The organism is Mucilaginibacter sp. McL0603 (assembly GCF_049992945.1).
GTDB lineage: Bacteria > Bacteroidota > Bacteroidia > Sphingobacteriales > Sphingobacteriaceae > Mucilaginibacter.
In genome coordinates, this window is sequence record NZ_CP188251.1 from 4,147,870 (window position 1) to 4,204,410 (window position 56,541).

Annotated in this window: 62 protein-coding genes and 1 tRNA gene (1 of these 63 only partly in view); 28 read left to right on the forward strand and 35 right to left on the reverse strand. The window is 39.9% G+C overall.

The genetic code is table 11. From position 1 onward, the window contains the following. Window positions 1–789 precede the first annotated feature (789 nt). Together ACPPVU_RS18980 and ACPPVU_RS18985 are read left to right on the forward strand one after the other, a co-directional pair. Window positions 790–1,068, forward strand: a complete 279-nt coding sequence (locus ACPPVU_RS18980) for a hypothetical protein (protein ID WP_426668212.1) — start codon at window positions 790–792, stop codon at window positions 1,066–1,068. Between the two features lie 44 nt (window positions 1,069–1,112). Beyond that, the gene (locus ACPPVU_RS18985; RefSeq protein WP_426668213.1) at window positions 1,113–1,994 is read left to right on the forward strand and encodes an NAD(P)-dependent oxidoreductase; all 882 of its coding nucleotides are present in this window, start codon (window positions 1,113–1,115) and stop codon (window positions 1,992–1,994) included. Window positions 1,995–2,128: 134 nt separating this feature from the next. Here ACPPVU_RS18985 and ispE read toward each other — a convergent pair whose 3' ends face one another. After that, window positions 2,129–2,926: a 4-(cytidine 5'-diphospho)-2-C-methyl-D-erythritol kinase gene (gene ispE, locus ACPPVU_RS18990; protein ID WP_426668214.1), complete on the reverse strand. Its 798-nt coding sequence runs from the start codon at window positions 2,924–2,926 to the stop codon at window positions 2,129–2,131. A 173-nt stretch (window positions 2,927–3,099) separates the two neighbouring features. Here ispE and ACPPVU_RS18995 point away from each other — a divergent pair, with 173 nt between their 5' ends. The 8 genes from ACPPVU_RS18995 (at window position 3,100) to ACPPVU_RS19030 (ending at window position 11,018) form a co-directional block, all read left to right on the forward strand. Beyond that, window positions 3,100–3,921: a thymidylate synthase gene (locus ACPPVU_RS18995; protein WP_426668216.1), complete on the forward strand. Its 822-nt coding sequence runs from the start codon at window positions 3,100–3,102 to the stop codon at window positions 3,919–3,921. 26 nt (window positions 3,922–3,947) lie between these two features. After that, window positions 3,948–4,136: a hypothetical protein gene (locus tag ACPPVU_RS19000; RefSeq protein ID WP_426668218.1), complete on the forward strand. Its 189-nt coding sequence runs from the start codon at window positions 3,948–3,950 to the stop codon at window positions 4,134–4,136. After that, the gene (locus ACPPVU_RS19005) at window positions 4,133–4,516 is read left to right on the forward strand and encodes a type II toxin-antitoxin system death-on-curing family toxin (protein WP_426668220.1); all 384 of its coding nucleotides are present in this window, start codon (window positions 4,133–4,135) and stop codon (window positions 4,514–4,516) included. Before ACPPVU_RS19000 ends, ACPPVU_RS19005 begins: the two co-directional genes overlap by 4 nt. Then, entirely contained in the window at window positions 4,513–4,995 is a 483-nt protein-coding gene (locus ACPPVU_RS19010; protein ID WP_426668222.1) for a dihydrofolate reductase, read from the forward strand. The genes ACPPVU_RS19005 and ACPPVU_RS19010 overlap by 4 nt, the downstream gene beginning before the upstream one ends. 115 nt (window positions 4,996–5,110) lie before the next feature. Then, complete coding sequence (gene secDF, locus ACPPVU_RS19015) at window positions 5,111–8,092, forward strand: protein translocase subunit SecDF (RefSeq protein ID WP_426668223.1); 2,982 nt, start codon at window positions 5,111–5,113, stop codon at window positions 8,090–8,092. Window positions 8,093–8,175: 83 nt separating this feature from the next. Further along, a complete protein-coding gene (locus tag ACPPVU_RS19020; RefSeq protein WP_426668224.1) occupies window positions 8,176–9,489 on the forward strand; it encodes an NAD(P)/FAD-dependent oxidoreductase in 1,314 nt (437 codons plus the stop codon). A 41-nt stretch (window positions 9,490–9,530) separates the two neighbouring features. Beyond that, entirely contained in the window at window positions 9,531–10,148 is a 618-nt protein-coding gene (locus tag ACPPVU_RS19025) for a DUF4468 domain-containing protein (RefSeq protein ID WP_426668225.1), read from the forward strand. 12 nt (window positions 10,149–10,160) lie between these two features. Next, window positions 10,161–11,018, forward strand: a complete 858-nt coding sequence (locus ACPPVU_RS19030; RefSeq protein ID WP_426668226.1) for a hydroxymethylglutaryl-CoA lyase — start codon at window positions 10,161–10,163, stop codon at window positions 11,016–11,018. Here the strand turns inward: ACPPVU_RS19030 and ACPPVU_RS19035 are convergent, their stop codons facing one another. The 3 genes from ACPPVU_RS19035 to fbaA form a co-directional block, all read right to left on the reverse strand. Beyond that, entirely contained in the window at window positions 11,019–11,444 is a 426-nt protein-coding gene (locus tag ACPPVU_RS19035) for a GNAT family N-acetyltransferase (RefSeq protein WP_426668227.1), read from the reverse strand. Next, complete coding sequence (locus ACPPVU_RS19040; protein WP_426668228.1) at window positions 11,410–11,910, reverse strand: low affinity iron permease family protein; 501 nt, start codon at window positions 11,908–11,910, stop codon at window positions 11,410–11,412. The genes ACPPVU_RS19035 and ACPPVU_RS19040 overlap by 35 nt, the downstream gene beginning before the upstream one ends. An 84-nt stretch (window positions 11,911–11,994) precedes the next feature. Next, window positions 11,995–13,074, reverse strand: a complete 1,080-nt coding sequence (fbaA, locus tag ACPPVU_RS19045) for a class II fructose-bisphosphate aldolase (RefSeq protein WP_426668229.1) — start codon at window positions 13,072–13,074, stop codon at window positions 11,995–11,997. A gap of 274 nt (window positions 13,075–13,348) precedes the next feature. Here fbaA and accD point away from each other — a divergent pair, with 274 nt between their 5' ends. Further along, entirely contained in the window at window positions 13,349–14,194 is an 846-nt protein-coding gene (accD, locus tag ACPPVU_RS19050) for an acetyl-CoA carboxylase, carboxyltransferase subunit beta (protein ID WP_426672207.1), read from the forward strand. A 170-nt stretch (window positions 14,195–14,364) separates the two neighbouring features. Here accD and ACPPVU_RS19055 read toward each other — a convergent pair whose 3' ends face one another. From ACPPVU_RS19055 to glmM, 5 genes are all read right to left on the reverse strand, one after another. Beyond that, the gene (locus tag ACPPVU_RS19055; protein ID WP_426668230.1) at window positions 14,365–14,589 is read right to left on the reverse strand and encodes a hypothetical protein; all 225 of its coding nucleotides are present in this window, start codon (window positions 14,587–14,589) and stop codon (window positions 14,365–14,367) included. Window positions 14,590–14,705: 116 nt separating this feature from the next. After that, window positions 14,706–15,023 (reverse strand): hypothetical protein, encoded by a 318-nt coding sequence (locus ACPPVU_RS19060; protein WP_426668232.1) that lies wholly within the window; start codon window positions 15,021–15,023, stop codon window positions 14,706–14,708. A gap of 107 nt (window positions 15,024–15,130) precedes the next feature. Continuing rightward, a complete protein-coding gene (locus tag ACPPVU_RS19065) occupies window positions 15,131–16,267 on the reverse strand; it encodes a cysteine desulfurase family protein (RefSeq protein ID WP_426668233.1) in 1,137 nt (378 codons plus the stop codon). A gap of 51 nt (window positions 16,268–16,318) precedes the next feature. Continuing rightward, window positions 16,319–16,768, reverse strand: a complete 450-nt coding sequence (locus ACPPVU_RS19070) for a four helix bundle protein (protein WP_426668234.1) — start codon at window positions 16,766–16,768, stop codon at window positions 16,319–16,321. Window positions 16,769–16,794: 26 nt separating this feature from the next. Next, entirely contained in the window at window positions 16,795–18,186 is a 1,392-nt protein-coding gene (gene glmM / locus ACPPVU_RS19075; protein WP_426668235.1) for a phosphoglucosamine mutase, read from the reverse strand. Between the two features lie 118 nt (window positions 18,187–18,304). Here glmM and ACPPVU_RS19080 point away from each other — a divergent pair, with 118 nt between their 5' ends. From ACPPVU_RS19080 to ACPPVU_RS19090, 3 genes are read left to right on the forward strand one after another with little or no spacing between them, the layout of a single operon-like run. Next, window positions 18,305–19,042: an SAM-dependent methyltransferase gene (locus tag ACPPVU_RS19080; RefSeq protein ID WP_426668237.1), complete on the forward strand. Its 738-nt coding sequence runs from the start codon at window positions 18,305–18,307 to the stop codon at window positions 19,040–19,042. Next, on the forward strand, window positions 19,035–19,598 hold the full coding sequence (locus tag ACPPVU_RS19085) for a phosphatase PAP2 family protein (protein ID WP_426668238.1): 564 nt from the start codon (window positions 19,035–19,037) through the stop codon (window positions 19,596–19,598). The genes ACPPVU_RS19080 and ACPPVU_RS19085 overlap by 8 nt, the downstream gene beginning before the upstream one ends. Next, entirely contained in the window at window positions 19,598–20,314 is a 717-nt protein-coding gene (locus ACPPVU_RS19090; RefSeq protein ID WP_426668239.1) for a ZIP family metal transporter, read from the forward strand. The genes ACPPVU_RS19085 and ACPPVU_RS19090 overlap by 1 nt, the downstream gene beginning before the upstream one ends. A gap of 146 nt (window positions 20,315–20,460) precedes the next feature. Here ACPPVU_RS19090 and ACPPVU_RS19095 read toward each other — a convergent pair whose 3' ends face one another. The 9 genes from ACPPVU_RS19095 to ACPPVU_RS19135 all read right to left on the reverse strand — a co-directional run bounded on the left by ACPPVU_RS19095 (window position 20,461) and on the right by ACPPVU_RS19135 (window position 26,624). Continuing rightward, window positions 20,461–20,913 (reverse strand): MarR family winged helix-turn-helix transcriptional regulator, encoded by a 453-nt coding sequence (locus ACPPVU_RS19095; RefSeq protein ID WP_426668240.1) that lies wholly within the window; start codon window positions 20,911–20,913, stop codon window positions 20,461–20,463. A 42-nt stretch (window positions 20,914–20,955) separates the two neighbouring features. Then, entirely contained in the window at window positions 20,956–21,192 is a 237-nt protein-coding gene (locus ACPPVU_RS19100; protein ID WP_426668241.1) for a DUF5522 domain-containing protein, read from the reverse strand. Beyond that, on the reverse strand, window positions 21,117–22,055 hold the full coding sequence (locus ACPPVU_RS19105) for an MBL fold metallo-hydrolase (protein ID WP_426668242.1): 939 nt from the start codon (window positions 22,053–22,055) through the stop codon (window positions 21,117–21,119). The genes ACPPVU_RS19100 and ACPPVU_RS19105 overlap by 76 nt, the downstream gene beginning before the upstream one ends. Beyond that, on the reverse strand, window positions 22,052–22,648 hold the full coding sequence (gene coaE / locus ACPPVU_RS19110) for a dephospho-CoA kinase (protein WP_426668243.1): 597 nt from the start codon (window positions 22,646–22,648) through the stop codon (window positions 22,052–22,054). The genes ACPPVU_RS19105 and coaE overlap by 4 nt, the downstream gene beginning before the upstream one ends. Then, window positions 22,649–23,596 carry a CdaR family protein gene (locus ACPPVU_RS19115; protein ID WP_426668245.1) on the reverse strand — a complete coding sequence of 316 codons (948 nt, stop codon included), beginning with the start codon at window positions 23,594–23,596 and terminating at the stop codon, window positions 22,649–22,651. It lies immediately after the preceding gene. A 115-nt stretch (window positions 23,597–23,711) separates the two neighbouring features. After that, on the reverse strand, window positions 23,712–24,047 hold the full coding sequence (gene yajC, locus ACPPVU_RS19120) for a preprotein translocase subunit YajC (protein WP_426668247.1): 336 nt from the start codon (window positions 24,045–24,047) through the stop codon (window positions 23,712–23,714). Between the two features lie 13 nt (window positions 24,048–24,060). Then, a complete protein-coding gene (locus ACPPVU_RS19125; RefSeq protein ID WP_426668248.1) occupies window positions 24,061–24,489 on the reverse strand; it encodes a DUF1573 domain-containing protein in 429 nt (142 codons plus the stop codon). Window positions 24,490–24,543: 54 nt separating this feature from the next. Beyond that, complete coding sequence (gene nusB / locus ACPPVU_RS19130; protein WP_426668249.1) at window positions 24,544–25,494, reverse strand: transcription antitermination factor NusB; 951 nt, start codon at window positions 25,492–25,494, stop codon at window positions 24,544–24,546. Window positions 25,495–25,538: 44 nt separating this feature from the next. Beyond that, complete coding sequence (locus ACPPVU_RS19135; RefSeq protein ID WP_426668251.1) at window positions 25,539–26,624, reverse strand: Glu/Leu/Phe/Val family dehydrogenase; 1,086 nt, start codon at window positions 26,622–26,624, stop codon at window positions 25,539–25,541. A gap of 272 nt (window positions 26,625–26,896) precedes the next feature. On the opposite strand from ACPPVU_RS19135, the gene ACPPVU_RS19140 reads away from it, so the two are divergent. After that, the gene (locus ACPPVU_RS19140; RefSeq protein ID WP_426668253.1) at window positions 26,897–28,684 is read left to right on the forward strand and encodes an ABC transporter ATP-binding protein; all 1,788 of its coding nucleotides are present in this window, start codon (window positions 26,897–26,899) and stop codon (window positions 28,682–28,684) included. Window positions 28,685–28,812: 128 nt separating this feature from the next. Further along, on the forward strand, window positions 28,813–29,142 hold the full coding sequence (locus ACPPVU_RS19145; protein WP_426668254.1) for a DUF3276 family protein: 330 nt from the start codon (window positions 28,813–28,815) through the stop codon (window positions 29,140–29,142). A gap of 57 nt (window positions 29,143–29,199) precedes the next feature. Here the strand turns inward: ACPPVU_RS19145 and mgtE are convergent, their stop codons facing one another. Continuing rightward, a complete protein-coding gene (mgtE, locus tag ACPPVU_RS19150; protein ID WP_426668255.1) occupies window positions 29,200–30,630 on the reverse strand; it encodes a magnesium transporter in 1,431 nt (476 codons plus the stop codon). A gap of 207 nt (window positions 30,631–30,837) precedes the next feature. Between mgtE and ychF the strand changes: the two genes are divergently transcribed. Beyond that, on the forward strand, window positions 30,838–31,941 hold the full coding sequence (gene ychF, locus ACPPVU_RS19155) for a redox-regulated ATPase YchF (RefSeq protein ID WP_426668257.1): 1,104 nt from the start codon (window positions 30,838–30,840) through the stop codon (window positions 31,939–31,941). Between the two features lie 73 nt (window positions 31,942–32,014). Here the strand turns inward: ychF and ACPPVU_RS19160 are convergent, their stop codons facing one another. Both ACPPVU_RS19160 and ACPPVU_RS19165 read right to left on the reverse strand, forming a co-directional pair. Continuing rightward, window positions 32,015–32,962 carry an alpha/beta hydrolase fold domain-containing protein gene (locus tag ACPPVU_RS19160; protein WP_426668258.1) on the reverse strand — a complete coding sequence of 316 codons (948 nt, stop codon included), beginning with the start codon at window positions 32,960–32,962 and terminating at the stop codon, window positions 32,015–32,017. 99 nt (window positions 32,963–33,061) lie between these two features. After that, window positions 33,062–34,057 (reverse strand): aldo/keto reductase, encoded by a 996-nt coding sequence (locus ACPPVU_RS19165; protein WP_426668260.1) that lies wholly within the window; start codon window positions 34,055–34,057, stop codon window positions 33,062–33,064. 155 nt (window positions 34,058–34,212) lie between these two features. On the opposite strand from ACPPVU_RS19165, the gene ACPPVU_RS19170 reads away from it, so the two are divergent. From ACPPVU_RS19170 to ACPPVU_RS19180, 3 genes are all read left to right on the forward strand, one after another. After that, the gene (locus tag ACPPVU_RS19170; protein ID WP_426668262.1) at window positions 34,213–34,566 is read left to right on the forward strand and encodes a winged helix-turn-helix transcriptional regulator; all 354 of its coding nucleotides are present in this window, start codon (window positions 34,213–34,215) and stop codon (window positions 34,564–34,566) included. Between the two features lie 138 nt (window positions 34,567–34,704). Further along, the gene (locus tag ACPPVU_RS19175; RefSeq protein WP_426668263.1) at window positions 34,705–35,502 is read left to right on the forward strand and encodes an NIPSNAP family protein; all 798 of its coding nucleotides are present in this window, start codon (window positions 34,705–34,707) and stop codon (window positions 35,500–35,502) included. 149 nt (window positions 35,503–35,651) lie between these two features. Beyond that, window positions 35,652–35,723: transfer RNA gene (locus ACPPVU_RS19180), tRNA-Arg, on the forward strand. A 113-nt stretch (window positions 35,724–35,836) separates the two neighbouring features. On the opposite strand, the gene ACPPVU_RS19185 is transcribed toward ACPPVU_RS19180, so the two are convergent. From ACPPVU_RS19185 to ACPPVU_RS19200, 4 genes are all read right to left on the reverse strand, one after another. Continuing rightward, window positions 35,837–36,880 (reverse strand): thioesterase domain-containing protein, encoded by a 1,044-nt coding sequence (locus ACPPVU_RS19185; RefSeq protein WP_426668264.1) that lies wholly within the window; start codon window positions 36,878–36,880, stop codon window positions 35,837–35,839. A 40-nt stretch (window positions 36,881–36,920) separates the two neighbouring features. Beyond that, window positions 36,921–37,124 (reverse strand): hypothetical protein, encoded by a 204-nt coding sequence (locus ACPPVU_RS19190; RefSeq protein WP_426668266.1) that lies wholly within the window; start codon window positions 37,122–37,124, stop codon window positions 36,921–36,923. A 274-nt stretch (window positions 37,125–37,398) separates the two neighbouring features. Beyond that, window positions 37,399–38,262, reverse strand: a complete 864-nt coding sequence (locus ACPPVU_RS19195) for an alpha/beta fold hydrolase (protein ID WP_426668267.1) — start codon at window positions 38,260–38,262, stop codon at window positions 37,399–37,401. An 80-nt stretch (window positions 38,263–38,342) separates the two neighbouring features. Then, window positions 38,343–39,770 (reverse strand): MATE family efflux transporter, encoded by a 1,428-nt coding sequence (locus ACPPVU_RS19200; protein ID WP_426668268.1) that lies wholly within the window; start codon window positions 39,768–39,770, stop codon window positions 38,343–38,345. 519 nt (window positions 39,771–40,289) lie between these two features. On the opposite strand from ACPPVU_RS19200, the gene ACPPVU_RS19205 reads away from it, so the two are divergent. Beyond that, on the forward strand, window positions 40,290–41,282 hold the full coding sequence (locus ACPPVU_RS19205; RefSeq protein WP_426668270.1) for an IS110 family transposase: 993 nt from the start codon (window positions 40,290–40,292) through the stop codon (window positions 41,280–41,282). Between the two features lie 189 nt (window positions 41,283–41,471). On the opposite strand, the gene ACPPVU_RS19210 is transcribed toward ACPPVU_RS19205, so the two are convergent. The 5 genes from ACPPVU_RS19210 to ACPPVU_RS19230 form a co-directional block, all read right to left on the reverse strand. After that, window positions 41,472–42,284, reverse strand: a complete 813-nt coding sequence (locus tag ACPPVU_RS19210) for a helix-turn-helix domain-containing protein (RefSeq protein WP_426668272.1) — start codon at window positions 42,282–42,284, stop codon at window positions 41,472–41,474. Between the two features lie 22 nt (window positions 42,285–42,306). Then, window positions 42,307–43,119 (reverse strand): oxidoreductase, encoded by an 813-nt coding sequence (locus tag ACPPVU_RS19215; RefSeq protein ID WP_426668273.1) that lies wholly within the window; start codon window positions 43,117–43,119, stop codon window positions 42,307–42,309. 154 nt (window positions 43,120–43,273) lie between these two features. Continuing rightward, window positions 43,274–45,640, reverse strand: coding sequence for an ABC transporter permease (locus tag ACPPVU_RS19220; protein ID WP_426668275.1), 2,367 nt, complete (start codon window positions 45,638–45,640; stop codon window positions 43,274–43,276). 311 nt (window positions 45,641–45,951) lie between these two features. Further along, a complete protein-coding gene (locus tag ACPPVU_RS19225) occupies window positions 45,952–46,905 on the reverse strand; it encodes a sugar phosphate isomerase/epimerase family protein (protein ID WP_426668277.1) in 954 nt (317 codons plus the stop codon). An 81-nt stretch (window positions 46,906–46,986) separates the two neighbouring features. Continuing rightward, on the reverse strand, window positions 46,987–47,946 hold the full coding sequence (locus ACPPVU_RS19230) for a TolB family protein (protein WP_426668279.1): 960 nt from the start codon (window positions 47,944–47,946) through the stop codon (window positions 46,987–46,989). Between the two features lie 134 nt (window positions 47,947–48,080). Here ACPPVU_RS19230 and ACPPVU_RS19235 point away from each other — a divergent pair, with 134 nt between their 5' ends. Then, complete coding sequence (locus ACPPVU_RS19235; RefSeq protein WP_426668281.1) at window positions 48,081–48,857, forward strand: NUDIX hydrolase; 777 nt, start codon at window positions 48,081–48,083, stop codon at window positions 48,855–48,857. Window positions 48,858–48,870: 13 nt separating this feature from the next. Here ACPPVU_RS19235 and ACPPVU_RS19240 read toward each other — a convergent pair whose 3' ends face one another. Beyond that, window positions 48,871–49,251 carry a winged helix-turn-helix transcriptional regulator gene (locus ACPPVU_RS19240; protein WP_426668282.1) on the reverse strand — a complete coding sequence of 127 codons (381 nt, stop codon included), beginning with the start codon at window positions 49,249–49,251 and terminating at the stop codon, window positions 48,871–48,873. Between the two features lie 114 nt (window positions 49,252–49,365). On the opposite strand from ACPPVU_RS19240, the gene ACPPVU_RS19245 reads away from it, so the two are divergent. The 3 genes from ACPPVU_RS19245 to ACPPVU_RS19255 all read left to right on the forward strand — a co-directional run bounded on the left by ACPPVU_RS19245 (window position 49,366) and on the right by ACPPVU_RS19255 (window position 50,869). After that, window positions 49,366–49,740 (forward strand): DoxX family protein, encoded by a 375-nt coding sequence (locus ACPPVU_RS19245; protein ID WP_426668284.1) that lies wholly within the window; start codon window positions 49,366–49,368, stop codon window positions 49,738–49,740. Window positions 49,741–49,769: 29 nt separating this feature from the next. After that, complete coding sequence (locus tag ACPPVU_RS19250; RefSeq protein WP_426668285.1) at window positions 49,770–50,369, forward strand: FMN-dependent NADH-azoreductase; 600 nt, start codon at window positions 49,770–49,772, stop codon at window positions 50,367–50,369. Between the two features lie 140 nt (window positions 50,370–50,509). Continuing rightward, the gene (locus ACPPVU_RS19255) at window positions 50,510–50,869 is read left to right on the forward strand and encodes a SnoaL-like domain-containing protein (protein ID WP_426668286.1); all 360 of its coding nucleotides are present in this window, start codon (window positions 50,510–50,512) and stop codon (window positions 50,867–50,869) included. 148 nt (window positions 50,870–51,017) lie between these two features. Here the strand turns inward: ACPPVU_RS19255 and ACPPVU_RS19260 are convergent, their stop codons facing one another. From ACPPVU_RS19260 to ACPPVU_RS19270, 3 genes are all read right to left on the reverse strand, one after another. Next, the gene (locus ACPPVU_RS19260) at window positions 51,018–51,401 is read right to left on the reverse strand and encodes a DUF3037 domain-containing protein (protein WP_426668287.1); all 384 of its coding nucleotides are present in this window, start codon (window positions 51,399–51,401) and stop codon (window positions 51,018–51,020) included. Continuing rightward, window positions 51,388–52,173 carry a HipA family kinase gene (locus ACPPVU_RS19265; protein WP_426668288.1) on the reverse strand — a complete coding sequence of 262 codons (786 nt, stop codon included), beginning with the start codon at window positions 52,171–52,173 and terminating at the stop codon, window positions 51,388–51,390. Before ACPPVU_RS19265 ends, ACPPVU_RS19260 begins: the two co-directional genes overlap by 14 nt. A 123-nt stretch (window positions 52,174–52,296) precedes the next feature. Further along, window positions 52,297–53,922 (reverse strand): carboxylesterase/lipase family protein, encoded by a 1,626-nt coding sequence (locus ACPPVU_RS19270; RefSeq protein WP_426668290.1) that lies wholly within the window; start codon window positions 53,920–53,922, stop codon window positions 52,297–52,299. Between the two features lie 182 nt (window positions 53,923–54,104). Here ACPPVU_RS19270 and ACPPVU_RS19275 point away from each other — a divergent pair, with 182 nt between their 5' ends. From ACPPVU_RS19275 to ACPPVU_RS19285, 3 genes are all read left to right on the forward strand, one after another. After that, the gene (locus ACPPVU_RS19275; protein ID WP_426668291.1) at window positions 54,105–54,470 is read left to right on the forward strand and encodes a hypothetical protein; all 366 of its coding nucleotides are present in this window, start codon (window positions 54,105–54,107) and stop codon (window positions 54,468–54,470) included. Between the two features lie 36 nt (window positions 54,471–54,506). After that, window positions 54,507–55,037: an N-acetyltransferase family protein gene (locus ACPPVU_RS19280; RefSeq protein ID WP_426668292.1), complete on the forward strand. Its 531-nt coding sequence runs from the start codon at window positions 54,507–54,509 to the stop codon at window positions 55,035–55,037. Window positions 55,038–55,180: 143 nt separating this feature from the next. Then, entirely contained in the window at window positions 55,181–55,324 is a 144-nt protein-coding gene (locus ACPPVU_RS19285) for a hypothetical protein (RefSeq protein WP_426668293.1), read from the forward strand. A 51-nt stretch (window positions 55,325–55,375) separates the two neighbouring features. On the opposite strand, the gene ACPPVU_RS19290 is transcribed toward ACPPVU_RS19285, so the two are convergent. Then, on the reverse strand, window positions 55,376–56,541 hold the 3' portion of the coding sequence (locus ACPPVU_RS19290; protein WP_426668294.1) for a glycoside hydrolase family 97 protein. Its footprint extends 973 nt past the window's final position; only the last 1,166 of its 2,139 coding nucleotides appear in the window; its start codon lies off the right edge, out of view; its stop codon occupies window positions 55,376–55,378.

Below are 56,541 nucleotides of genomic sequence, written 5' to 3' on the forward strand. Positions count from 1 at the left end.
CCGGGATAAGAACCCATGTTCATACCTCGCTAAATAAATTTCGTTCGAACAGGCGCAAAATTCATTTTCTAATTAGTGTTCTGAATTGAGTATTCTGACAGACTTAAAAATTTGCACTATATAGCCATATAAGCGATAATATAATTCATTATTTTTTGAATAGTTAAAATTTTAATAATATATATATTATTAATAATCAAATAAATATATAGATTAATAAAAGTATTAATTGAGTAAATATAGCAATCAAAAATAAACAAAAACTAACATTTTTAGCATTTCGACAAATTGTCCAAAAATATGATATTCAAAAAATTTATAATGAGGCTTTTATGACAGGTTATATAAATATAAAATCCACAAACATGATTTTAAAATACAAACAACTTATAGTGTATTGACATTGAAATACAGGATTTCTAAAAATTAGCTCCCATGATGAAAATTATATGCGGGACAAAACTTGTAGGGCAAAAAAATCGAATCTCACAGAGCTGAATTTGAATGCGAGCAACACAATTCAATTTCAATATCAGAGGTCATTTTTTTTGGAGCTTGTGGCTTTCTTTTTTTTCGGAGTGAAAAAAACCTCAATGGCTTGGGTCTGAACATTCAGGTCTTTGTTCAAGTTTTTAATTTTTGAATTATTCCGAAAAAGGCCGGCAATATATTTTACTGAAGTTGTCTCATCCCTTCTTCATTTTCGTAAATTTATAGAAGCGTAAAACGCAACAAATTTTCTATCATTTAAAAACCGCACATTTCACAAGTGTTTAAATTGAAATTATCATGAGGATAAAAACGATGTTCATTATTTTCATTACAGTGTTGCTTACTGTAGTGATCATGCAAAATACCGACAAGGTACTCTTTACATTTTTGTTCGCAGATTTCAGGGTCTCCAAATTGGTAGTACTCCTGATAGTTGCCATAGTTTCATTTATCATCGGTGTGCTTGTTGGCAGACCCGGCAAACCAAAATACATCCCCGGTCAAAATGAAGAGATGGATAATTTAAAAAAGAAATCTGATACACTAAGTGACGAAGACAGGGAATACATCAGTTAATTTTATATGCAACAAAACATCGCCTTTAAAAACAATTCACCAATATGAAAATAGGATTTATCGGGCTCGGTAATATGGGCTTAAACATGGCCAAAAATCTGCTCGCATCAGGTCATCAATTGCAGGTTTATAATCGCAGTAACGAGAAGGCAAACGAGCTGGAACAATCGTCCATCACCAAGTGTAAAACCCCGGCGGAGGCGGCAAGCAATGTGTCGATAGTGATCTCTATGTTGTCCGATGATGACGTGGTAACAGAAACCACAACCGGTACTGATGGCATATTACAGACCTTACAAAAAGGAGCTCTTCATATTTCCATGAGCACCATCTCTCCGGACGTTTCTCAGAAACTTTCTGATCAGCATAAAAGTGCAGGAAGCAGTTACCTGGCGGCACCGGTTTTTGGTCGCCCGGAAGCTGCAGCTGCTAAGAAACTTTGGATATGTGTATCGGGTAGTCCACAGGCAAAAGAAACGGCCAAACCAATATTGGATTGCCTTGGTCAGGGTGTAATTGATTTTGGTGAAGACGCGGGTGGAGCCAACGTTGTAAAGATCGCAGGAAACTTCATGATCATGTCGTCTCTTGAAATAATGGCCGAAGCATTTACGCTTGCTGAGAAGCACGGACTGGACAGAACTAAGGTTGCTGACTTTTTTGGTTCAACCATTTTCAATGCGCCGATATATCAAAATTACGGGAAGCTGATAGCTAACAAACAATATGAGCCTGTAGGCTTTAAAGCGCGACTGGGCTATAAGGACGCCCGACTGGCATTTAAGCTAGCCCAGCAAAGTGAAACCCCTATGCCGATGGGAACGTTGATCCACAACCGTCTATTAAGCGCTGTAGCCAAAGGATTAGGCGACCGTGATTGGGTAGAGGCAGTTGGACGTGGAGTTACGGATGATGCAGGAATTTGATTTGGGATTTCGGATTTTCGATTTCGGAATTAAGAAATGACTAATTTGAAATTTGATATCGCTTATCAAATCTTCAATCTTATCAAAAATTCAGATTGAAATAAAATCCGAAATCGAAATTCCGAAATCCGATATTAATAAAACACCTGGTTTGTTTTTTCCAGTTCCGACAAATCAGGTGTTTTTTCGAATATACCGAATACAGACGCTCCACTTCCACTCATACTGGCGTAGATGGCACCAGCCTCGTATAAGGCAGCCTTTACTCCTCTTATTGATGGGTGATTTTTGAAGACAGATTCTTCAAAGTCATTTTTAATAAAATGTTTCCATTCTTGTATCGGTTCCAATATCAGATCATAAAGAGAATCTTTTACAAGAGACGGTCTTACTCCACGATAAGCCTCCCCTGTTGATACATGAACCGGCGGCATTACCAATACTATTTTATATTTTGAAAGATCAAGTTTTATCGACTCAAACTGATCGCCCTTTTCAAAAGCAAACAAAGGTTTGTTCTCTATAAAAAAAGCACAGTCGGCACCTAACTGCCGGGCATAATCCAACATTTGGATGGTTGTTAGCCCCAAACTGAATAAATTATTAATCAATTTGATAAAAAACGCGGCATTAGCCGAGCCACCACCCAGGCCTGCCCCTATCGGGATGTGTTTTAACAGGTGGATATTTACCGGAGGCAGATCGTAATCCTTTTTGATCAAATGATAGCCTTTGATGCAAAGGTTATCCTCTATCCTGCCCGGTATCTCTAAGCCGGAAGAATTAAAAGTAAGCTCATCACCGGGCAAAGCTTCGAGCGCATCATAAATGGGTAGAGGATAAAATATGGTTTCGATATTATGATAGCCATCAGGCCGACGGTCAATTATATTGATGCCTATATTGATCTTGGCGTTTGGAAATACGATCATTCAGATTGATTAACAAAGATGTATTTTTGAACATCCGTAGGATACCAAAAATAGATTATTTTTCTTTGTATTTTGAATTGTTGTAAAGTTGCAAGGTTGGAATGTTGAAAGGTTAAATAAAACTTCAACCCAATCAACTTAGTCAACTCAGTCAACTTAATCAACCAACTAAAATGAAACAATACCTCGATTTGATGAAGCATGTTTTGGACAATGGCGCCCAAAAGCATGACCGTACCGGAACAGGAACGCTGAGTGTGTTTGGCTACCAGATGCGTTTTAATCTGCAGGATGGTTTCCCGTTGGTTACTACAAAAAAATTACATCTTAAATCGATCATACACGAGTTAATATGGTTTTTGCAGGGTGATACCAATATTGCCTATTTGAAAGAGCATGGTGTGCGCATATGGGACGAATGGGCTGACGAGCACGGAAACCTTGGACCAGTGTACGGTTACCAGTGGCGCTCATGGCCAAAACCTGATGGCGGACATATAGACCAGATCACCCAGGTGGTGAACCAGATCAAAAATAACCCCGACTCACGTCGCATTATGGTTTCTGCATGGAACGTTGCCGATGTTGAGAAAATGGCACTTCCGCCCTGCCATAGCCTTTTTCAGTTTTATGTGGAGCCCCCTAACCCCCTAAAGGGGGAACTAGTTGGCAAACTTTCCTGTCAATTATACCAACGCAGTGCGGATATTTTCCTGGGCGTGCCTTTTAACATTGCCTCATATGCATTGCTAACCATGATGATGGCGCAGGTATGCAATCTGCAGCCTGGCGACTTCGTGCATACTTTCGGCGATGCCCACCTTTATAATAATCACATAGAACAGGCGAACCTCCAATTAAGCCGCGAACCACGCCCGTTGCCAACAATGAAGATAAACCCGGATGTGAAGGATATCTTTCAATTTAAGTTTGAAGATTTTACTTTGGAGAATTATGATCCGTGGCCGCATATTAAAGGAGCGGTAGCAGTGTAGCTGATTAAATTTGTTTAAATTTGTATATGACTTCTGTTGAGATAAAAACCGAAATACAAAAAGTAATCGATCAGGTACCTGAAACTGTACTTCCGGATGTCTTAGATTTTTTAAAAGAATTACAAATTAAATCTGAGGACCAGATAAAGCTCGTCAATAATCTTAGAAAAATCATTTCTGAAGATAGGGAGTTGCTTCAAAAGCTTGCCCAATGATTGACTTAGGAAAAGCTCATTACGTTCATAATACTTTAATAGATAATTTTGGCGGTAGCAAAGGCATCAGAGATTTAGGAGGTTTAGAAGCTGCCCTTTATCGACCTTACGCAACCTTTGATCAACAAGACCTCTATCCTACACCAATTGAGAAAGCCGCCGCAATTTTTGAAAGCATTATAATCAATCACCCTTTTATAGATGGGAATAAGCGAACTGCTTATGCATTGATGCGATTAACTTTGTTTGAAAATAATATCGATCTTATAGCTTCGCAAGATGAAAAATATCAAATGACCATTTCCGCGAGCAAAGGAGATATTGGGTTTGAGGAAATCAAACAATGGCTAATCAAACGAATTATTAGAATTAATCGATGACAGTAACGATAGTAGTAGCAATCGGAGAAAATAATGCCATCGGTAAAAACAACCAATTGCTTTGGTATTTGCCTGCCGATCTGAAACATTTTAAAAATATAACTACAGGTCACACAGTAATTATGGGACGCAAGACCTATGATTCGGTTGGCAAGCCCTTGCCCAATCGCCGAAATATTATTATTACCCGTCAGAATATAACTATTGAGGGTTGTGAGGTTGTTAAATCTATTGAAGATGCTTTGGCATTATGCGCCGGTGAAGAAGAAGTATTTCTTGTGGGCGGAGCCGAAATTTATAAACAATCTATTCACCTTACTGATCGCATTTATCTCACCATAGTCCATCAGAAATTTGATGCTGATAGCTTTTTCCCGGAGATCAATTATGACGAATGGCAAGAAACTGAACGTGAAGATCATCAGCCTGATGAGAAAAACAAACTCCCTTATTCATTTATCACGTTGGACAGGCGGTAACATTTAAAAGCTTTAAATTGTTTGAATATAAAATTTTATGCTTATAAAATTTTATTAGATTTGCCGTCTTGTTAAAAAAGCTTATAAACTAATTTATTACATATTATAATTTACAATGCAAGGTAAAGGGGTTATTCAATTTTTCGCCATTCTGCTGGCAGCGGTATGTTTATACCAGCTTTCATTTACATGGGTAGCGCGCAAGGTGGAGAGTGATGCAAAAGCATACGCGAAAGGTAATGCAAAAAAAGAAAGAGCATACCTGGACTCAATGGAAACACAGCCGGTTTATCCGGTACTAAAACACACTTATCAATACTGCAAAAGCAGGGAGCTGGCGTTAGGTCTCGACTTACAGGGTGGTATGAGTGTTACCATGCAGGTATCGCTTCGTGATCTGGTAAAGGCATTATCTGGTAATAATCCGGATGTTGTTTTAGCTCAGGCTTTGGATAAAGCTGATGTTGATAGCCGTACCAGCCAGAGCGATTACATCACATTGTTTGTTAACGAATATGAAAGACTGAACCCTAATGGTAAACTGGCTTCATTGTTTGCAACGCAGTCAAATCAGCAAGAGATCAAATACAACTCTACCAATGCTGAAGTTGAAACTTTCCTGAAAGCACAGGCAAGTGTGGCGGTAAAACAAACCTATACTGTATTAAACACCCGTATAGATCAATTTGGTGTAACCCAGCCAAACATTCAGCTTTTAAGTGACAGGAACCAGATATTGGTTGAACTTCCTGGTGTTACCGAGCCAGAACGTGTTCGTAAACTTTTACAGGGTACTGCAAAACTGGAGTTTTATCAAACTTATGATAACGCCGAGGCTTACCAGGTATTAAGCAATGTAAACGGCTTCCTTGCTGCAAAAAACAAAACAGTAACAAAAGATACTGCTAAAGCTTCAACTAAAGACGTAGCTGCTAAAAAAGATACCACTGCTAAAAGTGGCGCTTTATCTTTATTAAATAAAGTTAACAAAGGTGCTTCCAAAGATACATCTCTGTTAGGAAGCAAGGCCAAGTTGGCCCAGCAAAATCCACTATTTGCGGTTTTGCAACCAGCAGTAGGGCAAGGACAAAACGGACAACCACAATTACGCCCGGGGCCAGTTGTTGGTTATTCTGATCAAAAAGACACTGCAAAGGTTAATGCATACCTGCGCAGCCCTGAAGTTAAAGCTATCATTCCGCAAAGCATGAAATTTTTGTGGGACGTTAAGGCAATAGAAAAAACCAAAACATTTGAACTATACGCTATTAAATTAGCTGGTGCTGATAACGGTCCTGTACTTACCGGTGATGTTATCAACGACGCAAGAAGTGATATCGACCAAACTAAAGGCGGTTGGGAAGTAACCATGTACATGAACCCACAGGGTGCACAAAAATGGAAAGAAGTAACTGCCGCTGCAGCGCCTGGCCCATCACATAAAGATCCGCAAGCTATTGCCATTGTATTGGACGATAACGTTTACTCAGCTCCAAGTGTACAAAACGAGATATCTGGTGGCGTTTCATCTATATCAGGCGGAAACTTTACCCAGGAACAAACTACTGACTTAGCCAACGTATTAAAAGCTGGTCGTTTACCTGCTCCTGCTCTGATTGTTTCTGAAGATACTGTAGGTCCAACTTTAGGTGAGCAAGCCAGCCATGCAGGTTTACTTTCATCCGTTTTAGGTTTCGTAGTAGTGTTGATATTCATGATCGCTTATTACAACCGCGCAGGTACTATTGCGGTGGTAGCGGTAATTATCAACGTATTCTTCCTGATGGGCGTATTGATCAGCATTGGCTCGGTATTAACCATGCCGGGTGTTGCGGGTATCGTGCTAACGCTGGGTATATCGGTGGATGCCAACGTACTGATCTATGAACGTGTGCGGGAGGAGCTGGCTTTGGGCAAATCCATTAAGCTCGCTGTTGCCGACGGTTTCAAACATGCCTTGTCGTCTATATTAGACTCCAACATAAGTACCTTCTTAACAGGTTTGATCCTGCTAGTATTTGGTAGCGGCCCTATTAAAGGTTTTGCGGTAGTATTAATGATCGGTATCATTACCTCATTATTCTGCTCATTGCTTATATCAAGACTTGTTTTTGAATGGATGATCACCAAAGGATGGGATATTAAATTCTCAAACCCATGGAGCTCACACACTTTCAAAAATGCAAACTTTGGTTTCGTAAAAAATCGTTTCAAATTTTACATATTCTCAGGTGCATTTATTGCCCTTGGTATTGGATCTATGTTCTATCAGGGCTTTAACTACGGTGTCGATTTCGTCGGCGGCCGTACCTATGTGGTTCAGTTTGATAATAAGAATATAACCCCCGAGACTGTACATGGTGCAATTGATAAGGTTTTGGGTGCAAGCGAGGTAAAAACTTTCGGAGTTGATAAAATTGCGATCACTACCAAATATTTGATCGAAGATAACAGTACTTCTGCCGATGCTAAAGTTGAAACTACACTGATCAACGCATTAAGCCAGCAGCCTGCAACAAAAATTACCAGTACTAATATTATCAGGTTCCAGAAAGTAAAGGCCACGATAGCTGAAGGCCTTAAAAAATCTGCCTTCTGGACTGTGCTTTTCGCAATTATCGTTATCTCTGGTTATATACTAATCAGGTTCCGTAAATGGCAGTTCAGTTTGGGTGCGATGGTTGCAACCGCACATGACGCCCTTATGGTGCTTTCCTTCTTCTCGATATTTAAAAATGTTATTCCATTCCTTGATATTGACCAGTCGTTTATAGCAGCCATACTGACAGTAATTGGTTATTCAATCAATGATACCGTGGTTGTATTTGACCGTATCCGCGAGTTCCTGCATTTGCATCATTCAAAAACTGATGACCCTAAGGAAGTGATCAATCACGCGATTAATAAAACATTAAGCCGTACTATTATCACTGCATTGACCGTATTATTCGTGTTAATTGTATTGTTCATATTCGGTGGTGACGTTATCCGTGGCTTCTCGTTCGCATTATTGGTGGGTGTATGCTTTGGTACATATTCGTCCATCTGTATTGCAACTCCGGTAATTGTCGATTTCGGTAAAAAAGACCTGAAATAAAGTCATGTAAATTTTATAAAAAGGCTCCAAATAATATTTGGAGCCTTTTTTGTTTATACTTGAATGTATATAAACATTTAAAAATGAAAGCGACAGAAACATCAAGATTTCCGCAAGTAGTAATTATAGGCGGTGGTTTTGGCGGCCTCGAGGTAGCCAAAGCATTAGCCGACCAACCTGTTGATGTATTAATGCTGGACAAGCATAACTATCATACTTTCCAACCCCTGCTCTACCAGGTTGCAACCGGTAGTTTGGAGGCTGGCTCTATTGCATTCTCACTGCGAAAGAACTTTGACGATCAAAAAAACTTTCGTTTCAGAGTGGCTGAAGCAACACAGATAAATCCTGAGAAAAATACAATTGATACCACTATTGGTGAAATTGCCTATGATTATTTGGTCATAGCCTCAGGCTCAACCACCAATTTCTTTGGCAATAAGGATATCGAACATCATGCTATGCCGATGAAGTCTATTCCAGAGGCGCTTGATCTGCGATACATGTTACTCCAACACCTGGAAGAAGCAGTATTAAAGGCAACTAAAGAAGAGCGTGAACCTTACCTGAATTTTGTGCTGGTTGGCGCAGGCCCGACAGGTGTTGAATTAGCAGGCGCATTAGCCGAGTTAAGAAACAACATCCTTACCAAAGACTACCCAGAATTAAAAAAGGATGAAATGAAAGTTTACCTGGTAGACTTTATGCCAAGGGTATTAAGCGCCATGTCTGAACAAGCATCTGCGGCAGCAAAAGATTTCCTGACCAAAATGGGTGTGGAAGTTTTGGTGAACGTAAAAGTGGATAACTACGATGGGGAAACTATCACTTTTGAAGGTGGTAAAAGTGTTCGGACCAAGAATGTGATCTGGTCAGCAGGTGTAATGGGCAGTGTGCCTGAAGGATTAGATAAGGACATTATTATGCGGGGCAATCGTGTCAAAACGGATAATATTTGCCGGGTTGAAGGCTTCGAGAATATTTTTGCTATTGGCGACGTAGCAGCCATGATCACCAATGATACTCCAAAAGGGCATCCGGGTGTGGCACAAGTGGCTATACAGATGGGTAAAACAACCGGTAAAAATATATTGCATTTAATAAAAGGTGAAACTACTGAATCTTTTAAATATTTTGACAAAGGATCATTAGCTACCATCGGTCGTAATAAAGCAGTTGCAGATTTAGGCAAGATCAAATTCCAGGGATTTTTTGCCTGGGTAGTATGGATGTTTGTGCACCTGATCTCACTTTTAGGGTTCAGAAATAAAGTGGTTGTTTTTATCAATTGGGTAGGAAGTTATATCAGCTATAATGGCGGCTCACGGTTGATCATCAGAAGGTTTGTTAAGGAGGCAGTTCCGCAGGACGCTGAACCTCTGCCAAATAGTGATTAATAAGGAAATAAGCTGCTATATTAGCTTTAAATATGCCTGTTATGAAAATATTGTTTTTAAGCATCATTTTAGCTTTTATAACATTAACAACTTATGCCCAGGAGGGAACTGTTAAAATCTCCCAGGCTAATAGTGGGTCTGTAAAACCCCCGACCGATTCTGTTAAATTGCAAATTGACGGGAATAATGCCTACTATCAAAAAATTGTTAAGGTAGATAGCAGTATTAAAGTCAGCGAAATATTTTTACGCGCCCTGCAGTTTATGGCTGGAAAAAATTTCCAGCAAACCTATGGGTACCAGCAAGAAGGGAAATTGATATTTACAACCACCCAGGATCTGAATATCAATCCGGTTACTACGGGTACTGATCTGGATAATGTGGAGCAGTATAGTGTGCAGTTTGCTATCACTATTGATATGAAAAATGGCCGGTATCGTTATACCGTTCACAATGTCGTATTTTTCAGGCCGACAGATAGTGGTAACAGCAGGCTAACCTTATATGACATGCATCAAAAGGCTACCGGTGACACGAAATGGGTGGCAAAAGATGCCAGGAAAGTTATTACTTCTTTTGAGCGGTATCTAAGCACATTGACTGCCGAGCTGAATGAAGGAATTGAACATAAATCAGCCATATATCAACCTAAATTTTAACAATTGCTTCTGATGTCATCACCCATACAAATTACCGAATGCCCAAGGGACGCAATGCAGGGAATTACAGGTTTTATACCTACTGATGTAAAGGCTGCTTATATCAATTTACTGTTGCAGGTGGGATTTGATACGATTGATTTCGGGAGTTTTGTATCGGCAAAAGCAATACCGCAGATGCAGGATACAACAGCCGTTTTAGAAAAACTTGATCTTAGTAATTCTAAATCAAAGTTATTGGCGATTATTGCTAACTACCGGGGAGCTGAAGAAGCGGTTCAATATGAAAAGATCACTTACCTGGGATTTCCCTTTTCAATATCAGAAACCTTTCAGCACCGGAATGCTAATACCAGCATAGCTGAAGCTTTTGAAATTGTAAAGCGAATAAAAGCGCTGAGCGATAACAAAGAAAAAAAATTGCTGGTTTACCTGTCTATGGGTTTTGGCAATCCTTATGGCGATGAATGGCATAATGATATTGTATTACAATGGGCCAAAAAACTAATTGATGAGGGCGTTGAGTATATTTCGCTCGCGGATACCATCGGTATCGCGGCACCTGAACAGATAGAAAGTTTATTCTCGTCTTTATCAGGTAACTTTAGGGAAACAACCTGGGGCGTTCATTTGCATTCTACACCAGATACCTGGAAACCTAAAGTTGAAGCTGCTTATAAAAGTGGTTGTAAACGTTTTGATGCCGCATTGAAAGGATATGGCGGCTGCCCAATGGCCAAGGATGAGCTTACAGGCAATATCGCAACCGAAAACATTATCTCCTACCTGCAATCACAAAGAATTAACTTAGGGCTTAATATGGATAAATTGCAGGAAGCTATGGATTATTCAGGAAAAGTATTCGGGTAACTATCGTTTTATCATTTTATAGTGCCTGATCCCTGCTTCTTCAAACTCCGGTCCTGTTTTTTCGAAACCGAATCGTTCATATAAGGTTACTGCATCAACCTGGGCATGCAGATAAATATAATCTGCTTCAGGTGGGAGGTCGTTTAACACAGCCTGTACTAAAGCCTGCCCTACTCCATTCCCCCTAAATTTTTTTAATACGGCAAAACGTTCCAGCTTATACCCTTTATCCGTTTTGCGCCAGCGTGATGCTCCTGCGGGTACGCCATCAACCGTTGCTAAAAAGTGATTGGATTCTTCTTCGTGTTCCCATTCCAGTTCGGGCGGGCAATTTTGTTCGCCTACAAAAACTTCACGCCTTATGGCAAAAACGTTTTCAAGATCAGATGGGTCAGTTGCTCTTTTTACTAATACTTTTTCGGGCATTGTTGTAATGTGGTTTAGTTCTGTAAGATTCTAGTTTTAGTCGGTGGTTTTCTTCAGCTGCATCAATCGAATGTGTACAAGTCAGATCGTCCTCCTTCTCTGCAAGGTCAGATAATTGCACATAAAACTTATGTAAATGATCTAATTCCTCCTCAGTCAGGTCTTCAATATCAACCATGCGGTTACTGGCTCCCTGGTGAGAGGCCAGTATCTCATTTAGCTTCAAATGTATGGCTTTTGAATCTTTATTTTGAGTTTTCTGTATCAAAAAAACCATTAAAAAAGTAACAATGGTAGTACCGGTATTGATAACCAGTTGCCAGGTATCAGAGTATTTAAACAGCGGACCGGTTACTACCCAAACAATTATTACTACAATAGCAATAATAAATGCTGTTGAACTCCCCGTGGCATTTGTTGCCCAGTTAGCAAACTGTTCGAATAAATTTTTCTTATTCTTAGCCATAATAAATTGGTATAATTTAAAGGCTCAACAAAAAATGCCGGTACATAGTTTGTACCGGCATTTTTATTATGGAAAAAGAAAATTTTATAATTTGCTATTTACATCAATACAATTCAAATCTTCGAATGCGGATGTAAGGCGTTTAACGAAGTTTTCTTCCGCTTTACGCAACCATACGCGTGGATCGTAGTATTTTTTGTTAGGAGAATCCGCGCCTTCGGGATTACCTATTTGCGACTGCAGATAACCTTCTTTTGATTTGTAGAAATCTTTAATACCTTCCCAGAAAGCCCATTGCATATCGGTATCAATATTCATTTTGATGGCACCGTAAGAAATTGCCTCACGTATCTCTTCCTGTGTTGAACCTGATCCGCCATGGAATACAAAGTTGATCGGTTTCTCAGCAGTAAGGTTATATTGTTTCTTTAAGTATTCCTGCGAATTATGCAAGATAATAGGTTGTAACTTCACGTTACCTGGTTTATATACACCATGTACGTTACCAAAAGCAGCAGCAACAGTAAAACGGTGACTCACTTTTGAAAGTTCTTCATAAGAGTAGGCCACGTCCTCAGGTTGAGTATATAAACGATGGCTTTCTACTCCGCTATTATCTACACCATCTTCTTCACCGCCGGTTACACCTAATTCAATCTCAAGTGTCATACCCATTTTGGCCATGCGCGCCAGGTATTTAGCTGAAATTTCAATATTCTCATGTAAAGGCTCCTCTGAAAGATCCAGCATGTGTGAAGAGAATAAAGGCTTACCTGTTTCGGCAAAAAATTTCTCGCCATAATCAAGCAATCCGTCTATCCATGGTAATAATTTTTTTGCACAATGGTCTGTGTGCATAATGACAGCTACACCATAATGCTCAGCTAAAAGATGTACGTGCCTTGCAGCCGAAACAGCCCCTAAAATAGTAGCCTGCAGTTGCGCATTGTCCATTGATTTACCTGCATAAAATTGCGCACCGCCATGTGATAACTGGATAATAACTGGTGAATTCACTGCTTTGGCAGTTTCCATAACACCATTAATCGTATTGGTTCCTGTAACGTTTACAGCAGGTAAAGCAAACTGATGTTTTTTAGCGATCTCGAATAGCTCCTGCACCTGGTCACCGTGCAGAACACCCTTATAATTTTTTAAATCCATTAGTGTTTATTTGGGGCTCGAAGTTATAAATTAATGATTATGAATGATTAAAATTGTTGAAAAAGTTACAATTTTTGAAACGTTTGAAATTATTGGGGCATTGAAAGTCCAATTATTGAAAATTTGATACAAGAATTGCTTTATTTTAATTTTGGTATCAATAATTGCTGATTGTTGAAACATTTACAACTACTTTAAGCTTTACATCCATATAACGTTACTTGTATAATATTTTTCGTTTCTTTGCAATAAATTGGAAGATACAGATATCGAAATGACCTGGTTTAAACGAGAATCAAAAGGCATAATTACGACTACTGAGGAGAAGAAAGAAACTCCCGATGGCATATGGAATAAATGCCCGAATTGTAAAAAGCCGCTACACTACACAGAGCAAGTTGAGAACCAATACGTTTGTCACTATTGTGGATACCATATCCGTATTGGCTCAAAAGAATATTTCGCTATTCTTTTTGATGATAATGAGTTTATAGAACTGGATCCTAACTTACGCTCAGGTGACCCCCTGCACTTTGAGGACACCAAAAAATATACCGACAGACTAGCTGAAACCATTAATAAAACCGGTCTTAATGACGCCATCCGCGCAGGTGTAGGAAAAATTGATGGCCAGGATATTGTAATTGCCTGTATGGACTTCAACTTTATTGGCGGTTCGATGGGGTCAGTAGTAGGTGAAAAGATTGCCCGTTCTATTGATTATAGTATCGCCCATAAAATGCCGTTCCTGATGATATCCAAATCTGGCGGCGCAAGAATGATGGAAGCCGCGTTCTCATTAATGCAAATGGCTAAAACATCCGCTAAACTAGCCTTACTTGCTCAAGCTAAAATACCTTATATCTCCTTACTCACCGACCCAACTACGGGAGGTGTAACAGCATCATATGCAATGCTGGGCGATATCAATATTGCTGAGCCTGGTTCACTGATTGGTTTTGCCGGACCACGCGTTATTAAAGAAACGATCAAAAAGGATCTGCCAAAAGGTTTCCAAACTGCTGAATTTGTGCAGGAGCATGGTTTCCTCGACTTTATAGTTGACCGCAGAGAGATGAAAGAGAAGCTGGCAACATTTTTAAAGATGATGCAGAATTAAAAAAGATCATTATTTTAATCTATAGAAAAAGGCTTTGAGAAATCTCAAAGCCTTTTTCCTTTTTACACGCCAGTTAAGCGCACGTCAGCCTTTTTGCAAGCTGGCTTGAGCATTTCATTTATTGCTCTCTTATGTATCAGGCTATTTTCTCTCCTGATAACCTGATTTTTTTAGGTTCCTATACCTACTGTTCCTTCTAACGACCCTCCACCGGGTTCATTATTATAAGGAAGATCGGCAAGTTTCCCATCCTTATGCAATACGTTGAAGTGCTTTTTCTTGTTTGATTCTTTACTTTTTCCTATTGCATTTTTCTTTTTATCGGCAGATTGATTTTGTTCTCTCTGCTTGTTATTATCCTGTTCATCAGCAGGATCCAAATATTCACTCATCATTGCTTTATATTTTGAAAGCAAATCCTGCCTGGGGAATTTACTTGTTAAAATTCGATTAAATAACAAAGGCTATCTGATGATAACCTTTGTTATTCTTACGTTTAAGAAAATAATTATTAGATACCCTCGGTACCCGGTTCATGGCCGATCATACGACCAGTAGTTCTACCCAGTTTGCGGCTTTCAAAATCTGTTTTTGCCGGTCCCACTGAGGGGAACTCTTTTTTGTTAGGCGGAGTTACATCATTACGCTCTGTATACGAAGCATCAGCGCCCTCTCTTTGTGGGGCAGCCTCGCTTTCATGAGGGTAAAGTATCTCTTCTTTAGATGTTTGTTTTCCGGGGTTTTCCTTCGGCATGTTACCGCGCCCCGGGGTTTGTTGTTGATTATTTTTATTCTGCCTTTGGCTCGATTTATTTTTAGTGGTTAACATAGGTTTATCCTTTTGATGTTATAGTATAAACCCTTAGTATTGCCCTATTGTTTTTATTTTTTTCTCAAAAAGAAATAATTTAACCTTAAATCGCCTTATGCACTACGCTATGCGTAAGCCATGCACAATTCTTTTAATTTAGCTACGGTATAATCCACTTCTTCTTTAGTATTATATTTTGAGAATGAGAAACGTACTGACGGACGTGTCGAATCGCCACCAATAGCATTTAACACATGTGAACCGATATCCGTACCCGAACTGCATGCACTGCCGCCTGATGCTGATATTCCAGCGATGTCCAAATTAAACAGCAGCATATCCGCCATATCGCTGCAAGGGAATGATACATTTAACACCGTATATAAACTTGTATCAGGATTAGTTTCACCGTTAAAATCGATACCGGGGATATTTTGCTTCAACTGATCGATCATATAAGATTTAAGCGACTGGATATGCGTATGGTTTGGCTCCATGTTAGCATAAGCAATTTCAAGTGCTTTAGCCAGGCCAATAATACCGTATACATTTTCTGTTCCACCGCGCATATTACGTTCCTGCGCGCCGCCGTATATAAAAGGTTTTATTTTGATGCGATGATTGACATGTAAAAAGCCAACTCCTTTAGGTCCATGCAGCTTGTGCGCTGCACAAACCATAAAATGTGCCTTTAATTTACTCAGATCATGCTTGTAATGACCCATAGTCTGCACTGTATCGGCATGATAGATCGCGTTATAATGTTCACACAAATCACCAATACGTTCCATATCACTGATGGTACCCAATTCATTATTGGCATGCATTAAGGATACCAGGCTACGGTCATTATTCTTCAATAATTCTTCAAGATGATTATAGTCGACATTACCTTTATTATCGGTATCAACAAGGCTTAATTTGATGGTACCAGCCTTTTCCATCGCTTCAAGGGTATGAATTACAGCATGGTGTTCCAAACGGCTTGAGATAGCGTGTTTTACTCCATTATCCACTATGCCACAACGGATAGCGGTATTGTCTGCTTCAGTGCCCCCTGATGTGAAAAATATCTCGGCAGGTGAAGTATGTAACAGATTAGCAATTGTCTTGCGGGCTTTTTCAACCAGTGATCTTGCCTCGCGGCCATGCGCATGTATAGAAGATGGATTACCATAGTTGTTCTCCATCACCTTATACATTTCTTTCAAAACTTCGGGATCTATCGGTGTAGTTGCAGCATTATCAAAATAAACACGCATGGGTTAGTCAATTAGTGAGTTAGTGAATTATTGAATGAGTGAATAATGGAATTATTTATTAAATTTTGAATTGTTCTTTTCTGATATGGTTTTACGGGCTGACGATGTCACTTTTAGAATTTCGTTAGCTTCGTTCATTAAAACTACTATTTCCGATTGTTTAATTATGTCAGCTTCTATCAAAACTTCCATCCAAAAAAGGCTTTCATCTGCTTCTTCTACAACAATTGATATTTTAGAATGAAATTCTGCTTGCGAGCGCGTTCTGCAAGCAGCTCTATAATTAGCTCCTACAGATGATGATGATCTTAACAATTGCTTTCCGATAATCCTTGCCTCTTCAGTTTTCGGCAAAGATCTATATAGTTTGATATTATCAATAACAAACTTCTTTGTGCGACTTCTAAATTGTTCTGCAAATTCATTCTTTCCAAAGTTTTCCATAGCTAAATATAATAGTAATTTAGAAATCTCCTTCTCTCCACTCACTAATTCACTCAATCACTAATTCACTAATTATAATAACCCTATCCCTTTAAATTAAGAATTTCCTTTATATCTGTTATGATCTTTTTCGCCAAATTATCGGCTACCGTTTCTGAGTTTCCTTCGGAATAGATACGGATGATCGGCTCTGTATTTGAACGACGCAAATGTACCCATTCTTTGTCAAATTCTATTTTTAAGCCATCTATGGTTGAATGAGGCTGTTTTTTGTATTTCTGTTCAACTTTAAGCAATAGACTATCAATATCCATCTCAGGCGTTAGGGTGATCTTATTTTTTGAGATAAAATAACCCGGATAAGTGCTCCTTAAATTGGATACTGTTTTGCCATACTTTGCCAGGTGGGTTAAAAATAATGCGATACCTACCAAAGCATCACGGCCATAGTGTAATTCGGGATAAATTATTCCCCCATTACCCTCGCCACCTATTACGGCATTTATTTCCTTCATTTTATTTACCACGTTCACCTCACCTACAGCTGCAGCGTGATATTCGCCGCCAGCCTTTTCTGTTACATCGCGTAATGCGCGTGTTGATGAAAGATTGGATACTGTATTTCCTTTTTTGTTCTTCAATACATAATCGGCAACGGCAACTAAAGTATACTCCTCGCCAAACATGCTGCCGTCTTCATTAACAAATGCTAAACGGTCAACATCAGGATCAACAGCTATACCCAGATCTGCCCTAACTTTTACCACCTCGTGCGAAAGTTCGATCAGATTTTCTGGTAATGGCTCGGGATTATGAGGGAAATTACCATCAGGTTCACAATATAATTCATGAACAGTCTTCACCCCCAACGCTTTTAATAAAGCAGGAATAAAAATGCCGCCTGTAGAGTTGACGCAATCTATTACAATGTTAAAATTAGCCTTAGTTATTGCAGCAACATCCACCAGTGGCAAAGCTAGTACCTGATCTATGTGCTTTTGCAAATAGCTATTGTCAACAATCACTTTACCCAGATCATTTACATCGGCATATTTAAAATCACTGCTTTCAGCAATTTCAAGTACTTTTTTACCTTCAGCATCGCTTATAAATTCGCCGTTTTGATTGAGCAATTTCAACGCATTCCATTGCTTTGGATTATGGCTGGCTGTCAGTATAATACCACCGGCAGCTTGCTCTAACGGAACTGCAACTTCAACAGTCGGTGTTGTGGAAAGGCCCAGGTCGATCACATCAATACCTAATCCCTGCAAGGTGCCAATGACCAGGTTATTAACCATTACGCCCGATATACGTGCATCACGACCGACTACGATTTTTTTCTTACCGGATTGTTTTAAAGCCCAGCTACCAAAGGCAGAAGTGAATTTTACAATATCCAAAGGAGTTAATCCATCCCCTGTCGCACCGCCAATAGTGCCGCGTATACCCGAAATTGATTTTATTAAAGTCAATGTGTTGAATTATTAAAGCGCAAAATTAAAAATATTTGACCGATAAGCGGTATAAATCCTGATTGTTTAAAAACCCTGCTTTATTAATTGGCTATATTTGTGACTTTCAAAAAACACTATGACCAATGAATGGTTTTACGACTGGTTTAATTCTCCGTATTACCACTTGTTATACAATAAACGTGACAATGCCGAGGCCGAGTATTTCGTAAACAATTTATGTGAACATTTAAAGCCTCAGTCACAAGCCAAACTATTTGATATCGCTTGTGGCCGCGGCAGGTTTTCTGTTTATTTAAATAAACATGGGTATGATGTTACAGGCATAGACCTTTCTGTAGAGAATATCCGTTATGCCAGGCAATTTGAAAATGATACACTTCATTTTTTTGCTCACGATATGCGACAATTATCCTACTGCAATTATTTTGATATGGCCTTTAACCTGTTTACCAGTTTTGGTTATTTTAAAACAGACGAAGAGCATATCCGAACTTTAATAAACTTCAACAGGGCTTTGAAACCTGGCGGCCTATTGGTGATCGATTATTTTAACACCGGCAAGGTGCTTGATTGTCTTGTTCCTGAAGAAATAAAAACCATAAAAGGTGTTGATTTTCATATTCAGAAGGCTGTCAGCAACAATAAAATTGTTAAGGCGATAGTTTTTGAGGATAAGAACAAGAGTTATACTTTTAAGGAAATGGTAAGCGCTTTTACTTTGAATGATTTTAAGCGTTTTTTTGCACAAAGCGGTTTTGAAATAATCGCTAATTTTGGAAACTACAGCCTGGAGAAATTTGACAGCAATTATTCAGACCGTTTAATATTTATTTGCAAAAAGGCCAATGCTTGAACACCTGGTACAATTAGACCGGCATTTATTTCATTTTATTAACCACGATCTAACTAATCCGCTTTTTGATTGGTTAATGCCTTTGTTGCGCAATCCACTGTTTTGGATACCGTTTTATATTTTCATCCTGGCGTTTTGCTTATGGAAATATAAAAAAGTGGGAGCCATTATTATTGTACTACTGGCTCTTTCCGCAGGAGTTGCCGATTTCACCAGCGCAAGTATATTCAAATACAATGTGAAACGTCTGAGGCCCTGCCGCGATCCGATAGTTTCACAAACAGCAATTATCCGCATACCATGCGGAACTGGTTATAGCTTCCCTTCTACCCATGCTACTGACCATTTTGCTATGGCTGCATTTTTGAGTTTCGTGTTTTTCAGGAAGTGGCGCTGGATATGCCTCTGGGCTTTTTTATGGGCAGGCTCTATCTGTTTTGCACAAGTGTACGTTGGCGTACATTTCCCTATTGATGTCACCGTAGGAATGTTATATGGCATTCTTGTCGGGTGGCTGTTCTCGTTATTATTTAAAAAACTACAACCCAATTTTTAATGGCTCTCTGGAAAGTAATCGTATTGTTTTTAGGCGCGTTTACAGGCGGCATATCCGTATTTCTGTTTAAAGGCGATAATCACAAAAACTTAAAACTGGTATTATCATTTAGTGGTGCTTACCTGTTTGGCATCACTGTGCTGCACCTGATACCCGATGCCTATCATAGCAATGATAATTATGTAGGTGTTTTTATACTGATCGGTTTTTTATTCCAGATCGTGCTGGAACAATTTTCAGAAGGGATTGAGCATGGACACATGCACAAACCCAGTCATGAGCATGTAGCGTTTCCGTTTGGTATCCTAATCAGTTTGTGCATCCACGCGTTTTTAGAGGGTATGCCATTAGCAGAAGGCAATCAAAACCAGTTGGTATGGGGTATTGCGATACATCATATTCCTGCAGCATTTGCGTTAGCTACTGTATTACTTGCTAATCAACAAGGTAAAAACAAAACTGTGTTTTATATAGTACTTTTCGCTATTATGGCGCCGGCTGGTTATTTTTTCAGCAATGCTCTGAGCACCGGTGGTATTGGTAATTTACAGCAATACTTTAGCCGCATTATGGGTGTGGTGATCGGGATATTCCTGCACATATCTACTACCATACTGTTCGAATCAAGCTCAGATCATAAGTTTACTGTGCGGAAAATGGTAGCGGTATTGTTGGGGGTTGGAATTGCGTTAATAGCGTTTGTGAGTGAGTTGTAAATAACTCAAAAACTTGTCATGTTGAGCGATAGCGAAACATCTTCTTTGCTTTGCCTATTTGCTATGCATGACGAAGAAGATTCCTCGCTGCGCAATCGGAATGACAAGATTAAATAAATCCGAAATCGAAAATCCGAAATCCGAAATCAATTACCTCTTAGCCTGTCCAGCAGGTCACTTAGTTTTCCGGCTTCTTCTTCGGTGAGGTTATTTTGAAGAATCTCTTTTGCCTTGAACTCTACATCCATTTTTGACAAAATATCCAATCCTACATCGCTGATGTGTATATCTACAGCACGGCGATCTTTATTATTAGTACAGCGTGAAACCAGGCCTTTTTGCACCAGGCGGTCAACAATACGAGATGCATCCGACATTTTATCCAGCATACGTTCTTTTATTAAATTTACAGTAGCGGGATTGGGATATTGCCCCCTTAGTATCCGAAGCACATTAAATTGCTGACCGGTAAGGTTATGTTTTTCGAAATGGCAGCGTAAAGAATTATTTAACCAACCATAAGTATAGGTAAGATTAATAACTGCTTTATGAAAGTTATCGTCAAATTTGGTGCTTTGAATTTCTTCTTCAATCTTCATGACTAACCCTTGCTTAGTGCGTGCTTAATACAAAGATGCCGATTATTTCTTAATTTGTTTGTTATCCTTTGGTTTTCCGTAGTCCCAGGGGCAATGCAGGCATTTGTTTTTACAGCAAAAGCCCCGCTTTAAATGGTATTCCTTAGTAAACACAAAATTACCATCTTCATTGATGTAATAATCTATATTCTCTATCAGCATCTTTAATTTAACAGTTTCACAAAGATAGTGTTGCCGAAATGTTTTCTCAAATGGTTGCCATCGCCATGTAATGTCCATACCTGTTTTGGCTGTGTTTGTTCAACAGCCTGCAGAATGTCATTCCAGTCCGCATGATCAGAGATAAATAGGGTATCATTTTGGTTTACCTGCAGATTCTTCCAGCCTGAAGCAAACAGACGCTTCACCCCTGTCGCCCTTGAATAGCTGTCGAATGTAAAGGGTGGAACGATGTACACATACTCTTGCTGGTTCTTCATCAGCTTGCGACTGTATAACTGATATTTCCCAGGCGAGAAACCGAACTTTTCATAAACAGCATTTAATGGCATAATGCGGTGATGGATAAGCAATGTCTTCTGCGGGGCGTATTCTGTGATGAGATTAATTAAACGCTGGCTTTTACCCAATCCGTAAGCACCAAGCATGATATTACTTTTAATATCATTTAGTTTCTGTATCTCGGTTATGGGATCGGGATGCAGGATATCCGGGTTGGCAAATGTGCTTTCGGTTATCAGCACATCTGTTTTTACCCATTCCAATGGCTCACAGGTAGCGTCTGGCTGTAATTTATAATCACCAGTATAAAGGTACTTTACACCCTGGTATTCCATTAATATTTGTGCAGAACCTAAAATATGCCCGGCAGATATAAAGCTTATGTGTATTCCACCAATAGTGAAAGACTGATGATACGCTGCTATATTAAAAGCTTTGGCTGCATTTTTGCCATAACGCAGTTGCATAAACGCTGCGGTAGCTTCGGTGCAGTACACTTCGTTGTTTCCGGCTATCGCATGATCGGCATGGGCATGAGATATAACAGCAACTTTTACCGGCTGCTGCGGGTCGATATAAAAGTCGCCATATTTACAGTATAATCCGTTGGTATCGTAGTAGAGAAAATCTTCCAGTATCATTTATTGGCGAGGTCTAAAAACTGCCTGTGTAACTTCAGTACCTGTGGAATTACTAATTCCGTATCATCATTGCGGATCACATAATCAGCTAATTGGGCTTTCTTTTCTTCGGAAAACTGCCTGGCATTGCGGTTTTCTATTTCTTCGCGTGTCAAACCATTACGTGCCATTACCCGCTGTATACGCAATTCTAAAGGTGCGGTAACCATTATGCTATAGTCGCACATTTTATAGGAACTGCTTTCAAACAAAAGAGCCGCTTCCTTCATCACATAAGGCGCGTTTTTTATTGTTGCTGTCCATGCATCAAAAGCCCTGAAAACGGCAGGATGAACAATAGCATTTAATTTATTCAGCTGAATTTCATTATTAAAAACAATGTCTGCAATGTGCTTTCTATTTAATTCACCATCATTAAAATAGGCTTCGGTACCAAAAGCTGTCTTTAGTTCATCGATCAGGATCAGATCTTCCACCATTACCTTTTTGGCGGCATCGTCAGCATAAAAAACGGGTACTTGCAGTATTTCAAATATCTTACTTACAGTGGTTTTTCCACCTCCGATGTTTCCGGTTATACCTATTTTCAGCATCTATTTTCTAACTATAAAATCAATATTTTGCGGTTCGATCTTTACTATTTTGCAGTATGCAGGGATGCGGGTAAGCTTTACCGGCAAAGTTGTGTAATCACGATCACTCCAGAGGGTCAGATCAGCGGATGCCTCAAAAAGTTCCTCATCCATTTCTGCATACCTGTTCAATGATGTAATAAAAGTGACATTGACTTTCAGAGGAAATATCTTTACCTTATAATAGTTCTGGTTATTGATCAGTTTTACCGGTATGGATATCGTTTTCTCGGTAAACTCATCAACCGGTAGTACGAGCTGAATTGATTTTGGATAAATACTCACATTTCCTTCTTTAGCGGGCTGCATATTTACGCGTGTCCTGACAGTTTCATTAACGCTATCTAGTATCAGTGAATCCGTATTCCAGGCTCTTATATTATCAATAATGTTTGCAGGGCCACTTAACGTAACATAAGACGGTGTAATAACAACATTATTAGATTGCGAAAACTGGTGCTGGTAACTTATATCAGTCAGTAATTTTACCGGAATCCGTTTAACAGCCCTGTTAGAAAAATCAAAATAAAGTGTATCCGGGTTAAAGCCAACAATCTGTTCGTCAAATTCTTTTCTGTCGTTGATCTGTTTTAGCTGAGAACTCAGGACAACATAATCCTTATTCTCTAATGTTTGCAGATCAACCGTAATCGTATTATCCTCATTGTTCATCCTGGAAAACAGCATCTGCCATCCTGTGCCCTGCATGGTAGTATTGATCGTATCAGGCTGCAGCGAGTGGAAAGCTCGTTTTTCAGGAGCGTTTTTATAGGATAATTCCTTTTTTACAGTGAAGTTGTAAGTACCTGACAGTGTTGTAAAAACCCATGCAACTGCAGCTAATATCAGGCACGTAAAAAATGCCGATAAACGTCGCCGCTCTGTTGCCGATAATTTTACAAATGCCATTTTTGAGGTAAAAGCTAAAAGCTGAAAGCTAAAGGCATTTGCACTTTAAACTTTCAGCTTTATAATTTTATTTTTCATGCTTTCAGCTTTACGCTTTGAGCTATCCCTGTTTAAATCAGTCCTTTTTTACAACTGGGGGCGTATTTAATGCTTTTGAAGATTCTAATGAGATGGCTGATTTTTCAAAGCGAATTTTATGACCGCCTTCAGTTTCAACCAAAAAAGTAGTTTCTGCAACATCTATGATTTTACCGTGGATACCGGCTGTTGTGATTACTCTATCTCCTTTTTTTAGTTCCTCAACGTATTTTTTCTGATCTTTTTGTTTCTTAACCTGTGGGCGTATCATAAAAAAATAAAATACCACGACGATCAGCACCAGGGGAATAAAAGAGGTAAAACTGCCTAAACCGCCGGCGCCGCCAGCTTGTAATAAAATTGTTGCTATCATTTTCTATTTATAATTATTTTGTTGTCACTTCGCCAATTAAATGAACCAGGTTTTGTGCCGGGTTGGTATTAGCTGTTATTGTAATCTGCTTATCCTGTAAACCCATTTTTCCAACACTGTTAAAAGTTACCTTTATAGCTCCGCTTTCACCAGGTTTAATTGGGGTAGTGGGCCATTCGGGTTTAGTACAACCGCACGAAGCGATTGCATCCTTAATGATCAGAGGTGATTTGCCATTATTGGTAAATTTAAAATCATAGGTTACTTTATCACCTGTTTTGATCTTACCAAAATCATGTGTTTCCTTATCAAACTTCATTACCGGGGCATCAGTTGCTGACGCTGTGGTTGAAGCCGAACCATCTGCTGTTTGATTGTTAGAATTATTGCAGGCTACCAGCATGCTTAATGCCATGATACCTAAAAACAGTTTTTTGATCATTTGTAAATCCTCTTTTAATAATTATTCGCTGCTTATTATTAGTTCAAAGTTACACTATTCTTCAATTAAGCCGCGCCCAACTTTCTTTATTGTGTTATCGGCTTTTAATTCGTATAAAATTTTGTCCAAAATACCATTTATAAATGAATTGCTTTTAGGCGTGCTAAACTCCTTTGATATTTCAAGGTATTCATTTATAGTCACTTTAACCGGGATCGATGTAAAATTAACAAATTCTACAATGGCCATTTTCATTAGTAAAGTGTCCATCATAGCGATACGTTCAGGTTCCCAGTTTTGCGTTTTTTTGCCAATCATTTCCTGGTATTCCTGGTCATGACGCACGCTTTGCTGAAACAGGTTAACAATAAACTCCCTGTCTTCAACCCAATTGCCTGTAACTTCCGCCAGTTTATTCAGCTTAGGATCGTCATTAGAAAAATTCTTGAATGTTTTTGCTATCAGTGCCTGCAATACATCTTTATCAACGGGCCAGAAGATAAACTTATCCTCAAAAACCTGCTCAGCAAGCATCGACTTCAGAATTACCTTTTTGAAAATGAATTTAATGATATCCTTATCAGTCTGGATAGTATCACCTGTTTTTTGAAGATACTCGGCATATTCAGGTGAATTTTTAAGAATGGTAAATAATGATTTGGCCAGTTCAGGTTCAAAAGTCCAGGATACTTTATACTTTTTTATTGCACCCAGGTACTCCTGGTTCTGGCTTAATGAGGTGATAAACCTGTTTTCGAGAATTTTGAGTTGGGGGACCAGGTCCTCCGCAGTAGGCAGGTGCTTGTTTTTACGCTCTTCTGCATCATTTTCTGCATAACTTACCACCTCCGAAATTAAGGAAAGCATCCAGATATACATTTCGTATACCATATCAACACTTTGAAGCAAGTTCTTTTCGTGCTGTTTTATCTCCTTATTGTCCGACTGATGATAGGCGTATAGCGCCTGTAATACTTTTACTCTTAGATGTCTTCTGTTTAGCATGATATAAAGAACGATTTAGGATTTTACCCTGGTAATTAATTATTTTAATAGGTTGATTTTACTTTTTTAATATCTAATATACGTTTTTCTGCAATTTTATCGGCCGCTTCAATGGTCGAGATATTCTCGGCTTTTGATAATTTCAACACATTGCGTGTGGCTTCATAAATATTCTCAGTAAGCTGCAAGGTACGCTTTTTACTAAAGCCCATCAATTCTGAATAACAGTTGATCACACCGCCGGCATTGATCACATAATCGGGGGCAAATAATATTCCTTTTTCGACCAGCATTTTCCCATGTATGGATTCATCCTCCAACTGGTTATTTGCCGAACCTGCTATTATTGAATACTTAAGCTTGCTTATTGTTTGCGTATTAATGGTTGCGCCCAGCGCACATGGTGAATAAATATCGGCTTCCAGATCAAAAATTGTATTATTAGACACCGCTTTGGCACCATACTTTTTTGCTACCTGGCCTGTGCGTTCTTCATTAATGTCGCTCACATATACCATAGTATTTTCATCGCGAAGCAAACGCACCAGGTTTTCACCAACATGGCCTATACCCTGCACCACAACAGAACGGCCTGCTAAATTATCGTTGCCATAAAGTTCTTTTACCGCAGCCTTGATACCCATAAAAACCCCCAACGCTGTAATAGGAGACGGATCGCCACTGCCGCCGATACTTTCGGGGACACCCATTACATGCTGTGTTTCCATGCGGATATATTCCATATCCCTTGGGTTTGTGCCCACATCTTCGGCTGTTATAAATTCGCCATTAAGATTTTTTATAAAGCGACCGAATTTACGCAGCAGTGCCTCTGTTTTGTCTTTGCGTGAATCGCCAATAATAACCGCTTTACCGCCACCAAGGTTAAGACCAGCAACGGCAGCTTTATAGGTCATGCTTTTTGATAATCGCAGTACATCATTTAAGGCGTCAGCTTCGTTTTTATAGGCCCACATGCGTGTTCCGCCTAAAGCAGGACCCAGTGTGGTATCATGAATAGCAATTATAGCCTTTAAGCCAGTATCCGGATCGCTGCAAAATACGATCTTTTGATGACCGTAAGCATTCATTTGGCCAAAGATTGATTCGCTACTATTTTGATCTGACATTCCCGGTAGTGTAATTGTGTAGGGTAACCTGACAAAAGTATGGGTTTTTTTTGTTGTGACAAACTAATTTAATTAGCGAATTAGCGAATGAGTGAATTACTGAATTATTGAGTGTTTAAGAATCATAGTCCATGACCAATAATAACGCTAATTTGATTATATCTTAGTCCGGAAGTTGGTAATACCGAAAGTTAGCAATACATCTAATTACTTCTTCCTGACTTGCCGACTTTCTGACTTACGGACTAATACACTACCTTTGTTAAAGAACCATGAAGAGTCTTTCTTATTTAAATAAATTCCTCTATAAATACCGGTGGCGGCTTATACCGGGTATTTTGTTTGTTATTATTTCAAATATCTTCGGGGTATTTCCAGCCCAAATTATCCGTATCGCAGTTGATCTGGTAGCTGAAAATATTTCCTTATACCATTTATTCGCTGGTTTCGATAGGCAAGCTGTTATTTATGACATATTTGGCTCCAGCATGATGCTTTTTGGCGGAATAGTATTTGCATTGGCGCTTTTGAGGGGGCTGTTTCTTTTCCTGATGCGGCAAACCCTCATTCTGATGTCCCGGCATATTGAATATGATCTTAAAAATGAGATCTATAACCATTATCAATTATTATCCTTAGCCTTTTATCGTCGTCATAATACAGGCGACCTCATGAACAGGGTAACAGAAGATGTGAGCCGGGTGCGCATGTACCTGGGTCCGGGTATCATGTATACTATTAATACGATTACGCTTTTTATCATCGCGATCTGCTTTATGCTTACAGTAAATATAAGGCTAACTATATTTACCATTCTGCCTCTGCCGGTGTTAGCAATGACAATTTATTATGTAAACAACATTATCAATTTCCGCAGCGAGAAAATACAACAGCGTTTATCAGTATTGTCCAGCTTTGTACAGGAAAATTTCTCTGGTATCAGGGTTATTAAATCTTATGTAAGAGAGGAATCTGTCCGTCAGAGTTTTTCGATTGAAAGCGAAACCTATAAAACGCATTCCATGGCCCTGGTTAAGGTACAAGCCCTGTTTTTCCCGACGATGCTTTTATTGGTAGGCTTAAGTAATGTGATCATTATGTATATAGGCGGTGTGGAAGTGATGAAGGGAACTATAACACCAGGTAATATTGCTGAGTTTATTGTATATCTTAATATGCTTACATTCCCGGTAATGTCTTTGGGATGGGTAACATCGCTGGTGCAAAGAGCAGCGGCATCGCAAAAAAGGATCAATGAGTTTTTGGATGAGCAGCCTGAGATCGTTTCGCCGAACGTTGCTGTAGAGACAATCAAAGGCAGGATCAGCTTTAATAATGTATCTTTCTTTTATCCCGATACCGGCATACAGGCTTTAAAAAATGTATCCTTTGTTGCAGAACCGGGACAGATGATCGCTATTATTGGCCGTACAGGATCAGGAAAATCAACCATTGCTAATTTGATCATGCGGATGTATGATACTACCGGCGGAGAAATACTAATCGATAATCAGCCGGTACAACAGTTAAATCTTGAAGGTTACCGTTCGCAAGTGGGTTTTGTGCCACAGGAAGTTTTCTTGTTTTCTGACACCATTGCCAATAATATTGCTTTCAGCGCTGATGTACTTAATATGCCGATTATTGAACAGGCCGCCAAGGATGCCGCAGTGTATCATAATATTATTGAGTTAGAACAAGGCTTTCAGACATTAATAGGCGAACGCGGCGTTACGCTATCTGGTGGACAAAAACAGCGTGTTTCTATTGCAAGGGCGATAGTAAAACACCCTCAGATATTAATTTTTGATGATTGCCTCTCTGCCGTGGATACCCGCACGGAAGAAGCAATATTGAATAACCTGGGCAGTATTATGCAGGATAAGACCAGTATTATTATCGCCCATCGGATATCAACCATAAAAAATGCCGATAAGATATTAGTAATGGACCGCGGCGAAATAGTTGAACAAGGCACGCATGACGAATTGATGCAACAAAAGAAGGTATATTTTGAGTTGTATGAAAAACAACTGCTGGAAGAAGAGGAAAACGTCTAAAAAATCGACCCATAACCAAAAAATATACGCTATTGTTTGAAAAACATTCAACAATATTGTTTTTAATACTTGTACTTTGAAAATTTATTTATATTTATGCCGATCAAAAACTAATTACAATTTTTTATATGGGTGATTTTGAAAACAGAGAGCGTGAAGAGGTTTTCTCAAAGAAGGTTAGGGCCGGCAAGAGAACTTATTTTTTCGATGTAAAAGCAACACGGTCCAACGACTACTACATTACAATTACTGAAAGTAAAAAGAGATTGGAGGACGGCGTTTTTATTAAACATAAGATCTTTTTGTACAAAGAGGACTTTGAAAAATTTGCCGAAGGCCTGAAAGACACTGTAGAATACATCAAAGCCAACCAGGAAGTTGTAGAAAAACGCTATGAGATGAGCGAATCACCCGAAATCGCAAAAGCAGCTGATGATGATTTCTCTTTCGAAATTTAAGACTAACTAAACTATACATCTGAAGCTCCCGATATGTCGGGGGCTTTTTTGTTTTTTCTAATGTGCAACGTTGTACAGTAACGTATGTGCCGGTACTAAAGCATGAGGAGGTGCCGGAGGGTGTAATATGTTATGCATAACCAATGATGCAATAGTGAAATAGATTATAAGCCCGGTTACATCAACTAGTGTAGCAACAAAAGGCGCTGAGGATGTTGCCGGATCGGCACCTAATCTTTTCAATACCAACGGCAGCATCGAGCCTGCTAATGACCCCCAAAGCACTACCCCTATCAATGCTAAGCCAACTGTAAATGCGATTAGCAGCCAATGAGGTCCGTAAATCGTACTAAACGAACTCCATATAGTTATTCGAAAAAAACCTATTATACCTAAGATAACTCCAAGCATCAATCCTGAAATAAGTTCACGACGCATTACCCTCCACCAATCGGCAACTGTTACTTCACCCAAAGCCATAGCCTGGATAATTAATGTTGACGCCTGGGAACCACTGTTGCCTCCGCTTGATATAATAAGCGGTAAAAAGAAAGCCAGGGCAACCACCACTCCTATCTCATCTCCAAAATAGCCCATAGCTGTAGCAGTCAGCATTTCGCCCAAAAACAAAACAATGAGCCAACCAACCCTTTTTTTAACCAGTTTAAACAAGTTGATATCAAGATATGGCTCGTCAAGCGCTTCCGTACCACCAATCTTCTGTATGTCCTCAGTGTATTCTTCGTTGGCTATCCAAAGGATATCGTCAACAGTTACTATACCCAATAAAATATTTCCATCATCAACAACCGGCAAAGCAACCCGGTTATTCATCCTGAAAACATTGATAGCCTCCTCTTGCGGATCATTTACGTTTAGTGAGATCAATCGATTGTCCATCAGGCTGCTTACCTTGGTTTCAGGCTCAGCAAGCAATATTTCGCGTATCCTGATATCATCCAGCAAAGCCCCGTTACTGTCAATCACATAAACAACATCGATGGTTTCGGAATCCTTGCCATATTTACGAATATGTGTTAATACGCGATCTACATTCCATATCTTTTTTATAACAATGTAATCAGGTGTCATCAGGCGCCCGACACTGTCTTCTTTATAGCCTAATAGTTTTAAAGCCTCCTTGCGGTCATCAACAGGTAAATGCTGTATCAATACTTTTACGGTATCGCTATGCATCTCGCCAAATAGAGCGGTACGATCATCAGGGGGAAGCTCGTTGATGAGTTCAGCTATTTTGGGCCCTGAAAGTTTTTTCAGAATGCGCTCCTGTACGGGGAAATCAAGTATACGGAATACATTAACCGCGCGGTTGATCGACAATATTTCTATAAACCGGGGGCCATAATCCGGAAGTTCACCTATCAGTATCTCTACGTCTGATATATTAAGGTTGTTTAAGTATTCACGGAGTTGATGTTCGTCATTTTGCTCCAGCAATAGTTCTATTTGTTCAACCATTTCTTCCATAAAAAGGCCCTCTTTTTTTTACATTGGTGACTAATAATTTTTTGGGTAACGCTGGGCAAAAGTCGTTTATTTTTTCAAATTCTCAGGCAGAATTTTTCTGTTATCTTTGCGGCAAAAAAAAGACCCGGGAGGCAAGATTCAAGAGCCAGGATTTAAAAAATCTCACTCTGTCTTGATTCCTGGTTCTTGAATCTTGATTCTAAAAATATGGGTTTACAATGCGGGATAGTAGGTTTGCCAAATGTGGGTAAATCAACACTTTTTAATTGCTTATCAAATGCTAAAGCACAGGCGGCTAATTTTCCGTTCTGTACTATTGAGCCGAATGTAGGCGTAATTACAGTACCTGATGAGCGCTTAAATAAGCTTGTTGAAATAGTTGAGCCGAAGAATACGGTGCCTAATACCATTGAAATAGTGGATATAGCCGGACTTGTAAAAGGCGCCAGCAAAGGCGAAGGCTTAGGTAATCAGTTTTTAGCTAACATACGTTCCACTAATGCCATTATTCACGTATTGCGATGCTTTGATAATGATAACGTGATCCATGTGGATGGTTCTGTAGACCCGATACGTGATAAAGAGATCATCGATACTGAATTACAGTTGAAAGATCTTGATTCGATTGAGAAAAAGATCAGCAAGATCGAAAAAATGGCTAAAACAGGTGGTGACAAAGAAGCCAAGAAGGCTTTTGATGTATTGACTATCTATAAAAATCATTTGCTGGAAGGTAAATCTGCGCGTACCGCGCCTGTTGCTGAAGAAGACCAGGAATACATAGCTGATATATGGCTGCTGACCGCTAAACCGGTAATGTACGTTTGTAATGTGGATGAAGCATCGGTAAATACCGGGAATGCTTATGTTGAAAAGGTTAAGGCTGCTGTAAAAGCGGAAAACGCTGAAGTACTGATCATTTCGGCACAGATCGAATCTGAAATTTCACAGCTGGAAACTTATGAGGAAAGACAGATGTTCCTGGATGATTTGGGATTAACTGAATCAGGTGTAAACAAACTGATCAAAGCCGCATATAAACTACTTAACCTGGCTACTTACTTTACAGCCGGTGTGCAGGAAGTGCGCGCCTGGACTATCACTAAAGGCTTTACTGCACCACAAGCTGCAGGTGTGATCCATACCGATTTTGAAAAAGGGTTTATCCGTGCCGAGGTAATTAAATATGAGGACTTTGTGAAATTTAACGGCTCAGACGCTGCCATTAAAGAGGCAGGTAAATTAGCCATTGAGGGCAAAACCTATGTGGTACAGGACGGTGACATCATGCATTTCAGGTTTAATGTATAATTAGACTCTATATTTTTTTCGACCGCATAGCAGATACGAAAAGAGGCGTCGGTTCACGATAACAGATATCTTTCTAAACGACACAACGGGCCGTTTGCACTTTGTTCAGGCGTGCAAGCCATTGTGCTGCTTCAGAATGAGCGTCACGTGCTGTATCCAGGATAGCATCCATCTGCCAAAAATGATGAGCGACACCTTTAAAATTTTTGAAATGTACAGGAATACCTTGTCTTTGTAACCGTTCAGCATAAAGTTCCGCCTCATCTCTTAACGGATCAAATTCGGCTGTGTATAGAAGCGTTGGAGGTACATGCCTTACATACCCTGTCAATAATGGCGATGCCAGCTCGTTATAAGCTTCTCCCATGTCGCCCAGATACATTTTCCAGGAACGCTGCATAAGTTCTTTCGAAATAAAATATCCTTCTCCATATTTGTTGTAGGATGACGTATCAAATCTATAGTGCAGCGCCGGGCATATTAATAACTGACCGAATAGCCTGATATCCCTTTCCTTTTCTGCTAAGTGGATCAAACCCGCGGCAATATTGCCTCCGGAATTATCTCCGCCTACAACTATTTTACTGCTATCTATACCGAAGTGTGCTCCCCGTTCCTTAATCCAATCTAATACTGCAAGGCCCTGGTATAAAGGTGTCGGAAAGTTCCACTCTGGCGCAAGTGCATAGTCAACAGAGACAACTGTGTAATGGCTATTTTCTGCAAGCATTGCACATATAGATTCGCAATGCAGCACATCGCCGCTGATCCAGTTACCACCGTGAAAATAAACCAAAACCGGGCTTAATCCGGCTTTACCAGAATAATATATCCTCAGGTTAAAAGGCGGAATGCCTTCAGGGGTGAGTGTAATCTTTTTTGCTTTAACAATGCCGTCATTCGAATAGGTAGCTATACGGGTAAAATCATTCATCAGCGACCTGTAGGCAAATACATTCAAAGCCGGTTCGGGTTTTGGATTAAATTTAGTATCAAGCAGTTTAGTAATTATAGGGTGCATATTTATGTGCTAACGGAGAAACAACGAGATACAGGCAATCATGCTAGTATCCCGTTGTATTGATTTACATTAAAGATTGGGGTATCAGATGCAAGAGATTCAACTTACCAATTCTAAGTTTTCGAGATACCCTGAAATAATTTGTATCTCCTCCTTACTAAGTTTACTATCTACAGTTTTAGCATTTTCGATGGCTTGTTCGCTATTACGCGCGCCAACCAAAGTGATAGTGATGCCTGGCTGCTCAAGTGTCCATAGTAATACGAGTTGACCAAGTGTTATGTTCTTTTCAGCTGCAATCGGCTTTAATAGCTCGAGGATATCATTTGTTCTTTTTAAATTTTCTTCCTGAAAAAATGAAACTTCTTTGCGATGGTCGCCAGGAGCAAAAACATGGCCTGGTTTTATTTTACCGGTCAGAAGTCCCCGCTCTAATGGGCTGTAGGCCAAAATTGATTTTTTATGTTCAAGGCAATAAGGCACTAATTCTTCCTCAATAGACCGTTTAACCATGCTGTAGGGTACCTGGTCAGATGCAAGATCAATATACTTTGCAGCTTCGGCCATTTGAGCCGCATTATAGTTGCATACTCCGGCATAGCGTACTTTTCCCTGTTCTATCAGCCTGACAACGGCCTCCATACTTTCTTCGATCGGTGTTGTTGAATCTGGCCAGTGTATCTGGTACAGATCTATATAATCAGTACCCAGTCGTTTCAAGCTGTCTTCACATTCCTTAATAATACTTTCTTTTCCGGCGTACTTATAGATATCGATATCGTCACCATTATTCATCTTGCTTTTGAATGCAAAATCACCTTTTTTCAGGTCCCAACGCATACCGTATTTTGTCAGTATCTGAACACTGTGACGGGATATCCCCCGGATTGCTTCTCCTACAATTTCCTCACTTGTCCCTTGTCCATAAATCGGCGCTGTATCAATGGAAGTTACCCCCAGTGAATAAGAAACACGTATCGCATCGATCGCATCCTTACGCTCAGTTCCACCCCACATCCATCCGCCTGCTGCCCACGCTCCAAAGGTTATTTCTGATAGTGTAAGGTCGGTGTTTTCTAATTTGCGGTATTTCATAATATTTTATTTTAATTATAATTTTTTTATTGCGTCCTATATTAAAATGGTTGCTTTTTACGTTGATAAATAGCATACAACGGCACAAAAGAACGATAAATGACTTTTGTAACCAATAGAATAACAAGTAATTAGTAACTCATTTAAAAATTAGTATGTCAGAGAGAAAACTCAGTTCAACGAATTATTATAATCAATCATTCCTTGAAGAGAAGTGTGCACTTAGCGAGTTGATTTATTTATTGAGTAAAAGGTGGATGACCGAAGTACTTTTTAGTATCGAAGAAGGAAACACTCGATTTACCGCCCTAAGGGAAGACCTGGAACACATTAGTGATCATATATTAGCAGACAGACTGAAATTTTTAGAACAGCACGAACTGATACATAAAGACTGTATACCAGGCAATCCGCCAAGAACAGATTACACGCTGACTGATAAAGGAACAGAGCTTAGTAATTTATTAGATGGCCTGTGTCACTTTGCCGAAAACAAGATGCAGTTTTGAGATTGAGCCTTAATAAAACAAAACCTACTAATTGATTTATTAGTAGTACAGATTTATTGATTACAATTTCTGTAATCTATTTTTACACGAAATGGTCGTCCCTTTATGGACATTCTATTTAAAGTAAAAATGTTTACCATGAAAAAAAATCAATCTCAATTCACGACGATTTTTGTTAAAGCGTTTACCGTTATTATTTGCTTTTCCCTTGCAATGACGGCTAAAGCAGAATCACGTAGTTACTATAAGCTTAAAGTCTATCATTACAAAACCCTATCGCAAGAAAACAAACTTGACCAGTACTTTCGGCAAGCGTTAATACCTGCGCTACACCGGCAAGGAGTAAAAAATGTCGGGGTGTTTAAACCAGTTACCCAAACTGATACGGACAAGAGGGTTTATGTTTTTATCCCTTTTGCATCACTTGACAAACTGGCAGAAGAAGATCAGAAACTGCAAAATGATAAACTATACCTATCTGATGGTAAGGAATACGTTGATGCCGATTACAAAGATGCTCCCTATTCCCGCATAGAAACAATTATTTTACAAGCATTTCCGGGCATGCCACAACCTGCAGTACCTAACTTAAGCGCTTCAAAAAGCGAAAGGGTTTATGAATTACGCAGTTATGAAAGCGCAACAGAAAAATATAATGCCAATAAAGTGCACATGTTTAACAACGGCGATGAGATCGGCATATTCAAAAATCTCAATTTCAACGCTGTTTTCTACTCAGAAGTAATTTCAGGAAGTCACATGCCTAATCTGATGTATATGACCACTTTTAATAATCAGGCTGACAGAGAAAAACACTGGCAGGCATTTGGCAATGATCCGAAATGGAAATCTCTTGTCGCAATGGATGAGTATAAAAACAATGTTTCACACATGGATATTGTTTTCCTGCATCCTATGGAATACTCTGAATTTTAGCATATCAGAAGTTAAAAAATTTATTTGCTACCTATGAGTTGCCCCGGATTTTATAAACCGGGGCTTTTTTCGCAGTATATAAAATCTGTCATAGCTTTATCAGACTATTCCAGTTCATTTAAATAGTAAATTTCTATATTTGCCACATTGTTCCCGTAGTTCAATGGATAGAATTGCTGATTCCGGTTCAGCTGATATGAGTTCGAATCTCGTCGGGAACACAAGAAGCCTCGCTAATGTGAGGCTTCTTCGTTTAAAAAATCGCCGGAACATCTCCTAATTTCCAACACATCAGCTTAAAAGGTATTGTTTTTGTAAACCGAGACCATTTCGCTTACGACGCGTAGGATTCAACAATTGCAGCTACCTGGTTAACGGCAGGCTTTTTGAAAAAGTCATTATGCTTGCATTCTACTATTTTTGCAATAATATTTCCGGTTACATACTGCTTCCACAATAACTTAAAAATAGAATTTCTGTAAACCTGGGATTTAGTTAGTTCAGATGGTACTCCTTCCGGACTTGTCTCATATATTAAAACCAGGTCGCCATTATATTTTGATTTAGGATCATATATCTCATGTATTGCCAAAATTTGATTTTGTGCGCCGTTTTCTATTACTATTTCCTGGACAGCATTATTGCCGGTAACCAGAAGTTTAAGAAAGTGAGGTAATCTGTGACGCAGATATTTAATTTTAAGTCTAAGATCAATCTTAACTAAGGTTCTTATCTCATCAAGAACTCTGCGATTCAATAGTAAACCTTTAGACGGATAAGATGGATAATGACTGATAGCACCTAAAAACTCGATTTTATCCCCCGATTTTTGTAACTGCATTGCTACTTCCAAAATCGTCCGGGCGCCCATGCTGCAACCTAATAGGCTATAAGGTCCTTGTGGATGGAGTTTTTTTATCTCACCGACAAGGTAATTGGCATATTCGTGGAGATCTTTGAATGGAAAATCATCTGCATCTTCATAATAAATAATGCCATAAATGGGATTACTCTTATTGTATGTTTGTACAAATTCATTAAAAATTGTTGGGTAGCTGCTCCATGGGGGGAAGATAAATAAAGGAGTACCAAAGCCTTCTTTTAAAAGAACTATTGACTTCAATTCTTCTGATTCAAAACGTTCAATTTTATAGGCTAGTTGTCTGATGGTGGATAGCTGGTATATTGTGCTTACTGCTAACTTAAATCCCAACTCCTTATTTATCATCGTGATCGCCCGTATGGCCAACAAAGAGTTTCCCCCCAAATCAAAAAAGTCATCATCGAGGCCAACTTCTTTAAGATTCAGCATTTCCTTCCATTGAGTAATTAAAATTTCCTCTATAGGTGCGACAGGATCAGAAATTAAGTTTGACATATTAATAAATTCAATTTTAAAAAAATATAACTAATAAGGATCACCATCCGGTTATCCTTTTGCCTGTTGCTTTCCCGTGCGTAACTTTAAACAAGCCCCCTATTTGGCTTTTAAGTTTAAATGTTACTTCTAAAATAAAATAGCGACCTGCATAAACCAGATTAAAAATCCCGATGGCGGACCAAATCAAGTAAGTAAAAATTATCTGAGCTCCTTTTTCAACCAGGTATTTTAAAGATTCCATACAAATATATTATACATTATTTTATTAATGGTTAAGAATTTGCTCTCCAAACTTTTAGCGCCAATATAAGTATTTTTTATATCAAATAATATAAATTATATGTATTAGTTGATATATAATAAAAATTGCACAAAAGTTATTTCAGGTAACGCGAATTTATAGCTGCTTATAGGATTTGTCTGTGATATTTCTGCAGATTATCATCAACCGGATTCAAATTGTTATGCTGAAAATGAAATTTGAATAAGAACCACAAATAATGATATTATCAATCTTAAACTCTCTGTATTAATTCTTTTACCAGGCTTACCACATCACCAATCACTTCAAGCGATTTTATCATTTTCTCGTGACCAATGCCATCATAGTTATGACTTTCAATCAAAACGTTTGCATTTAAAAATTGTTCCATAAAAGTATAAGTAGAAATTATATCCTGTTGATCATAAGCCAGCCAGTGTTTGCCATCAAAATCATACAGATCATGTAAATTATAATGATCAGCATGTTTACCGAAATGAGCTTCGAAGCTTTTGAAAAACTCATCCTGTGCCGAACGTGATACATCGGCAGCACTCATGGTTGCTTCGAAATTTTCCTTCAATCTGATCAATGGGGTAAAACTAATTAGTAATGAGGGCTTGATCTTCGTTTCTCTTATTGCGATCACATTTGCCATTACACCTAAAGAATGACCTATCAGAATATCAGGACTGCCAAAATTTGATATAATAGCGTTAACAGCTTCAATGAATAAAAGCAGGTTGGATAACTCACCCTCTGAACTGCCGTTTCCGGGTGCATCAAAAGCAATAATTTCAAGGTCATCAATTTCACGCAAGGCGATGATCATTTCGGCAAAATCAGCGGCCTTTGATCCCCAGCCATGGGTGATCAATACCTTATGCTTGCCGCTCCCCCATTTAAAACCGGTAAAACTCAAGTCCCGGTGAGCAAAATATTCGTCTTTTGCTTTCAGTGTAAATTTTTCGGCTTCATCCAATAATTGCTGTTGCTGTAAGCGCACCGGCATTTTGGGCGAATAACATATCAACTGCCAAAGCAGCTGATTTAACTCGTCCGGGGTGTGGGATGAATTCGTTTTAACCTCATTAAAAATTTGCTTCAGCTTTTTCATGTGCCGGGAATGAATTTGCTAAAGCTATTAAACTTTATGTCGTTGATCCTAAGCTTAATGTCAAAACATCCGGTTTGATCCTACACCTTCACATTTTTCCATTTCCCGGTTTTAAACAGAAGGAAGCTTGCTATAGCCATGCAAGTTTCGGCTATGGGTATTGCTAAAAATACTCCGGTTATACCCATTTTGAAATATTTGTCGAGCACATAGGCCAGTGGTACCTGGAAAAGCCAGAAACCAAAGAAATTAACCCATGTAGTTGTCCAGGTATCGCCCGCGCCGTTAAATGCGCTCATCATTACCATGCCTATCCCATAAAAGATGTATCCTGCGCTTAGGATATGTAATGATTTGGTGGCTACCTCCCTTACTCCGGCATCATTGGTAAAAAAGCCTGTAAGGTAGCTGCCTGCTAAAAAGGTAATCAGCATAACACTACCCATGTAGATCACATTGTATTTAACCGTTTTTAAAACAGAGTCTTCGGCCCTCATTGATTCTTTTGCGCCGAGGTTTTGTCCAACTAATGTAGCCGCTGCATTACTCATTCCCCAGGCAGGGAGCATAAAAAATAGCATTATGCGGATAGACGTTTGGTACCCGGCCGAGCCCCGATCGCCGCCGGACGTTGCTACCAGTTCTGCCAAAAATATCCAGCTGCATGATCCTATCACGAATTGCATTATACCTGGGATGGCGATTTTAAGGATAGCTTTTATTTGTTCCCAATGTGGCTTTAAATAGGCCAGGTGAACCTTGATGATATTTTTACCATTAAACAGGTGGTAAAGCTGATAGACAACACCTGTACCCCGGCCAATAGTTGTAGCAATGGCAGCACCTGTTAAACCGAAAGCAGGTATGGGACCCAAACCATTGATAAATACCGGGCATAAAATGATGTTGGCTATATTGGCTATCCAAAGGCTCCGCATGGCAATGGCTGCGTTGCCTGCACCTCTGAATATGCCATTCACTAAGAACAGCATTACGATGATGAGGCTTTCGGCCATCATGATGCGGGTATAATTGGTGCCCAGTCTGGCGGTCTCGGCGCTGGCACCCATTATGGTTAATATGTTAGTAGCAAAATAAAAACCGGCAATACCTATAACCAGGTTAAACAATATGGAGACAGTAATCGCTTGCATTGCGGCTTTTGACGCTTCGACAGGGTTTTGTTCGCCTATCCTGCGGGCTACGATGGCTGTTGCTGCCATGCTCATGCCTACTGCCAGGGAATAGATTATAGATAAACATGATTCCGTAAGGCCAACTGTTTGGATGGCATAGCTGCTATGTGGTAAATGCCCAACAAAATAAAGGTCGACCAGGGCAAAAACCGACTCCATGGCCATTTCGAGCATCATGGGGATAGCCAGTAATAGTACTGCCCGCCGGATGCTGCCTTTGGTAAAATCGTGATTACCACCCCTGAGCGATTCTTTTAGAAGTGTAAATGTTCTGGATAGCTTACTCGCAGTAGCTGTTTGTGTTGTTATCATGAAAAAAGTAGTAATAAGTGAAACTGCTCAGCGATATAATGCTGAAGAAAAAGGATCAGAAATTTTCGTCCCGGGTTTTAGAACCCCATGCGGACCATTGCTACTATCATGACGCTATGGTTGATACACAAATATAGAAAAATCTATTTGTGAAATCCAATCAATAGAAAATTTAGCCAGACAAATGTGATAATCAGGAGGCACCTACGGAGCCTGCTGTGGCGTGTATCTTTTCTATAAACAGGTAGCTCCTACCTTTGGTCTAATTAAGAGTATTTTTTATAAATATTGTTATTGTTTGAAACGGGGGGTCTGGGGGGTGTTAAAAACTAAAAACTTTGTGAATAACGTTATGATAAAGGGCAGGGTGAACTTGAGCTCCTACTAAGTTTACAGAACTATGCTCCGTATTAGTCCCTGCCCTTTATGATTGCCCAAGGCCCAACTAGAATACTAACCTTGCTACAACAAAGGTTTTTTCGGCAAAAGGCAATCTTTATAAACTTAAATTATAAACGTATGAGAAAGTGGAATGTTATTCTGGGGGTGGATGTGTCGAAGTTGACACTGGACGTAAGTAGTTACGAGCTTGGGCAGCACATCAAAATCGACAATTGTTCTGCGGGGTTCAAGGTATTTCAGAAGTGGTGTAAAACTCATAACATCGATTTGCAAGAAACCCTGATAGTGATGGAATACACGGGTGGTTATGAATACAGGTTCATTCAATTTTGCGAGGCTTTTTCTATTTCATATTGCAGGGTGCCTGGACTTGAAATAAAAAACTCCATGGGTATGACCAGGGGGAAAAGTGATGAGGCCGACTCCTTTCGTATCAGCAAATATGGTGAACAAAGGATAAAAGACATTGAGCCTTCAAGGCCGTTGGATAAAACCATCCTGATACTTAAACAGCTCTTATCTTTTCGTAAACGATTGGTACGGGAAAATGCGGGCTTGCAAAGCACATTAAGCGAGCGCCAGCACATGTACGAGATAAAGACAGCCGATACAATTACCCGTGTTAGTAAGGCAAAAATGAAATCAAACACGGTGTACATAAACCAGGTGGAGAAACAGATAATGGAAATAGTTAAAGCCAATGACGCTATGTTGTTAAACTACCGGATAATAACCAGCATCAAGGGCATCGGTAAAATAAATGCATGGATGACCATCGCTTATACCGAAAACTTTACCAGTTTCCCGGATGCAAGAACGTACGCAGTGTATGTGGGTGTGCTTCCATTTGGTCATAAATCGGGAACAAGTGTCAAAGGCCGCACAAGGGTCAGTAAACTTGCAAATAAGGAACTGAAACAGGAGTTGAATCAAGCTGCAAAAACAGCGATAGCGCATGACCTTGAACTCAAAGCATATGCCGAAAGAAAGTTCAAAAACAAATGCTATCCACTGGTATTAAACAATGTTAAATTCAAGCTGATCCTCCGAATGTTCTCCTTAGTAAAAAGAGGTGAAATGTATGTGGATAACTACAAACGATCAGCCTGAAAAAAAGCAATTTTAAATTAATTTGGATATATGGTAAACCTAGAATACGGAGCTGATTGGCAATTTAGTTTTTATTCCGTTAGGAATACCCTGTTTATAGAAAACACAATAAGGATATTTGGGCTCCATAGGTGCCTCCTGATAAAATTTGATATTTCAAGCTATTTCAATGATTTATACATGAAATTCTCAAATCATTGACGGTGCTACCCCATAAGCTTTTTTAAAGGAATAAGAAAAATGTGAGAGGTTTTCAAATCCAACATCCAGGTAAACTTCTGATGGTTTACGGCCTTTTTGACTGATGAGATAATGCGCTTCTGAAAGCCGTTTTTGTTGTAGCCATTGACCGGGAGATGTTTGAAATATCTTCTCGAAATCTCTTTTAAAGCTAGCCAGGCTGCGGCCGGTGAGCTGGGCAAATTGAGCTGTGGGTACGTTGAACATATAATGCTTGTTCATATAGGCTTCGAGGTCGATCTTATAAGGCTCGCTAAAATCGAAAAGAAAATCCTTCAGATTGGGATCAAGTCTTAACAATAGCTCGACCGCTTCTTTTGTTTTCAGATCGGCCAGGGGTGCGTTGGGTAATATCGCAGCCGGATCGAAATAAGGCATAAGCGAATCAAAATAACCTTTTATGAATGGATCATCTGCTAATATGCGAATGTAATTGCCGGTATATTTTCCAACTGGCTCCAATTTGTTTTCTGCACTGTAATTGCGCAAAAATCCCTGGTCGAGAAATATATTAACAGATCTGAATTCTCCACCATTCGGCGGAGGAACTTTTATTGATTTGATCAGTTGGTTTCGGCGGATGAGGCCGATGCTGCCAGCTTTAAATATTTTTGTTCCTTCATTAGTGAACAACTGTGTTTCGCCGGAAATAATATATCCCAGGGCATGTTCGGCAATAAACTGCTCATTACCGCGCTGTTTTTGATCAACGCAGGAATAAAGCAGGTTGTTATATAAGATATGGCTTTTATCTTCCATCATAAATGAGCTTAAATATAATTGATTACTTCAACTGCATCATCAGCATTTTATCAAATAAGCGGTCCGGAAGAATTTTGCGCATAAATAAGGCTGTACCTGCCATGTATCCGCCGTGATATCTTGTTTTAGGTTGTTTGGCCTCGATAGCTTTACGCACCAGGTCAACAATCACTCCGGGTTCGGCATTTTGGGCCTCTGTATTTTTAAGTGAGGTGGCAAACTTTTGGGTTAGCTGTCCGTAAACTAAGCCTTTGGAGTTTTTCATCAGGTTATCTGCGGCAATACTTGCCCATTCAGATTTTATACCGCCCGGTTCTATCACTACTACATCGATCCCAAATTGTTTTACTTCGTTGCGCAAGCTATCGCTCAGTCCTTCCAACGCAAATTTACTGGCGTGGTACCATCCGCCCAGCGGTGTAGTTATTTTACCACCAATAGATGAAATGTTGATGATTCGTCCCCAATTATGATTACGCATTGCGGGCAACACCAATTGTATCAATCGTGCGGCGCCAAATACATTTACTTCCAGTTGGTACCGGGCATCGCTAATAGGCACATCCTCTATTGATCCGTATGAACCAAATCCGGCATTGTTGATGAGCACATCTATCCTGCCTTCGGCCTTTAGAATAGTGTTAACACCCTTTACCATTGAATCCTCGTCGGTCACATCCATTTGCAGGATCTTTACGCCAAGCATCCGAATATCTTCCATTTTCTCCACCTTACGGGCAGCACCGTATACGATATGCCCATCTTTCAATAGTTCTTTTGCAAACTCTTTACCTATACCGGCAGAAGCGCCGGTAACCAATATTACTTTCTTCATTTTTTCGATTTGTTAATTACATAACAAAGGTGCAACGAAAATGCAAGGTGAGTTTTGGTGTGAGGCTCAAGTTTACTTTGGTGTGAGGCTCAGGATAAACTTACGAAGTTTTTAAGACTTCGTAAGTTTCAGGATGCAAACCAGTGTAGGTGAGTTATTCGCTTTTTAGGCTTTTAACGGGGTTGGTAATCGCAACTTTTATAGTTTGATAACTAATCACCAATATCGCGATCATCAATATCGCAAATACCGGCATCAGCAATAACCACCAGCTGATAGTAATGTGATAGGCGTAAGAGGTTAACCACTTGTTCATGATGAGCAAGGTTACAGGTATGGCTAAAATAGCGGCAATGGCAATCAGTTTTACAAAGTCTTTAGCCAGTAATACCAATAATTGGCCTAGTGCCGCACCTAATACTTTGCGTATGCCTATTTCTTTTGTACGCTGTGTAGCCATTAAATATGCCAGACCATACAAACCCAGACATGATAGTAAAATGGACAGGATAGTAAAGTAGTTAAACAGTTTAATGCTGGTGATATCTTTTTGATAAACTTTATTGAACACATCGTCCAAAAAGGAATAAGTAAAAGGCGTATCAGGGAAATAGCTATGCCAGGTACTTTTCACTAAGTTAAGATCATTGGGATCGATCTTTACCAAAATAGAAGTAGCTTTCATGGAAGTATAAACCATAACCAATGGTGCAATTGGGTTATGCATAGAGGCATAATGAAAATTTTTGACCACTCCTATCACATACCCCTTATGATCAAAACCTTCAATAGCCTGGCCAACAGGATTTTTCCACCCTACTTGCTGTACAAAAGCCTCGTTCACTATAAAACCCTCTTTTTTGTCAGTGGTTATATCTTTAGAAAAATTTCTTCCGCCCGCCAGTTTCATATCCAGCAAGGGCATAAATTTCTCATCCACAGAAAAGTAATTCGACATTAATTCCCTTTTCACTCCGTTTGCGGTCAGCATGGTAGTGGCTTTTGGCGTTTCGCCATTATTGGCAGCCGATAGCCCGGTTTGAACCGCCGTACCTTTCACCTGGCTCAATTGTCGCAAAGCATTATTAAACGAATTTACACGAAGCAAAGCCACAGAATCATCGGGCAGCGAAATCTCCATTACCCGGTTTTGTACATAACCCAGCGACTTATGCTGTACAAAGTTTATTTGCCGGTTCATGATAAAAGCCCCGGCTATCATTACCGTTGCTGCAGCAAATTGTGTTACGGTAATTACCTTTCGCAGGGTTAGCCCTTTAGTCCCATATTTAATATTTCCCTTCAACGCTGTTATAGGTTGAAAGGCTGATAGCACAAAAGCCGGATAAAGTCCGGTTAATAATGATGATGCCAAAACTATAACGCAAATGATCCAGAAACTATAGTTTGACCATGAGGGCCATATATTGGTTTGCAGCAGGCCGTTTAAAAATGGCAGTATTGCAAACATTAATGCAATGGCGATAAACAAAGCAATAAGTGTTACAAAAAACGATTCGAACAGGAACTGTCTTATAAGGCTTGATTGCAACGCTCCGTTCACCTTACGTACACCAACCTCTTTGGACCTTTCCGTAGCGCGTGCGGTGGACAGGTTAATGTAGTTCAGCAAGGCAATAACTAATATCACCATTGCCAGTACCGAGAAGATATAAACCAGTTGTTTGTCGCCCTTTACGGTATCGCCCAGGTTACTGCTTATAAAATGTACATCTTTTAATGGTTCAATATTAAATTTCATGGAATACTTTACGGCGCCCATTTTATTTAATTCGGGCTGAATATCCTTTTTTGATATGATGGCCAGTTTATTGGCAAGGGCTGCATAATCAGGTTTTTGCCTGAAAAGCACGAAAGTGTATACAGCGAAGTCATCGTCCATCCAGTTTTTGACCTTTGAAAAATCGCCGGGTAACAGGGCATTTATTTTCAGGTCCGAGTTTTCGGGCAGATCCGCCAATATACCCGATACGCGATAAAGCACTTTATTGCAAGTTATATTTTCACCCATTGCGCTGTTAATACCAAAATACTTTTTAGCCAATGATTCGGTAATTACTATGCTATGCGGATCTGTTAAAGCCCGCGCGGGATCGCCCTCCTTCAATTGGTAATCAAACACATTAAACAGGTTCGCATCGGTTTTATAGACAAATTCCTCTTTGAATAACTGATCATTTACTTTCATAACCGCTTGTTCCGGCTCAAAACGAATTGCCGTTTCTACCTCGGGGTAATTATGATTTAAGGCTGTTGCTAAAAGTGTTGGCGTTAAAGCGATAGTGACATTATCACTCTCGGGGGTACGCATCATATTGGTAATACGAACTATCCTATCTTTCTTGGCGTGATAAGTATCAAAGCTTAGCTGGTAGTTGACATAAAATGAAATGAGCAAGCAGGCTGTAATACCTATAGACAGGCCTCCGATATTAATGAAGGAAAAAGCTTTGTGACGAAGCAGGTTGCGCCAGGCAATTTTTAAATAGTTTTTCAGCATGATGTCGGGTTTTAGTATATCAAATGTATACTAATGACGATACTAAAAAAACTCAACAATTGCTGATTAACAGCTATTTAACACTATTTAACAAGAATTAACATATGAGGGGCATTACACAACACTATTCATTTTGTCATTCTGAACGGAGTGAAGAATCTTCTGCGTTTACTAAGTATGCGCTATACTTTTCACCGTAAAATCTTGATGAAGAAGATTCTTCACTCTCGCTCAGAATGACAACTCCCTGTTTTGGCCATCTTCCCAACACGACAGGTGACAACACCAACATGGACCTGAAATAATTGTTGCTACGATAGCATTTTTTTCAAATTGTTGTAGTCGTTAGTAACATTTTCCATTGGCTTTGGCGGCCCGTCCTGCTCAATAAAAAAGTATTTCATGCCCGATGTATGCCTGGCATCAAAAATTGGTTTAAAATCAATATAGCCGCTGCCGATTTCTGCGGGCTCTTTTGTGGTTTTGTCTATATCCTTCACATGCCAAAGCGGTATACGGCCGTGGTATTTCTTAAATATCTCGAGAGGGTTATGCCCGGCAACAGTTGCCCAGCCAAGGTCAAGTTCGCTCTTTACCAAATCTTTGTCGGTATTGGCCATTATGTAATCATAAGGCAATACCCCGTTTATCGGCACAAATTCAAAACTGTGATTGTGAAACGCAAATTGCACTCCGGCTTTCTTGCATGCTTCTCCAGCTTTGCCAAACACATCTACCGCAATTTTAACATCGTCCATCGTTTTTGTTGGTATTGCTGCACATACAAGGTATTCCAGTCCACCCTCCGCTGCTTCGTCGGCTAATTGCCGGGCATTGTCCTGCAGGTTAGCCGATTTGGGCATGTGCTCAATCATGGGTGCATACTTCTTTATTTGGGCGGAGTCTTTCGCGTTAGTGGCAAGTTTCATCAACGTGGGTAAGGTAAAAGGCACTCCTCCCACATGTTCGCTGCGCCAGGTCATTCCCATGTCTTTTACCATACTGGCAAATTCCCTGGGTTTATATCCATAGTAAAGACCTTTTGAGCCACTGGCACTTTCCAGGTTCCTATAACCAATTGCCGCCAGCTTTTGCAGCGTGCCTTTGGTGTCGGCGTCCATCAAGGCGCCAACAGTGTACAACTGCAGACCAATAGCATCACCGTTCTTGGGCATAATAAAATCTACAGCGCGGCTAAGCGACGGGTACAGCATGCCTGCTGCGGCAATCATGCCGGTTTGTCGTAAAAACGTTTTCCTGTTCATATCAATTCTGTTGAGTTTTTTTAATTTTTAAAGGCAGCAATAACGCAGGGCTTGTTAAGGCCTGCACCTTTACTTTTAACATTAGTTAACCGAATAGCTTACAAAAGCAATCTTTTTATTGTCAGGGCTCCACGACGGCGTGTTGATGGTGCCCGCGCCGCCGTAAAATACAGGCGTTATATCTTTGATAGCTTTTGTTTTGAGATCCATCAAACGGAGTTTGACATTTTTACCAAATGGATGATTTTGCTTTTCGTCAGTAGTATAGGCAATATAAGCGATCCATTTATTATTGGGTGACGGATGGGGAAACCAGTTGGCATTTTCATCAAAGGTCATTTGCTCCGGTTGCGAGCCATCGGGGTGCATCCGCCAAATTTGCATATGTCCGGTACGGTACGAATGGAAATAGATATACTTGCCATCAGGAGAGTAATCGGGTCCGTCGTCTAACCCCGGGGTTTCAGTTAGTCTTTTCGGAGTGCCGCCTTCCACCGGTATTGTGTAAACATCCAGGTTACTAAAGTCCCCTCCGCAATAGGCCAATGTCTTGCCGTCAGGGCTCCATCCATGCCAAAAAGAAAGATCCTGGGATGTTATTATTTTCCTCGGTTGCCCGCCTGCGGCAGGTACGATAGAAATAGAAAATTTATAACCTTTTTGTGAAGGGTTGCTCATATCGAAACTGGTTATTGCTATCCATTTGCCGTCCGGTGAAAGCCCGTGGTCATCCATGTTTTGATTAATTGACCCGGTATTAATTTCGGTTAACGCTTTGGCAGCAAGGTCCAGCTTGTACATTTTGCCTCTAAAGTTGAGGACAAGGTAATTGTCAGGATGCCAGTTGGGCGCTTCATAATCACCTTTAGCGATTAATACCGTATCGATTTTTCCTGTTTTGATATCTACTGTCTGGATATAGCTCGTCGTGTCGCGTTTACTTTGCGCGAATACTGACGCCGATAAAAGCAAGCAGAAAAATAGCACGCCGGCTGGTTTAAAAAACGGCAAAGAAATCGGGAATTGAATAGATTTGCTCATACTAGTACAATTTTGTGTTTATAATATTTAAAAGAATTTCTATTTGGTAAAATTTACAATTTAGCGAATGTAGGTAAAAAATTTCTATTTGGTAAAATTTATCAAATAGAAATTTTTAATTATTTTTGTAGCTTATGAATGCATTGGAAGAGTTTGAAGATTTTATAGTAAACGGGTATAAAACCTATATTCCGCACGTATGTATAGACTGTGCCATATTCGGTTATCATGACCACCGGCTGAAAATCTTACTATCGCAGTTTGAAGGCCTTGACGGGCTTTGCCTGCCCGGAGGGTATATAAAACGAACCGAGACTATGGATGAAGCCGCCAGCAGGATCGTTGAGGAAAGAACATCTATAAAGGGTTTATATCTGCAGCAATACAAAACATTCGGAGGCCCTGACCGTGTAAAATTCAATGATTTTGATTTGGACAGGTTTGCAAAGGATACCGTGTTGACAAAACTAAAATCAAGCTGGTTGATAGATCAGACGATCTCTATCGGTTATTACGCTATAACAGATTTTTCACTGTCGAAACCGCAGCCAGGATTCATGGACCGTTCATGTGACTGGTACGATATCGATAAAATTCCTTCATTATTGTTCGATCATAACCAAATGGTGAAAAATGCGTTGCAAGTTTTGCGGTCACAATTATATTATCAGCCGATCGCCCAAAACCTGTTGCCTGAGAAGTTTACGCTCACTGAAATACACGCCGTGTATGAAACCATTCTTGGTAAAAAACTGGACATAAGAAATTTCCCAAAGAAGATGGCATTTCTTGGATTGATCACCAAACTTAACGAGAAACGAAACATCGGGCCGCACAGGGCGCCTTTTCTTTATACCTTCAACAAGAAAAAATATAAAAAGGCGCTGGAGTTGGGTGTTACGTTAAGTTGAGGAAAAATACAGATCATTCCGCCATCTCAACCGGTTGTGCTACCGATCTCTCCTGCCTGATCTTTTCCCTGTGCATAATACCCCATTCACTTAAGGCCGTTAAAACAGTGTCGAGTGAATTGCTGTACTCTGTCAGTTCGTACTCCACGATCACAGGGGTTTGGGTAAAAACGTTCCGCTTTATAAAACCATTCATTTCCAATTCCCTCAGTTCGTGTGATAATACTCTTGCCGAAATACCGGTGATGGTACGCTGCAGTTCATTAAAACGCTTATTTCCACTTTTAAGAGCAATAACGACCCTCAGTTTCCATTTGCCTCCAACAACATAAAGTGCATCACCTATACCGGTTAATGCCCTTGTGCACTCCTCTTTTGAATGAATATGTCCCATGATCTTATACTTGATTACAGTTCCACTATACAAAAGGTTACTACTAACCTTTTGTATAGTACTAACTTTTTATAAGCAAATGTACATAGTTTTGTCTTATCAAAAAATAAAATAATGAAAGCAATTAAAATTACTTATTGGATAACAACAGCTATAGTCGGCTTAATGATGTTCTATTCGGCCTATGCTTATTTAACACAGGATGCGATGGTGCAAGCATTCCACCATTTGGGTTACCCGGATTATTTCAGGGTTGAACTGGCTATCGGAAAAGTTTTAGGTGCTATCCTGCTGATCGCACCAGTATCTGCAAAGATCAAAGAATGGGTTTATGCCGGCTTTGTGATCACCTTTATATCGGCCTTTATTGCGCACACCGCTTCAGGCGACCCGGTTAATTACCGTGTGATGCCAGTAATATTCCTGGTGTTGATGCTGGTTTCCTATTTCACTTATCATAAACAAAATCAGCTTTTAAAAACCGCTTAATCTGATAACTCTATTATAAAAAATCAAAAATGAAAAAGATACTAAATGTTATATCCAGTGCAAGGGGCGCAGCCTCAAACAGCACACAATTGGCAAATGCAATTATTGAAAAATTGACTGAACAATATCCTGGAAGCACGGTTAAATTGCGCGACCTTGTTGAGCGGCATTATCCGCACCTGGAAGAATCGCACTTAAACGCTTTCTTTGCGCCTGCTGAAAACGATACAAAGGAATATAAGGAAGCAACTCAACATTCTAACGAGGCCATTCAGGAACTATTGGAAGCCGATATAATTGTGATTGGCGTACCGATCTACAATTTCAATATCCCTTCTGCACTCAAGGCATGGCTGGATCATCTTGTTCGCGCAGGCAAAACATTTTCCTATCAAACCGGTCAGCCTGAAGGTTTGGTAAAGGGTAAAAAGGTTTATCTTGCTATCGCATCAGGCGCCGTTTATTCGGATGGGCCGATGAAATCTTATGATTTTGCGGAACCCTACCTGAGAGCAGTTCTTGGATTTATAGGCCTGACTGATATTACGACTTTCAGGGTAGAGGGTGCCAGTATGCCTGATCTGAAAGAAACTGCGTTGCAAAAAGGTATTGACAGCATAGCTGTGTAATGTTCTTTTGTCATTGCGAGGAGTGAGCGACGAAGCAATCGCATACCATACAGGGCGAAGATGCAAAGTTCGCGATTGCCACGCTACGCTCGCAATGACAAAATGAGAAAACAATAACCATCCACCGTGGTTTTCTATTCATGTTCACTATCCACGAAATTGCCAACCGTTTAAAAGAAATGCTCAGCGAACAAAAGTTTGTTGAAGCCTACCAGCTACTATTTTCAGAAGATGCCGAAAGTATCGACCCGCTAAATACAAGTGGTCAGCCTTTAAAAGGACTGACCACCTTATTGGAGCGTGAGAAAGATTTTTTATCGCGCGTCACCACTATTCACAAGATTAGTTTATCCGAACCAATTATTGCGGGCAGCTACTTTACTTTAAGTCTAAAAATGTCATTCGATGTTAAAGGACAAGGGCATATGGACGTTGATGAGCTCTGTGTTTACAAAGTAAAAGAAGGCAAGATCCTCAGTCAGCAATTTTTTATAGGCTAGCCTGACCTGAAATAGGTATAAGTACTTAACGCACGGGCAGTGGTGACACTATTTTGTCAGTACCACCAACAACATAATTAACTGATAAACAGGACGTTCATAAATATTTATTAGCGTTCACGTTGTTGTGAACGTGAACACCTTCCGGTTAAAGCACCAGCTGGGCGTATAATTTTTCAAGTGTTTCAAGCGGATCAATACATAAACCCGGGTGTACTTTTGAACTTTGCACCACTGTACTGCGCGTTGCAGTAAGCCATCTAAAGCGCGACGGCATATCCAACTGAGCTATCGGCCCGCCATCTTTACTACCATGGCAAATTTGAGCGTAGGAATACAGGTGACCTTTCAGATCATCAATATCAATTTTATTTGAAAAAGAACAGAGGCGTGCCTCATCTACTGCACACATGCATTGCAGAAATTTGAGTTTAGGGCAATAAAGTATCACCCCAACATTCAGGAATTCCTCGCGCTCCACCTGCGGCACCACGCGGATAACGGCATACTCAAATAAGTTATTCTCTTGCATGTTTTGCCTCCTCTACAAAAATAGCTGATGCCGCTAAACGTGTTTCTAAAAATTGTGTGTAAACTGATCGCACTTCATCAGGATCTTCCAGCCACTCCCCTTTTATCCACTCATCCGGGACCAGTGAAACGATAGAATGGATGAGCTCAGCTGTTAAAATGGATTTAAATTCTGCATCTACTGTTTCCAATTCTGTTGCTTTGGATAATAAAACATGATCCTTCACCTGTAAAAACGGACGAACGGCCTGCTCCTTCCAGTTATCCCACGAATGGTGAAAATATAATGCAGCACCGTGATCTATCAACCAAAGCTCCTTATTCCAGGTGAGCATATTGGTATTTCGCGGAGTCCGGTCAACATTAGTAAGCAGGCAATCCAGCCAAACTATCTGCGAAGCCAGTTTTGCATCGACAATTGTAACTGCCGGGTCGAAAGTAATAGCTCCTGATAGATAATGTAATCCCAGGTTAAGACCTACGCTTGCTTTTAACAGATCCTGTATTTCTTCATCAGGCTCAGTGCGACCGAAGGCTGTATCCAAATTGGCAAACACAATCTCTGGTATTTTTAAACCTAATGCACGGGCTATTTCACCACCGATCAGTTCGGCTATTAACGCCTTCACCCCCTGCCCCGCACCACGGAATTTGATCACATAGAGGAAGTCATCATCCGCCCCGGCTATAGCAGGCAACGAACCGCCTTCGCGCAGTGGAGTTACATAGCGTGTTACATTTACAGTACGAAGTTCAGGTGTTTTAAAATCCATTAGCAGTTATTTCAGCCGGGAACAAATCTATAAAATCCCGGGAGTAATATAACCCTATAAAAAAAGCCGTCTTAAAATGTATAAGACAGCTTTTGTATATATATAACAGTTAGGGTTTCTGTGTTATTTCTTTGTATAAATCTGATCAAGAAATTGATACCGCGCTGTAGCAACCGGCTCCAGTTTAGTTTCCACGTTGATGTTTATACTTTGTGTTACGCTTCCTTTATTGGCTTTCCATTCAGTAAGCCCATTGCCGTTGGGGTTGCCCGTTTTGATAAAGTTGGCGAAATAATCCTCCATTGTTGCCGAAACTTTGTAATCCTCCGGTTTCCAATCATAAACCTTATTGCCAGCCAGGTTGCCCATAGCATACTCTATTTCAGAGGCGTGAGACGCTCCTGTGTATGGAGCTGGTGCTTTGCTCTTTGCATCATCAGTTCCGTCTTTTATTACACCACCTGCTAAACCAGCCTTAGCATTGCCCATAGCTGCCACCATTGGCGGACGGGGTTTTCCAAAAACATAGGTATACACTGACTTTCCTCCGGTTTGCGCGGCAAGATCGGCCCATTTCCAGGTGCTGTAAACGATAAAACGGTCGCTGCCCAGCTCAGTTGCTGATTTGATTACTTCGTCCTGGGTTGAGCCGGGATATAATTTTAATACTTCATCTGCCTTATCATTATATAATGACTTTAATTTTTTCAGATAATTTTCTGGTGTCGGCAAATCGCCCCACATTAATGCCTGGTAAGGAACTTCTGCTGAATTCCAACCTACTAATAAAGGTACCTTAGCTTGTTCTCCTGTTGCAAATACCTCGGCTGGCGTTTTTGTTAAAAAATAGCCATCAACCGTTGGCGACATAGGTGGATTACCTTGTTTTGATGCCAACTCTAATAACTGATCTGCCGGAATAGCCCTCAATGCAGCTAATGAAGATGCATTTACTTTTTGAGCGAAGGCAACACCGTTCTTTTCACCGTCAGCCAGTGGGATAGCTGGTAATGTCGGGTTGATCATACCGCCGCTTTCACCGATAGCACCTGCGATCAGGTTTTTGGATAAAGGTGATGCCATTTGTGCACATACTGCTATTGAACCTGCTGACTCACCCGCAATAGTCACCTTATCCGGATCACCGCCAAAGGCGGAAATGTTCTTTTTCACCCATTCTAAAGCTGCATACTGATCTAACAATCCATAATCACCTGATGCATGATGGGGAGACTCGGCTGTTAATTCAGGGTGCGAAAGAAAACCGAATACACCCAGTCTGTAGTTTACAGTAAGCGTTACAATGCCTTTTTGAGCCATGCTTTCGCCATCATAGCGCGATTCAGAGCCATCACCGGCAACAAATCCACCTCCATAAAAGTAAACCAATACCGGTAATTTTTCTTTGGATGATTTTGCGGGCGTCCATACATTCAGATATAAGCAATCTTCACTCATACCGGCTGAACGGAACATCATATCGCCAAATACATTCTTTTGCATAGCATTATTGCCAAAATGGTCTGCTTTACGCACGCCTGTCCAGTTTTGCACAGGCTGTGGTTCTTTCCAGCGCAAATCTCCTACCGGAGGGGCTGCAAACGGAATACCTTTAAAACTACGGATACCTGTAGCCGAGTTAGTAGTACCTTCTAATGTACCGTTGGCAATTTTCACCTGGTCTTGCGCAAACACATTAATGCTGGACACAAGCATAACTGCCAGTAAAACGAAACCTGTTTTTCTCATGGTCTTTAATAAAAATGGTCGGTCTAAAATAAGTATTATTTTCAGATTGTGTTAAAATGACACATATATAAATATTCCCTGGTGAATTTATTTTATAATTTATAGTACTATGTATTGGATAGTACTAATATTTTACATAAGTTTGTTTTGCTAATTATTAAATGACCATCAAAAGAAACGATATGGAAAAATCAGGAATCGCTATTCTAGTAGCGGGTATTGCATTATTGGCTGCCTGCAGCTTTGGCCGAAAGCACACAACTATAGTAGAGAACACAAACAATCATCTTATTAAGATAGAATATGCAGGGCATATTGCTTTCAATAATGACGAAACGGCGATCAGCAGTATTTCTCGGGATGGTTATTTAGAATATCAGAACGATGAAAGAAAGCTAAATGCTAAAAATGATGGCCACGGTGGCGTTAGTTATGAATTATATGAGGGATATACAAAAGTAAACCCGGATGCCGGGGGCAAAAAATTTATAGCAGAAGCCATAAAAGTGATCGTGCAAAAAGCAGGGCATAATTTGAATATGAATTAGCCAAACCGATCTGATTTATAACCTAAAGTTCAACAAATGATCCGTATAGAAGTTGCATCACCGGCAGATATTAATGCATTGGCCAGGGTTGAGATTGAAAGCAAATTACAATCTTTCTCTGAGCATATGGACGCCATTGCTATTGATCCTGAAATTCGTACTTACCGCTGGCATACGTATTTTGATGGCGAATCACCAGTAAGCGCTAAGCTACCACGTATTGTTTTTAAAGCAATAAAGGATAAACAGATAGTAGGCTTTATCGCCGGGCATTTGACCACCCGTTATGATAAAGATGCAGAAATACAGAGCTTTTATGTTCTAAAAGACGAACAGCGCAAAGGAATTGGCAGTGCGCTGTTAAAGAAACTATTAACCTGGCTTAAGGATCAAAAAGCTAAAAGTTTGTGCGTTGGTATATTTCCTGAGAATCCATACCTCGTATTTTACCTCAAATTCGGTGGCCTGCATCTGAACCCGCATTGGATCTATTGGGATGACCTATCCCTTGTACAAGAAAAACTTGAAATCATGCTATCTGATTCACATTGCAATCGCAAAATGTAAAGCCGGCATACATATCTCCTGCCCGGCATAGCGTAAATAGCAGCGGCGGACAATGCTCCTTACCTTTCGGAGCAAAAATACGCTTGAAAGCAAACTTTGATATAAGCGGTTACTCTGCCAATCTTCAAATTATATTAACCGCCATGAAAAAATATGGCCTGATATTAGCAGACATCGGCAGCAATATGTATATCAGCGGTGCACCGGATGAACGCTGGAATAATGATGACTTGCAGAGACTTGGCACAATTGCAGCCTCTAATTTTGAGGTGGTTAAATTTAATTAATTCCCCATTATCACTCCGTCTGGAATAACGCTGAACTTGAAAAGAGTACCTTTATTTATAAAGCTTTAATCCTTTATCTTCAGAAGTAGCTGGTTTTATGCTAACTGCGGCCCCGCCGCCTTTGGCTAATTTCAGGTTTAACTTTGTGTTCGCATCTACCAGGTATTTTTTGATCTGGTATGCTTCCGGATTTTCTTTCCAATCAGCATTATCTGCATCGGCATAAATTATTGCTACATATTTTTTACCCTTATCCAAAAAGTTTAGGCTCAGGCTTTCATCACGATTGTTTTCATCTGTGACTGCACCTATAAACCAGTCTGATGTCCCTTTTGCTTTACGGGCTATGGTGATATAATCACCCGGCTCTGCTTCCAGTATCTTTGTGTCGTCCCAATCAACGGCTACATCTTTTATAAACTGGAAAGCATCCATATGCTTTTCATAATTTTCGGGCAGGTCAGCAGCCATTTGCAAAGGGCTATATATAGTGATATATAACGCCAGCTGTTTGGCTAAAGTAGTATGTACCTGTCTATCTGGAACGTTACTATAACCTTTTATTCTAAATATCCCCGGAGTATAGTCCATTGGTCCGCCCATTAAGCGTGTAAATGGCATAATGGTTTCATGCTCTGGTTTGCTTCCGGTACTAAATGCATTATACTCATTACCCCTGCCTGCTTCGCTAGCCATCCAATTTGGATAGGTGCGTTGTAATCCCGTAGGCCTTACAGGTTCATGAGCATCCAACATGACATGATAATCAGCTGCTTTTTGCGCTACGCGGACATAATGCTGCACCATCCATTGCCCATCATGATGTTCGCCACGGGGGATGATTTTGCCTACATAACCCGTTTTTACAGAAGTATAGCCATACTTATTCATAAAGCGATAAGCTGTATCCATCTGACGCTCATAGTCGGTAGCCGAGCCGGACGTTTCGTTATGCATGATTATGTGTACGCCTTTTGATCCAGCGTATTGCGTTAGTTCCTTTACATCAAAATCAGGATATGGGGTAACAAAGCTGAAAACGTTTTCTTTCCAGTTACCGAACCAATCTTCCCAGCCCACATTCCATCCTTCTACCAAAACACCTTGAATACCATTAGCTGCAGCAAAATCAATATACTTTTTCACGTTAGCTGTATTAGCACTGTGTGTGCCATTAGGTATAAGTTGACCTTTTGCATCGAGCGAATCAGCATCGT

Bases quoted from the DNA above. Each gene is read 5' to 3' on its own strand.
- ACPPVU_RS18980 (WP_426668212.1), top strand. From the start codon at position 790: ATGAGGATAAAAACGATGTTCATTATTTTCATTACAGTGTTGCTTACT.
- ACPPVU_RS18985 (WP_426668213.1), top strand. From the start codon at position 1,113: ATGAAAATAGGATTTATCGGGCTCGGTAATATGGGCTTAAACATGGCC.
- ispE (WP_426668214.1), bottom strand. From the start codon at position 2,926: ATGATCGTATTTCCAAACGCCAAGATCAATATAGGCATCAATATAATT.
- ACPPVU_RS18995 (WP_426668216.1), top strand. From the start codon at position 3,100: ATGAAACAATACCTCGATTTGATGAAGCATGTTTTGGACAATGGCGCC.
- ACPPVU_RS19000 (WP_426668218.1), top strand. From the start codon at position 3,948: ATGACTTCTGTTGAGATAAAAACCGAAATACAAAAAGTAATCGATCAG.
- ACPPVU_RS19005 (WP_426668220.1), top strand. From the start codon at position 4,133: ATGATTGACTTAGGAAAAGCTCATTACGTTCATAATACTTTAATAGAT.
- ACPPVU_RS19010 (WP_426668222.1), top strand. From the start codon at position 4,513: ATGACAGTAACGATAGTAGTAGCAATCGGAGAAAATAATGCCATCGGT.
- secDF (WP_426668223.1), top strand. From the start codon at position 5,111: ATGCAAGGTAAAGGGGTTATTCAATTTTTCGCCATTCTGCTGGCAGCG.
- ACPPVU_RS19020 (WP_426668224.1), top strand. From the start codon at position 8,176: ATGAAAGCGACAGAAACATCAAGATTTCCGCAAGTAGTAATTATAGGC.
- ACPPVU_RS19025 (WP_426668225.1), top strand. From the start codon at position 9,531: ATGAAAATATTGTTTTTAAGCATCATTTTAGCTTTTATAACATTAACA.
- ACPPVU_RS19030 (WP_426668226.1), top strand. From the start codon at position 10,161: ATGTCATCACCCATACAAATTACCGAATGCCCAAGGGACGCAATGCAG.
- ACPPVU_RS19035 (WP_426668227.1), bottom strand. From the start codon at position 11,444: ATGCCCGAAAAAGTATTAGTAAAAAGAGCAACTGACCCATCTGATCTT.
- ACPPVU_RS19040 (WP_426668228.1), bottom strand. From the start codon at position 11,910: ATGGCTAAGAATAAGAAAAATTTATTCGAACAGTTTGCTAACTGGGCA.
- fbaA (WP_426668229.1), bottom strand. From the start codon at position 13,074: ATGGATTTAAAAAATTATAAGGGTGTTCTGCACGGTGACCAGGTGCAG.
- accD (WP_426672207.1), top strand. From the start codon at position 13,349: ATGACCTGGTTTAAACGAGAATCAAAAGGCATAATTACGACTACTGAG.
- ACPPVU_RS19055 (WP_426668230.1), bottom strand. From the start codon at position 14,589: ATGATGAGTGAATATTTGGATCCTGCTGATGAACAGGATAATAACAAG.
- ACPPVU_RS19060 (WP_426668232.1), bottom strand. From the start codon at position 15,023: ATGTTAACCACTAAAAATAAATCGAGCCAAAGGCAGAATAAAAATAAT.
- ACPPVU_RS19065 (WP_426668233.1), bottom strand. From the start codon at position 16,267: ATGCGTGTTTATTTTGATAATGCTGCAACTACACCGATAGATCCCGAA.
- ACPPVU_RS19080 (WP_426668237.1), top strand. From the start codon at position 18,305: ATGACCAATGAATGGTTTTACGACTGGTTTAATTCTCCGTATTACCAC.
- ACPPVU_RS19085 (WP_426668238.1), top strand. From the start codon at position 19,035: ATGCTTGAACACCTGGTACAATTAGACCGGCATTTATTTCATTTTATT.
- ACPPVU_RS19090 (WP_426668239.1), top strand. From the start codon at position 19,598: ATGGCTCTCTGGAAAGTAATCGTATTGTTTTTAGGCGCGTTTACAGGC.
- ACPPVU_RS19095 (WP_426668240.1), bottom strand. From the start codon at position 20,913: ATGAAGATTGAAGAAGAAATTCAAAGCACCAAATTTGACGATAACTTT.
- ACPPVU_RS19100 (WP_426668241.1), bottom strand. From the start codon at position 21,192: ATGGACATTACATGGCGATGGCAACCATTTGAGAAAACATTTCGGCAA.
- ACPPVU_RS19105 (WP_426668242.1), bottom strand. From the start codon at position 22,055: ATGATACTGGAAGATTTTCTCTACTACGATACCAACGGATTATACTGT.
- coaE (WP_426668243.1), bottom strand. From the start codon at position 22,648: ATGCTGAAAATAGGTATAACCGGAAACATCGGAGGTGGAAAAACCACT.
- ACPPVU_RS19115 (WP_426668245.1), bottom strand. From the start codon at position 23,596: ATGGCATTTGTAAAATTATCGGCAACAGAGCGGCGACGTTTATCGGCA.
- yajC (WP_426668247.1), bottom strand. From the start codon at position 24,047: ATGATAGCAACAATTTTATTACAAGCTGGCGGCGCCGGCGGTTTAGGC.
- ACPPVU_RS19125 (WP_426668248.1), bottom strand. From the start codon at position 24,489: ATGATCAAAAAACTGTTTTTAGGTATCATGGCATTAAGCATGCTGGTA.
- nusB (WP_426668249.1), bottom strand. From the start codon at position 25,494: ATGCTAAACAGAAGACATCTAAGAGTAAAAGTATTACAGGCGCTATAC.
- ACPPVU_RS19135 (WP_426668251.1), bottom strand. From the start codon at position 26,624: ATGTCAGATCAAAATAGTAGCGAATCAATCTTTGGCCAAATGAATGCT.
- ACPPVU_RS19140 (WP_426668253.1), top strand. From the start codon at position 26,897: ATGAAGAGTCTTTCTTATTTAAATAAATTCCTCTATAAATACCGGTGG.
- ACPPVU_RS19145 (WP_426668254.1), top strand. From the start codon at position 28,813: ATGGGTGATTTTGAAAACAGAGAGCGTGAAGAGGTTTTCTCAAAGAAG.
- mgtE (WP_426668255.1), bottom strand. From the start codon at position 30,630: ATGGAAGAAATGGTTGAACAAATAGAACTATTGCTGGAGCAAAATGAC.
- ychF (WP_426668257.1), top strand. From the start codon at position 30,838: ATGGGTTTACAATGCGGGATAGTAGGTTTGCCAAATGTGGGTAAATCA.
- ACPPVU_RS19160 (WP_426668258.1), bottom strand. From the start codon at position 32,962: ATGCACCCTATAATTACTAAACTGCTTGATACTAAATTTAATCCAAAA.
- ACPPVU_RS19165 (WP_426668260.1), bottom strand. From the start codon at position 34,057: ATGAAATACCGCAAATTAGAAAACACCGACCTTACACTATCAGAAATA.
- ACPPVU_RS19170 (WP_426668262.1), top strand. From the start codon at position 34,213: ATGTCAGAGAGAAAACTCAGTTCAACGAATTATTATAATCAATCATTC.
- ACPPVU_RS19175 (WP_426668263.1), top strand. From the start codon at position 34,705: ATGAAAAAAAATCAATCTCAATTCACGACGATTTTTGTTAAAGCGTTT.
- ACPPVU_RS19185 (WP_426668264.1), bottom strand. From the start codon at position 36,880: ATGTCAAACTTAATTTCTGATCCTGTCGCACCTATAGAGGAAATTTTA.
- ACPPVU_RS19190 (WP_426668266.1), bottom strand. From the start codon at position 37,124: ATGGAATCTTTAAAATACCTGGTTGAAAAAGGAGCTCAGATAATTTTT.
- ACPPVU_RS19195 (WP_426668267.1), bottom strand. From the start codon at position 38,262: ATGAAAAAGCTGAAGCAAATTTTTAATGAGGTTAAAACGAATTCATCC.
- ACPPVU_RS19200 (WP_426668268.1), bottom strand. From the start codon at position 39,770: ATGATAACAACACAAACAGCTACTGCGAGTAAGCTATCCAGAACATTT.
- ACPPVU_RS19205 (WP_426668270.1), top strand. From the start codon at position 40,290: ATGAGAAAGTGGAATGTTATTCTGGGGGTGGATGTGTCGAAGTTGACA.
- ACPPVU_RS19210 (WP_426668272.1), bottom strand. From the start codon at position 42,284: ATGATGGAAGATAAAAGCCATATCTTATATAACAACCTGCTTTATTCC.
- ACPPVU_RS19215 (WP_426668273.1), bottom strand. From the start codon at position 43,119: ATGAAGAAAGTAATATTGGTTACCGGCGCTTCTGCCGGTATAGGTAAA.
- ACPPVU_RS19220 (WP_426668275.1), bottom strand. From the start codon at position 45,640: ATGCTGAAAAACTATTTAAAAATTGCCTGGCGCAACCTGCTTCGTCAC.
- ACPPVU_RS19225 (WP_426668277.1), bottom strand. From the start codon at position 46,905: ATGAACAGGAAAACGTTTTTACGACAAACCGGCATGATTGCCGCAGCA.
- ACPPVU_RS19230 (WP_426668279.1), bottom strand. From the start codon at position 47,946: ATGAGCAAATCTATTCAATTCCCGATTTCTTTGCCGTTTTTTAAACCA.
- ACPPVU_RS19235 (WP_426668281.1), top strand. From the start codon at position 48,081: ATGAATGCATTGGAAGAGTTTGAAGATTTTATAGTAAACGGGTATAAA.
- ACPPVU_RS19240 (WP_426668282.1), bottom strand. From the start codon at position 49,251: ATGGGACATATTCATTCAAAAGAGGAGTGCACAAGGGCATTAACCGGT.
- ACPPVU_RS19245 (WP_426668284.1), top strand. From the start codon at position 49,366: ATGAAAGCAATTAAAATTACTTATTGGATAACAACAGCTATAGTCGGC.
- ACPPVU_RS19250 (WP_426668285.1), top strand. From the start codon at position 49,770: ATGAAAAAGATACTAAATGTTATATCCAGTGCAAGGGGCGCAGCCTCA.
- ACPPVU_RS19255 (WP_426668286.1), top strand. From the start codon at position 50,510: ATGTTCACTATCCACGAAATTGCCAACCGTTTAAAAGAAATGCTCAGC.
- ACPPVU_RS19260 (WP_426668287.1), bottom strand. From the start codon at position 51,401: ATGCAAGAGAATAACTTATTTGAGTATGCCGTTATCCGCGTGGTGCCG.
- ACPPVU_RS19265 (WP_426668288.1), bottom strand. From the start codon at position 52,173: ATGGATTTTAAAACACCTGAACTTCGTACTGTAAATGTAACACGCTAT.
- ACPPVU_RS19270 (WP_426668290.1), bottom strand. From the start codon at position 53,922: ATGAGAAAAACAGGTTTCGTTTTACTGGCAGTTATGCTTGTGTCCAGC.
- ACPPVU_RS19275 (WP_426668291.1), top strand. From the start codon at position 54,105: ATGGAAAAATCAGGAATCGCTATTCTAGTAGCGGGTATTGCATTATTG.
- ACPPVU_RS19280 (WP_426668292.1), top strand. From the start codon at position 54,507: ATGATCCGTATAGAAGTTGCATCACCGGCAGATATTAATGCATTGGCC.
- ACPPVU_RS19285 (WP_426668293.1), top strand. From the start codon at position 55,181: ATGAAAAAATATGGCCTGATATTAGCAGACATCGGCAGCAATATGTAT.